Origin of the sequence: Stenotrophomonas sp. PUT21, assembly GCF_052232875.1 — a bacterium.
GTDB classification, from domain to species: Bacteria; Pseudomonadota; Gammaproteobacteria; order Xanthomonadales; family Xanthomonadaceae; genus Stenotrophomonas; species Stenotrophomonas maltophilia_N.
In genome coordinates, this window is sequence record NZ_CP197645.1 from 285,687 (window position 1) to 341,590 (window position 55,904).

A 55,904-nucleotide genomic window follows, 5' to 3' on the forward strand; every position below is an offset into this window, starting at 1 on the left:
CCGGCATCGAGCCGACCCAGGCGTTGTTCGTATACAGGTGCGCGCCGCCGAGCACGGACAGTTCGCCGCGGCCCAGGTGGCCTACGCCGATGTCGTACTGGATGTCCCAGGAGGTCCCGGCACCGCTCAGCACGGCAGAGCCCCTGTGGCCGGCGACGGCACCCAGGGTGGCCGTTGCGGTGTCCAGGGTGGCGCCGTTGCTCATGTCGAAGTGGGCATCGGCCGAGTTCCCCAGGTACAGATGCCAGGATCGTGCCCCGGCCGTCTGCAGGCTCAGTGTGTACCCATCGACGTAGGCCCAGCTGTTGGTGGCGGTCGGAACACCGTTGTTCCAGCGGGTCGCGTCATACCAGTCGCCATTGCCCGTGCGGGAGGTATTGACGGCCTGTGCGCCGGCGCTGACGGCCAGGCCGACGGCGAGCGCAAGCAACGATGCGCGGCGTGCGCTGGTGGAGGTAGTGGAGGTGGTGCGACGCTTGGCCAGCGTCGTGGCCGGCGAGCAGACATGGTACGGATGAATCACGCGAAATCCCCTGATTTGGACAGGGCGTATCGGCGTCGAAATGCGGGTCTTTAGGGTGGAAAGCTAAATAATTCAGTTTCACAAGGAATTGCGTCACGGTTCGGGAATCAGGCGGCTGTGCCATGGGCCGGGGCGCGCCCGGCGGCCAGCGGTCGCCCCGGCCGGCCAGCCCGCTTACAATCAGGGGCTCTGCTGTCCCCTCCCTGCCTGGAGTAACCGATGTTCCCGCGTGACGTCCGCATCGAAACCTACGATCCCGAACTGGCCAAGGCCATCGCCGCCGAAACCCAGCGCCAGGAAGACCATGTCGAGCTGATCGCCAGCGAGAACTACACCAGCCCGGCGGTGATGGAAGCCCAGGGCAGCCAGCTGACCAACAAGTACGCCGAAGGCTACCCGGGCAAGCGCTACTACGGTGGCTGCGAATACGTGGATATCGCCGAGCAGCTGGCCATCGACCGCCTCAAGCAGCTGTTCGACGCCGACTACGCCAACGTGCAGCCGCACAGCGGCTCGCAGGCCAACCAGGCCGTGTACTTCGCGCTGCTGCAGCCGGGCGACACCATCCTGGGCATGAGCCTGGCCCACGGCGGTCACCTGACCCACGGTGCCAAGGTCAATGCCTCGGGCAAGCTGTTCAACGCCATCCAGTACGGTGTCGACGAAGCCGGCCTGATCGACTATGACGAAGTCGAGCGCCTGGCCCTGGAGCACAAGCCGAAGATGGTCGTGGCCGGCTTCTCGGCTTACTCGCAGGTGGTGGACTGGGCACGCTTCCGTGCCATCGCCGACAAGGTCGGTGCCTACCTGTTCGTGGACATGGCGCACGTGGCCGGTCTGGTCGCCGCCGGCGTCTACCCGAGCCCGCTGCCGCACGCCCACGTGGTCACCTCCACCACCCACAAGACCCTGCGTGGCCCGCGTGGCGGCATCATCATCGCCAAGGGCGCCAGCGAAGAGCTGCAGAAGAAGCTGCAGTCCATCGTGTTCCCGGGCATCCAGGGCGGCCCGCTGATGCACGTCATCGCCGGCAAGGCCGTGGCCTTCAAGGAAGCGCTGGAGCCGGGCTTCAAGGCCTACCAGCAGCAGGTGGTGAAGAACGCCCAGGCGATGGCCGGCACGCTGATCGCGCGCGGCTACAAGATCGTCTCCGGCGGCACCCAGAACCACCTCATGCTGGTCGACATGATCGGCAAGGATGTCTCCGGCAAGGATGCGGAGGCTGCGCTCGGCCTGGCCCACATCACCGTCAACAAGAACTCGGTGCCGAACGATCCGCGTTCGCCGTTTGTGACCTCGGGCCTGCGCCTGGGCACCCCGGCGGTCACCACGCGTGGTTACCTGGAACAGGACTGCGTGGACCTGGCCAACTGGATCGCCGACGTGCTCGACGCCCCGGCTGACGAGGCCGTGATCGCCCGCGTGCGCGATGCCGTCAGCGCGCAGTGCCGCAAGTACCCGGTCTACGGTTGACATGGACGAGGGCCGGCAACGGCGTACGTACGCCGTGCTGGCCCTGGTCTGCGGCATCGTGGGGATGGCTGGCGGTGGCACCTTCGCCGCCATCGGGGTCTGGGTCGCATTCGTCGAGCCGGCCTATCTGGACCGGGCCTCGCGCCTGGTGATTGGCGGCTGGGGGGCGGCCGGCCTGATCGGGATCGTGGGCTGGCTGTGGTTGAGTGGCCGTTACCTGCGTCATGGCCGCGACGGGCTGCGCGCGAGTGGCCCTTGGGCGTGGACCGCGCTGTGGATGGGCATGCTTGCTTCGGTTCCGGTCGTGGGGATGGCGTTCTGGCACGCCGCTGAGAGCCCGATGGGGCTGATCCTGCTGCTGGCCGGGCCGCCGATGGCATGGCCTGCTGTCCGGCTGGTGCAACTGCGGCGGACTCCGGGAACCTGACCGGATGGCGCCGCGCCGTCGGCGCCGGCTGCCGCCCTGATCCTGCTGCTGCCCGGCGTGCCGATGCTCTCCTGCGCGGCGCACCTGCTGTGGCTGCGTCGGCAGTCCACCTAGACGGGGCTGGCCTCTGGCACCGGCCATTTGCTGTAGTCGGTCCCTCTCAGGTACCGTTGCGACGCTGCCGTGACCACGGCATGACGTTTTCCTGATGCAAGGCGTTCCATGTATTGTCCGTTCTGCCAGCATGCCGACACCCGTGTGATCGATTCGCGCGTCTCTGAAGACGGCGCGACGATCCGGCGTCGCCGCGAGTGCGAGGCCTGCAACGAGCGCTTCAGCACCCTGGAAACCATCGAACTGAAACTGCCGGCGATCGTCAAAAGCGACGGCAGCCGCGAGGCCTTCGATGCCCGCAAGGTCCGCAGCGGCTTCGACCGCGCGCTGCAGAAGCGCCCGGTGCCTGAAGACAAGATCGAGCTGGCGGTGCGCGCGGTGATGCAGCAGGCGCGCGTCTGTGGCGAACGCGAAATTCCGTCGATCAAGGTCGGCGAGTTCGTGATGAACGAACTGCGCAAGCTGGACCATGTCGGGTACGTGCGCTTCGCCTCGGTGTATCGCAGCTTCGAGGACGTGGCCGATTTCCGCGAGGAGATCGAGAAGCTTGAACGCGAGCTGCCCTCCAGCACCGAACAGCTGCAGCTGCTGGGCGATGTGATCGCGCTGACCAAGAAGAAAAAGGGCTGAGCCCCGCCGCATCGCGGCCACCCCGGCTGGGCTACCATCGCGGCTGCACGACTGCCGCCAGAAGAGCTCCGCCATGACCGAATTTTCCGCTCTCGACCATCAGCACATGGCGCATGCGCTGCGCCTGGCCGAGCGCGCCGCGTATACCGCGCGGCCCAATCCCATGGTCGGCTGCGTGATCGCGCGTGATGAGGTCGTGGTCGGCGAGGGCTGGCACCAGCGCACGGGTGGCCCGCATGCGGAAGTCTTCGCGCTGCGCCAGGCTGGCGCGCAGGCGCGCGGCGCCACCGCCTACGTCACCCTGGAACCCTGCGCGCACCACGGTCGCACGCCACCGTGTGCGCTCGCGTTGATCGAGGCGGGCGTGGCGCGCGTGGTGGCGGCGATGCGTGATCCTTTCCCGAAGGTCGACGGCGGCGGCTTCGTGCTGCTGCGCGAGGCCGGCATCGAGGTCGCCGAAGGGCTGATGGCCGCGCAGGCGCGCGAGCTCAACCAGGGCTTCCTCTCACGCATCGAGCGCGGCCGCCCCTGGGTGCGGGTGAAGCTCGCTGCTAGCCTGGACGGGCGCACGGCGATGGCCGATGGCCGTTCCAAGTGGATCACCGGCGCGGCCGCCCGCGAGGATGTGCAGCACTGGCGCGCACGGGCTGGCGCGATTCTCACCGGCGCGGCCACCGTGTTGGCCGATGACCCGATGTTGACCGTGCGGCTGGCCGATACCGAGGTGCTGCCGCCGTTGCGCGTGGTGCTCGATGCACGGCTGCGCTCGCTGGAATGCGCGCGCGTGCGCGAGGGTGGGGCGCCGACGCTGTATGTGCATGACGCCGCGGTCAGTCCACCGGATGCGGCCGATGCCGAGTTCGCCTGCGTGCCCAGCCATGACGGTCGTCTGGATCTGGGCGCGGTATTGGCGCTGCTCGCCGAACGTGGGGTCAACGAGGTGCATACCGAGGCCGGCGCCACCCTGGCCGGTGCGCTGCTGGCTGGCGGCTGGGTCGACGAACTGCTGCTGTACCAGGCGCCCACGCTGCTCGGCGAACATGGCCGGCCGCTGCTGTCCGGCCTGGGCATCCACGCGATGGAGCAGCAGCGTCGGCTGCGTGTGGTGGACCAGCGGCACGTCGGGGCAGACCTGCGGCTGTTGCTGCGTCCTTGACCCCAGCGCGGCCCCTCAGCGGCAGCTCGTGTCCCACATCGCTTCGGCCACCGGCCGCAGCGCCCTGCATTCCTGTGCCATCGCCTCCGGTGTTGCGACTGCGGCCTTCGCGCTCAACGCCGCGGCCATCGCATCGACGCCTGGCACCTGCTCGGGCGCGGTCCTGACCACGCAACGGCGGTGCTGCTGCAGCAACGCATCGCAGGCCGCAACACCGGTGATCGCCGGCGCACCCTGTGCCGTGGTCTCCTGCTGCCAGGCCTCGAATGGCAACAGTGCCGCCATCACCGGGCGCAGCAGCGCGTCCGGGTTGCCGCTGTACCAATAGCCGTTGTCCTTGGCCGGATACAGGTCGATGCTGCCGGTCAGTTCGCGCCGCGGCCCCGTGCGCAGGGCCACGAGGTACGTCTCCAGGAAGCGTTTCAGGCTGGCCGGGGTGTTCTCCTCAGCGCTGGCATCAAACAGCGGGCGCAGACTGTCCAGCGCCGTGACGCTGCAGGTGAACGCGACATTGGCCACCTTCGCGCCGTCCACGTAAGCGTTGTCGCGCACGGTGCTGTGCGTGGCGCGGCAGTGCGTGCCGCCCAGGTTCTGGGCCACGACGGAGGGCACCGCCTCGATGCTGGCAGCATCGCTGCCCGCCAGCGCAAGCATGCTCTGCAGCGGGGCGGCGAGCCCCGCGGCGAAGGCGCCTTTGCTGAATTCCACCGGGTCCTGGCCATTGAATGCCGGGCGCAGTGCGTCATTCAATGTGTGGGCAGCCGCGGCATCGTCTTCCAGCAACACCCGTGCATACAGGTCGACGGTCTGCTCGGGGGTCAAGGGTGTCGGCGCAGCGGCATGGACGGCCAACGGAGCGGAAAGGGCGATGGCAAGCGGCAGGAGGTAGGTGATCATTCTCAGCGTCCAATGCAGGGCGCGGAAGGCTAGCGCATTCACCGCAACCTGGCTGGTGGCCCTGACGCATCCGGCCGCATGCGAGCGCCGCAGGCTGGCAGCGCCCATAAAAAACGGGCCCCTTGCGGGACCCGTTCGATCATGGCGCGGCGCGGACGCTGCAGCTCGATCAGTAACCGACGTATGCGCCCTCATATCCACGGGGCGCAGCACTCAGTGGGATAGCTTAACACTTATTTAACTTAAAGCCCCCAGTCAGGGTGCCCTGTTACACTACGCGCGCCGGTTCGCCGGTACACAAACGTCTTCAGGGCGGGGTGCGATTCCCCACCGGCGGTAGGTGCGCAAGCACGAGCCCGCGAGCGCTTCCCGTTCCCCGGGAAGGTCAGCAGATCCGGTCCGATGCCGGAGCCGACGGTATAGTCCGGATGAAAGAAGACGGTGCTGCCGGGCCTTGTGCTCGGCGTGCACCTATATGCCTTGCGGCGTTTTTCGCTCACTTTCCGCGGAGAACGTTACGTGTTTACTGGAATCATCGAAGGCGTCGGCCGTCTGGCCGCACGCGAATCCCTTGGCGGCGATGTCCGCTTCACCTTCAACGTGGGCACCCTGCCGTTCGATAACGTGCAGATGGGCGAGAGCATCGCCATCAACGGGGTCTGCCTCACCGTCATCGCCCATGACGCCACCAGCTTCCAGGCCGACGCCTCGACCGAGACGCTGGGCCTGACCACGCTGGGTCAGCTGAGCGACGGCGCCGTCATCAATCTCGAACGCGCCATGCGCCCGACCGATCGCCTGGGCGGCCATCTGGTCAGCGGCCATGTCGATGGCCTGGGCCAGGTGCTGTCGGTGCATGACGACGCCCGCGCCCAGCGCTGGCGCTTCGCCGCACCGGCCGCACTGCTGCGCTACATCGCCAAGAAGGGCTCGATCTGCGTGGACGGGGTCAGTCTGACCGTCAACGAGGTGGACGAGCAGGGCTTCGAAGTCGCCCTCATCCCGCACACCGTCGCCAACACCGCCTTCGCCGCGACTGCCGTGGGCAGCGCGGTCAATCTTGAAATCGATCTGGTCGCCCGTTACGTCGAACGGTTGCTGGGTGCAGGAGCACGCGCATGAATTTCGCCCCCATTCCCGACATCCTCGAGGACATCCGCCTCGGCCGCATGGTCGTCATCGTCGATGACGAAGACCGCGAGAACGAAGGCGACCTGATCATGGCCGCCGAGTTGGTCAAGCCGTCGGACATCAACTTCATGGTCACCCACGGCCGAGGCCTGGTGTGCCTGCCGCTGACCCGCGAGCGTGCGGCCGATCTGGGCCTGGCACCGATGGTGCAGGCCAATACCGCGCAGTTCCAGACCAATTTCACCGTGAGCATCGAAGCCGCCGAAGGCGTCACCACGGGCATCTCGGCCTACGACCGTGCGCACACCATCCGCACCGCGGTGAAGCCGGACGCCAAGCCGGCCGACCTGCACCAGCCGGGCCATATCTTCCCGCTGATCGCCCAGCCCGGTGGGGTGCTGACCCGCGCCGGGCATACCGAGGCCGCCGTCGACCTGGCCATGCTGGCCGGGCTGGAGCCTGCCGGTGTGCTGGTGGAAATCCTGAATCCGGACGGCAGCATGGCGCGCCGCCCGGAGCTGGAGGTGTTCGCCCGCGAGCACGGCCTGAAGATGGGCTCCATCGCCGACCTGATCGCGTACCGCCTGGCCACCGAGAAGACGGTCGAGCGCGTGGATGAGCGCGAGATCGAGACCGAGTTCGGGCCGTTCACGCTGGTGACCTATCGCGACCGGATCGCCCACGACCTGCACTTCGCACTGGTCCGTGGCACCCCGGATACCGAGCCGACCCTGGTCCGCGTGCAGGTGGAAAACCCGCTGGCCGATCTGCTGCACTGGCGCCGCGATGATTTCGGCGTGGCCTCCACCGATGCCCTGCGCGCGATCGCGGCCGCCGAACGTGGTGTGATGGTGGTGCTGTCCGCCCCGCGCGACACCAACAGCCTGCTGGCCCGCCTGCGCCAGCAGCCGCAACCGATCGTGCCGGGCAAGGACAAGGATGTGAGCCAGTGGCGCCGCAACGGGGCCGGGGCGCAGATCCTCTCCGACCTGGGCCTGGGCAAGCTGCGCGTGCTGGGCACCCCCCGGCGCCAGATCGGCCTGGCCGGGTATGGCCTGGAAGTGGTGGAGACGGTGGGCAACACGTCATCGCATGCGCGCTGACGGCTCACGATCGGCTTCGCAAACCGGGGGCCCCTCTTATCATCACCCAGGCCCCCGCCGCTTCGCAGAAGCCCCCTGACGCAGGGGGCTGGTGCACCCGAGCCGTCCCGTAACGCACGGCGACCCGGCTACGCGCAGCCATGCGCTAGAATATTCCCCTATTAAATGGACCCCACGCCGAACATGAGCCATTACGAAGGCGACCTCCGTACTCCGGAAAAGGCCCGTTTCGCCATCCTCGCCAGCCGCTGGAATGCCCGCATCACCGACGTGCTGGTGGCCGGTGCGCGCCAGAGCCTGGCCGGCAACGGGATCGACGAGTCCGCCATCGATGTGATCCGCGTGCCCGGCGCGTGGGAACTGCCGCTGGTCGCCGCGCGCCTGGCCGCGGCCCATCAGCATGCCGCGATCATCACCCTGGGCTGCGTGATCCGCGGCGACACCCGTCATTACGAACACGTGGCCGACCGCTGCGCCGAGGGCCTGATGCGCGTGCAGCTGGATTTCGGCGTGCCGGTGCTCAATGGCGTGCTGGCGGTGGAACGGGTCGAAGATGCCGAAGCCCGCGCGGGTGGCAACCACGGCAACAAAGGTGAGGAAGCCGCACTGACGGCGTTGGAAATGGTCAATCTTCTGGAGCAGCTGCCATGAACAAGTCAAACCAGGGCAAGCCCTCCGGTAAACCCGTCCGCCGTGATGGCGTCGACCCGGTGCTGCGCTCGCGCGCCCGTCGTCGTGCGCTGCAGGCGATTTATGCGTGGCAGATCTCCGGCGGCAACGCGCAGAGCGTGATCGCCCAGTTCGCCCACGAGCAGGCCCGCGAAATCGCCGATCTGGCCTACTTCGAAGCGCTGGTGCACGGCGTGCTCGACAACCGCAAGGACCTGGACGCGGCGCTGGACCCGTATCTGGATCGCGGCATCGAGGAAGTGGACGCGATCGAGCGGGCCGCGCTGCGCGTGGCCGCCTATGAAATGCGTTATCGCCTGGATGTGCCGTATCGCGTGGTGATCAACGAAGCGATCGAATCGGCCAAGCGCTTCGGGTCCGAACATGGCCACACCTACGTGAATGGCGTGCTGGACCGTGCCTCCGTCGAGTGGCGCAAGGTCGAAAACGGGGGCTGATCGGCCCCATGTCCCTTGCCGAATTTGATCTGATCGACCGCATCCGTGCGCGCACCACCGTGCGCGCCGATGTCGTGCTCGGCATCGGCGATGATGCCGCGTTGCTGCAGCCGCGCGCTGGCGAACAGCTGGTGATCACCGCCGACACGCTCAACAGCGGCGTGCATTTCCCGGCGGAAACCCCGGCCTTCGATATTGGCTGGAAAACCCTGGCGGTGAACCTGTCCGACCTCGCCGCGATGGGCGCCCGCCCGGCGTGGTGCACCTTGGCGCTGTCCTTGCCGCAGGCCGACGCGGACTGGATCGAGGGATTCGCCGATGGCTTCTTCGCCCTGGCTGACGAGCACGACATCGTGCTGGTCGGTGGCGACACCACGCGTGGCCCGCTGTCGCTGTCGGTGACCGCGATGGGGCAGGTGGCGCCCGGCCAGGCCCTGCGCCGCGATCGTGCGCAGGTCGGCGATGACATCTGGGTCAGCGGCACGCTGGGCGATGCCGCCGGTGCCCTGCGCCTGTGGCAGCAGAACCGGTTGAAGGTGGCGGTCGCCACGCTGCTCAACGATGACGAAACGCTGCGTCAGCGCCTGCTGCGCCCGGTCCCGCGGGTCACGCTGGGCCTGCGCCTGCGGGCCTACGCGCATGCTGCCGTGGATATCTCCGACGGCCTGCTTTCCGATCTCGGCCACATTGCCGCACGCAGCGGTGTGCGCGCCGACGTGGAGGCGGATGCGTTGCCGATCTCCTCGGCGCTGCGCGCGCAGCTCGGGCGTGAGGGTGCCCGCGACTGTGCGCTGCGGGGCGGCGACGATTACGAGCTGTGCTTCACCGTCGCGCCGTCGCAGCGCGACGCGATCCATGCGTTGTCGGCATCCTTGGACCTGCCACTGACCCGGATCGGGCGGATCGTCGAAGGCCAGGGCGTGCATTGCGCCGATGTGGCCGCCAGCGATGGTGGCTACGAGCATTTCGCCGAACGCCGGTAGCGTCCGCTCACACCGGCGGCAGCACCTTGCCGGGGTTGAGAATCCCGTCCGGATCCAGCGCCGCCTTGATCGCGCGCATCGCCGCCAGCGTGGCCGGGGTGAATGCCTGCGCCATGAAATCACGCTTGGCCAGGCCGATGCCGTGCTCGCCCGAGAGCGTACCGCCGAGGGCCAGGGTCAGCGCGAACACGCGCGGCAGCGCCGCATGCGCGCGTGCGTTCTCGCCGGCATCGTCGGGGTGGTAGAGGATGTTGACGTGCAGGTTGCCGTTGCCGGCATGGCCGAAGGTGACGATCGGCAGCTCGAACTCGGCCGACAATGCCTGCACTCCCGCCACCAGCGCGGGAATGCGCGAGACCGGCACCACCACGTCTTCGTTGATCTTGCCCGGTGCGATGCTGCGCAGCGCTGGTGACAGCGCCTTGCGCGCGGCCCACAGGGTTTCGCGCGCGCTGCCTTCCATCGCCACATCCAGCGCGATCAGGCCATCGCCTTCGGCGGCCGCCGCGAGGGCCTGCAGCAGGTAGGGCAGGGTGTCGTGGTCGCCATCGGCTTCCACCAGCAACATCGCGCCGGCCTCTGGCACGTCAGCACCATTGCGACGCAGCAGTTCGAGGCTGCGCGCATCCATGAATTCCAGGCGCGTGGGCACCACCGGCTGCGCCATCAGCCGCGAGACCGCCTGCGCGGCGGCATCTGCATCGCGGTACAGCACGCGCAGCCCGGCCTGGGTCACCGGCAGCGGCGTGAGCTTCAACGTGGCTTCCACGATCAGCGCCAGCGTGCCTTCGCTGCCGACCAGCAGATGGGTCAGGTCGTAGCCGGTGGCATCCTTCGTATACGGGCCGCCGCAGGTGATCAGTTCACCGGCGCCGGTGACCGCGACCAGGCCGAGCACGTTGTCGCGGCTGGTGCCGTATTTCACCGCGCGTGGGCCGCCGGCATTGCAGGCCAGGTTGCCAGCGATGCTGCAGATCTCCGCGCTGGAGGGGTCCGGTGGCCAGAACAGACCATGCGGCATCAGCGCCTGCTGCAGGTCGCCGTTGAGCACGCCCGGTTCGACCACGGCGCAGCGGTCGCCCGGCTGGATGGCGAGGATGCGGTTCATGCGTGCGAAGGACAGCACGATGCTGCCTTCGATCGGCACCGCCGCGCCGGTGGTGCCGGTGCCCGCGCCCCGCGCGACCAGGGCGATGCGGTGGTCGCGGCAGGCGCGGACCAGGGCGACGACCTGCTCGCGATCGCGGGGGAAGGCGACACCGGCCGGGCGCGTGTGCCGCCACGAGTTGTCCTGCGCATGTGCCTCGAGCGCGCGGTCATCGGTGCGCCAGCCGTCCTCACCGAGCAGGGCATGCAGGGTGGCAACGAAGGCCGTGGGCAGGACAGGGGTCATCATCAGGTCCGGGAATCAGCAGGATCGCGCGCCACGATCAGCGGCGCACCACAGCGCCCGCGGAATGGCGGTGTGGGTGAAGAGGGAGGGCATCAGCAGTCTTCCAGCCGGAACGCGTCGCGCAACCAGTTCAGCTGCGGGGGTTCGCCACTGGCTTCGACCACATCGAAGCGGCAGGGCTGCTCGGCCAGCCAGGGATGGGATTGCAGGAACAACTGCGCGGCGATCACCAGCTTGCGTCGCTTGCGCAGGTCCACCGAGGCCGCGCCGCCGCCGAAGCGGGCACTGGCGCGGTAGCGGACTTCCACGAAGACGACGACATCGCCGTCGCGCATGATCAGGTCGATCTCACCGCGGCGATAACGCGCGTTGGTGGTGACCGGGCGCAGCCCGGCCTCTTGGAGATGGTGCTGCGCGGCGGCTTCGACCGCCGCGCCACGTATCGCGCGCCCTGTCGGCACGCGGATCAGTTGCTGCTGGCGATCGGCATCGGCCGGCCGCCGCTGAAGGTCGACCATGCCGGCACCCGCAGCACGTTGCCGTTGCTGTCCAGGAACAGCGTGCCGGTGGCGCCGGCCAGGCCGCCTTCGGTGGCGACCTTGTCCAGGTAGGCGCTGATCTTCCAGGCATCGAAACCGAACGCGAACAGACGACCGGAGGCGCCACGCGCCGAAGGCAGGATCTGCCCGGCGGTGGAAGCGGCCGGCAGGCCCGGCACGCCGCGCACGTTCCAGGCTTCGTTCGGGTAGACGATGCCGTCCAGCGCCATGTCTTCTTCCGGCTTGCCGGCACCGACGGTCAGCTGCGAGGTGCCGACGCGGGTGGCGCCGCCCGCACCGGCCAGCGCCAGCTGCGGGGTCAGCGCACGCGCCTGCGGCGCCTTGACCGCCAGCAGCACGCCGTCGATGGCACCCGCGGCACGCACCTGTGCACCGATGTCGCCGACCGTGTCGCTCACACCGATCGTCGCCACCACCTGGCCACCGCGCTGCGCGAAGCGCTCGCGGAACGCAGCGGCGGCGCGGCGGCCGTTGTCATCATTGCTGTGGATCACCAGTACCTTGCTGCGCTCGCGGCCGCGCAGGTATTCGGCGGCGATGATGCCGTCGTCTTCCGGGGCCAGCGAGAAACCGGCGCTGCCGGCCGGCGGGGTGTCCTTGCCGCGGTTCAGTGCCAGCACCGGCACCGGCAGTTCGCGGCGGCCGAACACGGCATCCACTTCATCGCGGCCGAGCGGGCCGACGATGAAATCGGCCCCGGCGGTTACCGCCTTGTCGTAGGCGGCCACGGCACCGGCGGCAGTGCCGGCGGTATCGATGAACTGGATGTCCGGGCGGCGGCGGGTTTCACCGTAGTAGCCGCTGAGCAGGCCATCGCGGACCGGCTGCGCGGCGGTGGCCAGGCGGCCGCTGAGCGGCAGCAGCACGGCCATCTTCACCGGTGGGCGGTAGCCATCGCTCATCGCCGGCGGGCGCTTGCTGGTATCGAACTGCGAGGCGCCTTCGCGATCGAACGGACGCGGCAGCGGCAGGCCGCGGGCGATCAGCGCACGGCCGGCGAAGTTGTACAGCGGCTCATTGGCCGGCAGTGCGGCGGCACGCGCGCGCAGCGTGGCATCGTCCAGCGTGCCGAGCAGGCCGGCGATGGCCTGCTGGTTGTCGGTGCGCGCCTTGCCGTTCAGCGCGGCGTGCGCACGGGCGCGCTCGAGCGCGGCACCGAGGTTGTCGCCGGTGGCCTGCAGTGCGTTGGCGCGGGCCAGCTGCCAGCGGGTCCGCAGCGACGGAGTGACCGAGTCGGCCGATTCCTTCAGCACCGCCAGCGCCTGTGCCGGCTGCTTGTCGGCCAGGGCCAGCTCGGCGGTGGTCAACTGATAGCGCTGCAGGCTGGCGCCACTGAGCTGGCGCGCGGTGACCTGGGCCAGCAGGGTGCGGGCGCGGGTGGCATCGCCGGCTTCGTGCCAGGCAAACGCGGCGTCGGCCAGCGCGGCGCTGCGGGCACTGCCGCGCAGGGTGTTGGCCAGCGCTTCCAGCTGGACCGCCGCATCGCGCGGCTTGCCCTGCTCGATCAGGGCCAGGGCCTGGCTCTGGGCCGGCGATTCCGGCGCACTGGTGAAGCTGGTCGTGGCGCAGCCGGCAAGCAGCATCAGCGACAACGAAAGGGCGGAGATCCGTACGACGGGCTTGTTCATGATCAGGTCCATTCGATGGGGGCAGCGGCCGTGGCCGGGGAACGGTACGATTCTACCCTTGACCACGGAAGAGCCGCTGATGAGTGCTGTCCCCACGCTGTATGTCGTTGCCACCCCGATCGGCAACCTCGCCGATCTGACCCCGCGTGCGCAGGACGTGCTGCGTTCGGTGGCCGCGATCTGCGCCGAGGACACCCGCCGCAGCGGGCAGCTGCTGGCCCACTTCGGCATCCAGCAGCCGCTGGTGGCCCTGCATGACCACAATGAAGAAGCGTTGTCGCAGCGGATCGTCGCGCGCCTGTTGGCGGGCGAGTCGCTGGCGCTGGTCAGTGATGCCGGCACCCCGCTGGTCAGCGATCCTGGCTACCGCCTGGTCCGCGCCGCGCGCGAGGCCGGGATCAAGGTCAGCCCGATTCCCGGCGCCTGCGCCGCGATCGCCGCGCTCAGTGTGGCCGGCCTGCCCAGCGACCGCTTCACCTTCGAGGGCTTCCTGCCGGCCAAGGCCTCCGGTCGCCGTGAGCGCCTCAATGCGCTGGGCGGCGAAACCCGCACCCTGGTGTTCTACGAATCCTCGCACCGGATCAGCGAATCGCTGGCGGACATGGTCGCCGCGTTCGGGCCCGAACGCCCGGCAGTGCTGGCGCGCGAGCTGACCAAGCTGTTTGAAACCGTGCTGGATGGCGACCTGGCCTCGCTGCTGCAGCAGGTCGAGGCCGACGACAACCAGCGCAAGGGCGAGTTCGTGGTGATGGTGCAGGGCGCAGCCGACGATGACCAAGCCCAGCTGGTCCAGGGCCGGCGCCTGTACGCCAAGCTGAGCGAGCATCTGCCGCCCTCCACCGCAGCCAAGCTGGCGGCGGAAATCACCGGGGCCCCGCGCAAGGCGTTGTACGGCGGATAACCCGCGATCCGGCCTGTTTTGTGGGACAATGCGCGCGGCGGAGTCGGCCAGACAGTCGCGTCATCCCTTGCGGATGCCGAGGAAAGTCCGGGCTCCACAGGGCAAGGTGCCAGGTAACGCCTGGGCGGCGCGAGCCGACGGAAAGTGCAACAGAAAGATACCGCCTACGTTTCCTTCGGGAAGCCGGTAAGGGTGAAATGGTGCGGTAAGAGCGCACCGCGAGTCTGGTAACAGACCGGCACGGCAAACCCCACCTGGAGCAAGACCAAATAGGGACCTAATGGCGTGGCCCGCGTCGGGTCCGGGTAGGTTGCTTGAGCGCTGCGGTGACGCAGCGCCTAGAAGAATGACTGTCCACGACAAAACCCGGCTTATCGGCCGGCTCCGCCGCTTTTTTCGCGACTCGCGAAAAAAGCCCCAAGGTTTGCAGCGCAAACCTTGGGGCCCGGGCTACCAGCCTCCCATTCTCCGCGCCTGACGGCGCGCCCCCTTTACTGAAGGGGGCTGTTGCTCCGCTTGAGTGTCCTGGGGTTTGGGTGCTCGCCGATCACGGCACAGTCCCGACCACGATCAGTCGTGCGTTGCCAGCGTCGTTTCACCCACGCAGACACCTTCCGCATCGAACCGGCGCTCGGCGATGAAGCCGTGGCCGTTGGCGTCCAGTGCGATGATCGTGCTGGCGCGGGTGCCGTAGTCGGGGCTGCGGATGAAGGCGGAGGAGAGCCAGCGCTCGCGCTCCAGCCCGATGCCGGTCTCCGGCAGGGCGCTGTCGTCAGCGCGGGTCTCATCGCGCAGGGCATCCCACAGTGGCGCCAGATCATCGTTGCCCCGGTCCACCCATGCGCGCAGCGCTGCGTTCAATGTAACGGTTTTCGGCCAGGGCGCATCCAGTGGCCCGTTGGACATCCCGTGGACGCCGGGCGCCAAGGAGTGGCGGTGCAGGGGATGGTTGCCGAGGAACTGGCAGCTGACGTGGTCGGCCAGCAGGAGATTGAACGGGGCGAACTCGACCGCGCGCCGGGCGAGCTGCTCGGCGAACAACGCGGCGGGCGCTGCATCGCGCAGGTAGTCGGCGACCAGGGCGCCGCGTGAGGGGCCGGTCTGCCGGGCCAGCGGGTCGCGCACATTGGTCACCACCGCCATCCGCCCGTCCGGGCCGATCCCGGCCCAGGTCCCGCCCGAGCGCAGGTCGCGGCCGGCAGCGATGCCGTCGTCAGGCGCGGGCCAGCGGCTGAGTCCAGCCGTCGGCCGCGCGTGGAACTCATCGCGGTTGCCGGCCATGACCAGCTGCCACCGGGGGTGTGTTTTCCAGGCGAGGGCGAGCAGACACATGCCTCACATTGTGCCGGTTCTGCGCAGTGTCGAGGCGTTGGCGACCCCGCCAGGACTGAATACGGGCGGATGTTTCACGCGGCCTCCACAGGCCTGAACTTCGGCGAAATCTCAAAAAATGAGACGAAACAGCAACTTGTGGATAAGCCTTGAACAAGTCTCTAAACATTGCTGCAAGCCCTTGATGTTCAAAGTGATTTCCCCTTCGCAAAGTTGTTGACAACCCAATCGGCACTGCTAAGGTGGGCATCAGAGGGGAAACCGGGTTTTTTGTGGTTTTTCGTGGTTCAATGTTTCACCGGGCGAAGGAAAGGTGAAAACGTCGTGTTTCAAGGCGAGACGGCCATCACTGTTGACGACAAAGGGCGCATGGCGGTTCCGACCGCGCATCGCGACCTTGTCGCGCGTGTGAGCAACAACCGTCTGGTCCTGACCTACAACCCGTTCGAGTCCGGCTGCCTCTGGCTGTACGCCGAACAGGAATGGGAACGCGTCCGTGATGACGTCATGTCCAAGCCCAACACACAGCGCGTCGTGCGCCTCCTGCAACAGAAGCTGGTCGGTTCGGCCGCGCATCTGGAGCTGGACGGCAACGGCCGCATCAGTATTCCCGCCAGCCACCGTGGTGCCGTTGGCATTGAAAAGAAGGCGGTGCTGCTCGGTATGGGCGACAAATTCGAATTGTGGAGCGAGCAGGCTCATCGCGCGTTGATCCAGCAGACGTTGTCTGACGAGGATCTCGGCGATGGGTTGCTCGACCTGAAGTTGTGAGCCGGGGTGCCCGGATGCGCGGAGCAGCGCAGACCGGTCACCTTCCGGTGTCGCAGTCGCCGGCAGGCCACCTGCCGGTCCTGTACACGCAGGTCCTGGAAGGCCTGAAGGTGATCGAAAACGGAGTGTATCTCGATGGCACGTTTGGTCGTGGCGGTCACGCCCGCGGCGTGCTCGAGCAACTCGGTCCCGGAGGCCGGCTGCTGGTCATGGACAAGGATCCCGAGGCGATTGCGGTAGCCGAGCGTGATTTCGCGCCGGACCCGCGCGTCTCGATCTTCCGTGGCAGCTTCGCCGATCTGCTGCACTGGGACGCCACCGCCGAAGGCCTGGATGGCGTGCTGTTCGACCTGGGCGTGTCCTCGCCCCAGCTGGATGTCGCCGAGCGCGGTTTCAGCTTCGGCAAGGACGGCCCGCTGGACATGCGCATGGACCCGGACAGCGGCGAAAGCGCGGCGCAGTGGCTCAACCGGGCCGAAGAACGCGAGATCGCCGACATCCTGTGGACGTATGGCGAAGAACGCCAGAGCCGGCGCATCGCCCGCGCTCTGGTGGCCCGCCGCGAGAAGCAGCCGTTCAGCCGCACCGCTGAACTGGCCGACGCCATCGCCGCAGTGATGCCGCGTGGCAAGGACAAGATCAACCCGGCCACGCGCAGCTTCCAGGCGATCCGCATCCACATCAACCGCGAACTGGCCGACCTTGAAGCCGGGCTGGACGCGGCACTGGCGCGCCTCAAGCCCGGCGGTCGCCTGGCCGTCATCAGCTTCCATTCGCTGGAAGACCGCATCGTCAAGCAGTTCATGAACCGCCATGCCAAAGCGCCGCCGAGCAATCGCCGGTTGCCCGAAGCGCAGCCGTTCGTGCCGACCCTGGTCCTGCATGGCGGCGCCATCAAGGCTGAAGACGACGAGCTGGCGGTCAACCCGCGCTCGCGCAGCGCCGTGCTGCGCGTCGCCGAGAAGTGCGGGGTGGCCGGATGAGCCGCCTGCTGTTGATCGTGCTGCTGGCCTGCACCGTCGCTTCGGCGATCGGGGTGGTGTTCATGCGCCATCGTCACCGCCAGACCTTTGTGGAGCTGTCCCGGGTCGAGCGTGCGCGCGATGAGATCAACATCGAGTTCGGTCGCCTGCAGCTCGAGCAGGCCACCCTGGCCGAGTCCACCCGGGTCGACCGGGTGGCCCGCGAACGCCTGGGCATGAAGTTCCCCGAAGCGGCTGATGTCGTGGTGATCCGGCCATGAACAAGTCCGGCCGCAACCGTGCGCGCAACAGCTTCAACCTCCGCCAGCGCCTGAAGTGGGTGGGGCTGGCACTCGGCCTGTGTTCGGTCTCGCTGGTCGGTCGCGCCGCCTACGTGCAGATCATCAACAGCGAGTTCTACCAGCGCCAGGGCGAAGCCCGTTACCTGCGCGAGCTGCCGATCAATACCTCGCGCGGCATGATCACCGACCGCAATGGTGAACCGGTCGCGGTGTCGACCCCGGTCGCCTCGATCTGGGTCAACCCGCAGGAACTGCTGCGCGCGCCGGACCGCATCCCCGAGCTGGCCGCCGCGCTGGGCATGCCGCTGGACGAGCTGACCTCCAAGCTCTCGCAGAAGGCCGATAAAGAATTCATGTACCTGCGCCGCCGGATCAATCCGGACGACGCGGAGAAAGTGGTCGCGCTGAAGATTCCGGGCGTGGCCTCGCAGCGCGAGTTCCGCCGCTTCTACCCGCAGGGTGAGGCGATGGCGCACGTGCTCGGCTTCACCAACATCGACGACCGCGGCCAGGAAGGGCTGGAGCTGGCCTTCGATGAGTGGCTGCGCGGCAAGGCCGGCGCCAAGCGCGTGATCCGCAACCGCAAGGGCGACACGGTCGAAAGCGATCTGCTGCGCGCCGCCGAGCCGGGCAAGGACCTCACCCTCAGCATCGACCGTCGCATCCAGTTCCTGGCCTTCAAGGAGCTGCGCAACGCGCTGATCGCCAACAAGGCGGCCGGTGGCTCGATGGTGATCATGGATGTGGCCACCGGCGAAGTGCTGGCCATGGTCAACCTGCCGACCTACAACCCCAATGCCGTGGGTGGCGCAGCACCGGACACCCGTCGCAACCGCGCGGTGACCGACCTGGTCGAGCCGGGTTCGACCATGAAGCCGCTGACCATCGCCTCGGCGCTGCAGTCCGGCGTGGTCACCAAGGACACCACGGTGGATACCAACCCGGGCTACATGGCTGTGGGCCGGTTCACCATCAAGGACGTGCCGCGCAACAACGGCGTGCTAAACGTCACCGGCGTGATCACCCGCAGCTCGAACATCGGCGCGGCCAAGATCGCCGCCAAGATGCCGGACCAGGTCTTCTACGACCACGTCCACAGCTTCGGCTACGGCGTGTCGCCGCACAGTGGTTTCCCCGGCGAATCGGCCGGCGTGCTGCCGCGCCCGGCGCGCTGGAGCGGGTCGTCCAAGACCACGATGTCCTACGGCTACGGCCTCAACGTCACCCCGCTGCAGATCGCCACGGCGTACTCGGCGCTGGGCAACGGTGGCAAGCTGATCGCGCCGACCTTCGTCAAGGGCCAGCGCAACGAGGGCAAGCAGATCATCGACGAGAACATCGCCAAGGACGTGGTGGCGATGATGGAAACCGTGGTCACCCAGGGCGGCGCCAAGCAGGCCGCGGTACTGGGTTACCACGTGGCCGGCAAGACCGGTACCGCACGCAAGGCCGGTCCGGGCGGCTACGAGCGCGGGCATTACAACGCGCTGTTCGCCGGCGTGGTGCCGGCCACCAACCCGCGCTTCGCCACGGTGATCGTGATCAACGATCCGCAGGCGGGCAAGTATTACGGCGGCCTGGTGTCCGCGCCGGTGTTCCACAACGTTATGGAGGGCGCGCTGCGCCTGATGGACGTGCCGCCGGATGACATCGAGTCGTGGCTGGCCGCACAGCAGTCCGGAAAGATGGGCCACTCGGCCTCGGTGCTGCCGATGCCGCCGCCGGAAACGGTGATCGCGCCCGACGCCGCCGCAGAATTCGATGCCGCGCTGCCCAGCGCGCACGCCACAGTGCCGCCCGCGCAGGGAGGCACGCAATGAGCCAGACGATGTTGCTTTCGCAGTTGCTTCCCGATGTGGCGCTGAGCCACGACCCGTCCATCACCGGCCTGGTGCTGGACAGCCGCGCGGTGCGCCCGGGCAATGCCTTCGTGGCGATCGCCGGCTTCGGCGCGCACGGGCTGGGCTTTGTCGATCAGGCGCGCGCCAATGGTGCTGCGGCGATCCTGTTCGATCCGCCTGCGCCGGTCGAGCTGCCGGCGCCAACCGATGCGATCGCCGTGCCCGGCCTGCGCAACCGGATGGGCGCGATGGCCGACCAGTTCCACGGCCATCCGTCGCGCGCGATGACGATGGTCGGTGTGACCGGCACCAACGGCAAGACCTCCACCGTGCAGTTGCTGGCCCAGGCCTGGCACCTGCTCGGCACCCGCAGTGGCAGTATCGGCACGTTGGGCGTCGGCCTTTATGGCGATGTCGTGCCGACCGGCTTCACCACGCCGCTGGTGCTGCAGATGCATGAAGTGCTGGCCCAGCTGCGCGACGGCGGTGCCCAGGCCGTGGCGATGGAAGTCAGCTCGCACGCGCTTGACCAGGGCCGCGTGGATGCCGTGCATTACGACGTGGCGGTGTTCACCAATCTCACCCGCGACCATCTCGACTATCACGGCGACATGGCGCAGTACGGTGCGGCCAAGGCCAAGCTGTTCCATCGCGACGGGCTCAAGGCCGCCGTGGTCAATCTCGATGACAGCTTCGGCAGCGAACTGCTGCGCACCGTCGGCGAGACCGTGCGCCCGATCGGGGTGAGTTCGCGCGGTGCCGCGCAGGCCACCCTGCGCGCCGATTCGCTCACCCAGGACGGCCGCGGCATCGCCTTCGACCTGGTGGTCGACGGCCAGCGCCATCCGGTGCAGTCGCCGCTGCTCGGCCGCTTCAACGTGGACAACCTGCTGGCCGTGGCCGGTGCGTTGTATGCGCTGGGGCACGCCCCGGCCGCGATCGCCGCGCTGCTCTCGCAGCTGCAGCCGATCGCCGGCCGCATGAACCGCCTGGGCGGCGAGGGTGGCCTGCCCACCGTCGTGGTCGATTACGCCCACACGCCGGATGCACTGGAACAGGCCCTGACCAGCGTGCAGGGCCATCTGGCCGGGCGCCTGGTCTGCGTGTTCGGCTGCGGCGGCGAGCGCGATACCGGCAAGCGCCCGCAGATGGCCGCCATCGCCGAACAGCATGCCGACGTGGTGATCGTCACCGACGACAATCCGCGCGGCGAAGACGGCGACGTGATCGTGGCCGACATCCTCAAGGGCTTTGACGCACCTGCCGCGGTCACCGTGCAGCGCGACCGCGCCGCCGCGATCGCCACCGCGATCGGCCAGGCCGGTGCGGGCGATATCGTGCTGATCGCTGGCAAGGGCCATGAGCCCTACCAGGAGATCCACGGAGTCAAGCACGCGTTCGACGACACTGACGTAGCTGGCCGTGTACTGGCCGCGCGCGTAGATAAAGCGGGTACGCCGCGCATGGAGGCACCATGAAGCGCACCCCGCTGTCGCTGATCGCCCACTGGGCCGGTGGCGAGATCCACGGTGAAGACACCGCGATCGACGCCATCAGCAATGACACCCGCACGCTGGCCCCCGGCAGCCTGTATGTGGCGCTGCGTGGCGAGCGTTTCGATGGCCACGACTTCGCGGCCGACGCCCTGGCGCGCGGCGCCTCGGCGATGCTGGTCGAGCGCCTGCTGGATGTGGCCCTGCCGCAGATCGTGGTGGCCGACAGCGAGCACGCGCTGGGCCGTATCGCCGCCGGCATGCAGCGCGACCGCGGCACCGTGGTGTTCGCGATCACCGGCAGTAACGGCAAGACCAGCGTCAAGAGCTTGCTGCTGGCGATCCTGGAGCAGGTCGCGCGGGACGACCGCAAGGTGGTCTACGCCAACCCGGGCAACCGCAACAACGAGATCGGCCTGCCCCTGGCGGTGCTCGATGCGCCGGAAGATGCCGACTACGCCGTCTACGAGATGGGCGCCGGCAAGCCGGGTGACATCGCCTACCTGACCGAGATCGTGCGCCCGCACTACGCGCTGGTGAACAACATCGCGCCAGCGCATCTGGAGCGCATGGGCAGCCTGCAGGGCGTGGCCACCACCAAGGGCGCGATCTATGCGGCGCTGCCCTCCGATGGGGTCGCCGTGATCAATGCCGATGATGCCTTCGGGATCTGGTTCGAGCAGCACATCGTCGGCCAGCCGCCGCGTTGCCGCGTGCTGCGCTACGGCCTGGACCACAGCGCCGATGTCACCGCACGTGCGATCCGTCCGGCCGCGCAGGGCAGTCAGTTCGTGCTGTCCACGCCGGCCGGCGACGCAGAGATCACGCTGGGCCTGCCGGGCCGGCACAACATCAGCAATGCGCTGGCCGCTGCTTCGCTGGCACTGGCGGCGGGCATCACGGTGGCGCAGATCGCCGCCGGCCTGGCCCGTGCCGAGCCGGTGCCGGGCCGCCAGATCGCCCACCAGCTGCCCAACGGCGCGGTGCTGATCGATGACAGCTACAACGCCAACCCCGGTTCGCTGGCCGCGGCCATCGATGCCCTGGCTGCCTCGCAGGACGAGGGCTGGCTGGTGCTGGGTGACATGCGCGAACTCGGCCCGGACGGCGAGGCGCTGCATGCCCAGGCCGGCCGCCGCGCCCGCGAGGCGGGCCTGAAGCGGCTGTATACGCTCGGCCCGCTGAGCGCCGCCGCTTCGACCGCCTTCGGTGAAGGCGGCCAGCATTTCCAGAGCCACCAGGCCCTGGCCGCCGCACTCGCCACCGAACTGCATGCCGGCGTGCGCTGCCTGGTCAAGGGCTCGCGTGGCAGCGCCATGGACACGATCGTCAAAGCGCTGCTCGCGCAAGGAGAGGAAACCCCCAATGTTGCTTGAACTGGCCCGATGGCTGCAGCAGTTGGAGAGCCTGTTCGGGCTGTTCGGCTACCTGACCCTGCGCGGCATCCTCGCGGCGCTGACCGCCCTGTTCCTGTCGCTGTGGCTCGGCCCGGCGATGATCCGCAAGCTCGCCCAGTTCAAGGGCGGCCAGCCGATCCGTACCGATGGCCCGCAGACCCATTTCGCCAAGGCCGGCACGCCGACCATGGGCGGTTCGCTGATCCTGCTGACGATCACGCTGTCGGTGCTGCTGTGGGCCGACCTGCGCAACCGTTATGTCTGGCTGGTGCTGGCGGTGATGCTGTGCTTCGGCGCGATCGGCTGGTACGACGACTGGATCAAGATCGTCCGCCGCGATCCGAACGGCCTGAAGTCGCGCTGGAAGTATCTGCTGCAGTCGATCTTCGGCCTGGCCGCGGGTCTGTTTCTGTTCTACACCGCCGATGTCCCGGCGGCGATGACCTTCTACATCCCGATGTTCAAGTCGATCGCGCTGCCGCTGGCCGGCATCAGCTTCGTGGCCATCGCGTACTTCTGGATCGTCGGCTTCTCCAACGCGGTCAACCTGACCGACGGCCTGGACGGGCTGGCGATCATGCCGACGGTGCTGGTCGCCTGCGCGCTGGGCGTGTTCGCTTACGCGTCGGGCAACGTGGTGTTCTCCAGCTACCTGCAGATCCCGCAGATCCCGGGCGCCGGTGAGCTGGTCATCATCTGCGCGGCGATCGCCGGCGCGGGCCTGGGTTTCCTCTGGTTCAACACCTACCCGGCCATGGTCTTCATGGGCGACATCGGCGCGCTGGCGCTGGGTGCGGTACTGGGCACGATCGCGGTGATCACCCGCCAGGAACTGGTGCTGGTGGTGATGGGTGGCGTGTTCGTGATCGAGACGCTGTCGGTGATGATCCAGGTCGCCTCGTTCAAGCTGACCGGCAAGCGCGTGTTCCGCATGGCCCCGATCCACCACCACTTCGAACTGAAGGGCTGGCCGGAGCCGCGCGTGATCGTGCGCTTCTGGATCATCTCGGTGGTGCTGGTCCTGATCGGCCTGGCCACGTTGAAGGTCCGCTGATGAACGACCTGTCGCGCCAAGCCACCCGCCTGGAAGCCATCGGAGGCCACTTCGACAAGTGGCTGCTGGGCGCGATCATCGCGCTCACCGGGCTGGGCGTGGTGATGGTCGCGTCGAGCTCGATCGCGCTGATGAGCAGCCCGTTCTACTACCTCAACCGCCACCTGATCTTCCTGGCGGTGGGCATCGGCCTGGCGATCATCGCCATGCGCACCGAGCTCAAGAGCATCGAGCAGTACAACCAGATCCTGCTGCTGGGCTGCTTCGCGCTGCTGGTAGTGGTGTTCATCCCGGGCCTGGGCAGCAGCGTCAACGGTGCCCGCCGCTGGATCAACCTGGGCATCTCCAAGTTCCAGACCGTCGAAGCGGTCAAGGTGCTCTACATCGTGTGGCTGTCCAGCTATCTGGTCCGCTTCCGCGATGAGGTCAATGCCACCTGGCCGGCGATGCTCAAGCCGCTCGGCGTGGCCGGCGCGCTGGTGGTGCTGCTGCTGCTGCAGCCGGACTTCGGCTCGTCCACCCTGCTGCTGGCGATCACCGCCGGCATGCTGGTGCTGGGCGGAGTCAACATGCCGCGCATGTCCATGCCGGTGATCATCGGCATGGTCGGCATGAGCGCGCTGGCGATCATCGAGCCGTACCGCATGCGCCGCATCACCTCCTTCCTGGACCCGTGGGCCGATCAGCAGGGCGACGGCTACCAGCTGTCCAACGCGCTGATGGCCGTGGGCCGTGGCGAGTGGACCGGCGTGGGCCTGGGCAACTCGGTGCAGAAGCTCTATTACCTGCCCGAAGCGCACACCGACTTCATCTTCTCGGTCACCGCCGAGGAGCTGGGCTTCCTCGGCACCTGCCTGATCATTTCGCTGTACGCGCTGCTGGTTGGCCGCACCTTCTGGCTGGGCATGCGCTGCGTGGAAATGAAGCGCCACTTCTCCGGCTACATCGCCTTCGGCATCGGCCTGTGGATCAGCATGCAGAGCTTCGTCTCGATCGGGGTCAACCTCGGCATCCTGCCGACCAAGGGCCTGACCCTGCCGCTGATTTCCTCGGGCGGCTCGAGCGTGCTGATGACCTGCGTGGCCATGGGCCTGCTGCTGCGCGTCTCCTACGAACTGGATCGCGCCGAGCGCCGCCAGGCTGTGCGCATGGGCGCCGACCAGGATGGCCCGCTGCCCGGCGATGTTCCCAAGGCCGACAGCGCCAGCGCGGTTGCGGCAGCGATGCAGGACAGCGCCGCGCGCGATACCGCACCCCGTGACAGCGCCACCCGTGGCACCAGCCGCATGCAGCAGCGTATCGAACCGACGCTGGGGAGGATGGGATGAGCACGCCTCGCCTCGATCCGTCCCAGCGCCCGGTCATGATCATGGCCGGCGGCACCGGCGGGCACATCTTCCCCGGCCTGGCCGTGGCCAAGGTGCTTCGCGAGCGCGGCGTGCCGGTCACCTGGCTCGGTGCCGATGGCGCGATGGAAACGCGCCTGGTGCCGCAGCACGACATCCCGATCGACACCCTGGCCATCGGCGGCCTGCGCGGCAAGGGCAAGCTGGCCCTGATCGGTGCGCCGCTGCGGCTGCTGCGTGCGATCCGTGCGGCCGGCTTCCTGATCCGCGATCGTCAGCCCCGTGCGGTGATCGCCTTCGGTGGCTTTGCCTCCGGCCCGGGCGGTATCGCCGCGCGCCTGCACGGCCTGCCGCTGCTGGTGCACGAGCAGAACCGCGCACCGGGCATGACCAATCGCGTGCTGTCGCGCTTCGCGCGCCGCGTGCTGGCCGGGTTCCCGGGCAGCTTCGCCCAGCGCGAGGAAGCGGTCGGCAATCCGGTACGTGCCGAGATCGCCGCCATCACCCCGCCCGAGCTGCGCCTGGCCAACCGCCAGGGGCCGCTGCGCCTGCTGGTGCTGGGCGGCAGCCAGGGCGCACGCGTGCTCAACAACGCGGTGCCCAAGGCGCTGGCGGCACTGGGCGCCGGCATGCCGGTGCAGGTGCGTCACCAGAGCGGCGAGAAGCTGCACGCCGAAGCGCTGCAGGCGTATGCCGATGCTGGCGTGCAGGCGAGCGTGGAACCCTTCATCGCGGACATGGCCGAGGCGTTCGCCTGGGCCGATCTGGTCGTGTGCCGCTCCGGCGCCTCCACCCTGGCCGAGCTCTGCGCAGTGGGTGTGGGCAGCGTGCTGGTGCCGTTCGCTGCGGCCGTCGACGATCACCAGACCCGCAATGCGGAGTATCTGGTCGAGCGCGGCGCCGCGGTGTTGCTGAAGCAGGATGAAACGCTGGCGACGCAGCTGGAAGGCGTATTGCGCGATTTGTCCGAAAATTCCGCCCGACGCATGCAGATGGCCAACGCCGCGCGTGCCCTGGCCAAGGTCGATGCCGCAGAGCGCATCGCCGACATCATTCTCGAGGAATCCAAATGAACACCGCTACGCGCGCCAGCCTGGCGCGAGGCCGCGCATGATCCGCCGCCTCCACGACACCAACGACCTGGTACGCGCGTTCCCGCGCGTGCACTTCGTCGGCATCGGCGGCACCGGCATGAGCGGCATTGCCGAAGTGATGCTGACGCTGGGCTATGAAGTGTCCGGGTCGGACAACGCCGACAACGCCGCGACCCGTCGCCTGGCCGGCCTGGGTGCGCGCGTGATGCGTGGCCACTCGGCCGCCAACGTGCTCGGCACCGACTGCGTGGTCGTCTCCAGCGCGATCCGCGATGACAACCCGGAACTGATGGAAGCGCGCAGCCAGCGCATTCCGATCATGCCGCGCGCGGCGATGCTGGCCGAGCTGATGCGCTTCCGCCGCGGCATCGCGGTGGCCGGCACGCACGGCAAGACCACCACCACCAGCCTCACTGCCGCCGTACTGAGCGAAGGCGGGCTGGACCCGACCTTCGTGATCGGCGGCCAGCTGCTCGCCGCCGGTGCCAACGCCAAGCTCGGTAGTGGCCAGTGGCTGGTGGCCGAGGCCGACGAAAGCGATGGCAGCTTCCTGCGCCTGAACCCGCTGGTCTCGGTGATCACCAACATCGACTCGGACCATCTGGAAAACTACGGTAACGATTTCGCCCGGGTCCAGGCCGCGTTCGCCGAGTTCCTGCAGCGCCTGCCGTTCTACGGGCTGGCGGTGCTGTGCATCGATGATCCGGAGGTGGCCGCACTGGCCGCGCAGACGCCGCGCCATGTCATGAGCTATGGCATGAGCAGCAACGCCGACGTGCGTGCCGAAGATGTGGTCCAGGATGGCCCGCGCATGCGTTTCACCCTGCGCCTGCCGGAAGGCAGCAGCCACCCGGTGACGCTGGCCCTGCCCGGTGCGCACAACGTGCTCAACGCCCTGGCCGCCGCGGCCGTGGGCTGGCAGCTGGGCGTGGCGCCGGACGCGATCGCGCGTGCGCTGGAAAGCTTTGCCGGCATCGGCCGCCGTTTCAACGATCTGGGCATCGTCACCACGCATACCGGTGCCAAGGTCCGCGTGATCGACGACTACGGTCACCACCCGCGTGAACTGGCGGCCGTGTTTGCCGCCGCCCGCGGTGGCTGGCCGAGCCAGCGCCTGGTGGTGGCGTTCCAGCCACACCGCTACAGCCGCACCCGTGACCAGTTCGATGCCTTCGCCGCGGTGCTGTCCGAAGTGGACGCGCTGGTGCTGAGCGAGGTCTACCCGGCCGGCGAAGCCCCGATCCCGGGCGCCGATTCGCGTTCGCTGGCGCGTGCCATCCGCGCGCGTGGCCGCAGCGAGCCGGTCGTGGTCGGCAATGCCGCCGAGCTGGCGCATGTGCTGCCCGACGTCCTGCAGGACGGCGACCTGCTGCTGATGATGGGCGCGGGCGACATCGGTTACATCGCCCAGCAGATCGCCGGCGAAGGCTTCCAGGAGGCCCCGGCGGCATGAGCACGCTGACCTTCCCGCCGCTGCGCATCACCGACCCGGCCCTGTTCGGCCGTGTCGCCGTGCTGCTGGGCGGCACTTCCAGCGAGCGCAACGTCTCGCTGGATTCCGGCCGCAACGTGATCGAAGCGCTGCGCGCGCGCGGCGTCGACGCGATCGCGGTCGATGGCATCCCGGCGCTGGCACTGGCGCTGGTCGAGAAGCGCTTCGATCGCGTGTTCAATATCCTCCACGGCCACAACGGCGGTGGCGAGGACGGCATCGTGCAGGGCCTGATGGAGGCCTTCGGGGTGCCGTACACCGGTTCGGACGTGCTCGGCTCGGCGCTGAGCATGGACAAAATCCGCACCAAGCAGGTGTGGATCTCGCACGGCCTGCCGACCCCGCGCTTCATCGCGCTGGACCAGGCCTCCAATGTCCATGCCGCTGCGGCCGAACTGGGCCTGCCGGTGGTGGTCAAGCCGGCCAACGAAGGTTCCAGCGTGGGCATCAGCCGGGTCACCGAAGATGCCGGCCTGGACGACGCGGTCGCACTGGCGGTGCGCTATGACGGCCAGCTGCTGATGGAGCAGATGGTGGTCGGCGACGAGTTGACCGTGGCGATCCTGGGCGACCAGGCGCTGCCGTCGATCCGCATCGTGCCCAAGGGCCAGTGGTACGACTACAACGCCAAGTACATCGCCGAAGACACCCAGTACCTGTGCCCGGGGCTGGAGGGCGAGGACGAAATCGAGATCCGCCGCCTCGCACTGGCCGCGTTCCGCGCTGCCGGTTGCCGCGGCTGGGGCCGGGTGGACGTGATGCGCGACCGCAGCACGGGCCGCTTCTACCTGCTGGAAGTGAACACCGCGCCGGGCATGACCAGCCATTCGCTGGTGCCCAAGTCGGCCAGCCAGGCCGGGATCGGCTTCGAAGAGCTGGTCTGGCGCGTGCTCGAGCAGACCCTGCCGGGTCACGCAGCGCAGGAGAACAGCCACGCATGAACGCGGTGCTGCGCATCTTCGTCTGGTTGCTGGCCCTGTCGGTCGTGGCACTGCCCGTGGTGGCGGTGCTCAATGGCTGGGTCGGTGCCGAGCGGTGGCCGTTGGCCAAGCTGCGCGTGCACGGTGAGTTCAAGCGGGTTCCGGCCGAGCAGCTGCAGCAGGTCGTGCTGCCGTACGCGAAGTCCGGCTTCTTCGCGGTCAAGCTGCAGGATGCCCAGGACGCGATCGAAACGCTGCCGTGGGTGGAAAGCGCCCAGGTGCGCAAGCAGTGGCCCGACGTGCTGGAAATCACCCTGGTCGAGCACAAGCCGTTCGCGCGCTGGGGCAACGACCGCCTGCTTTCCGAGCAAGGCAAGTTGTTCGCTACGCCCAAGAAGCTGCAGGACCTGGAACTGCCCGACCTGGATGGGCCGGACAGCCAGACCGAAGAAGTCGTGGCGCTCTACAACGATGCGCGCGCGCTGTTCGCGCCGGCCGGGGTGGACGTCAAGCGGGTCACCATGGACGCACGCGGCAGCTGGTCGCTGGTGCTGAGCAACGGCACCGAGGTGGTCGTCGGCCGCGACGATGCCCGCTCGCGCCTGCAGCGCTTCGTGCGCGTGCTGCCGCAGCTGGCCAACCAGGCGGCGCCGATCGAGCGCGCGGACCTCCGATACACCAATGGTTTCACGCTGAGCTGGGGTACCCCGGCTCCGGCCGCACCGGCCGCACCGGCCGCACCGGCCGCACCGGCCAATGTGGCGCACAGGACGCAGGACAGGACATGAATCGCAAGGGTGACAAATCACTGATCGTCGGTCTGGATATCGGCACCTCCAAGGTGGTGGCGCTGGTCGGCGAGTATTCGCCGGGCAATCCGATCGAGGTCATCGGCATCGGCTCGCACGAATCGCGCGGTCTCAAGCGCGGCGTGGTGGTCGATATCGAATCGACCGTGCAGTCGATCCAGCGCGCGGTCGAAGAAGCCGAGCTGATGGCCGGCTGCGAGATCCGCTCGGTGTATGCCTCGATCTCCGGCAACCATGTGCAGTGCAAGAACTCGCCCGGCATCGTGCCGATCCGCGACGGAGAAGTGACCTGGGGCGACCTGGATCGCGTGCTGGACGCGGCCAAGGCGGTGGCGATCCCGGCCGACCAGAAGATCCTGCATGCGATCCCGCGCGAGTACGTGCTGGACGATTCGCAGGAAGGCATCCGCAATCCGGTCGGCATGACCGGCGTGCGCCTGGAAGTGCATGCCCACCTGGTGGTGTGTGCGCAGTCGGCCGCGGCCAACATTTCCAAGTGCGTGCAGCGCTGCGGCCTGCAGGTCGACGACCTGGTGCTGTCCTCGCTGGCCTCCAGCGTGGCCGTGCTGACCGCCGATGAGCGCGAGCTCGGCGTGGTGCTGGTCGACATGGGCGCCGGCACCACCGACCTGGCCGTGTTCGTGCAGGGTGCGATCTGCCACACCGCCTCGCTGCCGATCGCCGGCGACCACGTCACCAATGACATCGCGCACATGCTGCGCACGCCGACCCCGGAAGCCGAGCAGATCAAGGTGCGCTACGCCTGCGCCCTGGCCCAGCTGGCCACCGCCGAGGAAAGCATCCAGGTGCCCAGCGTCGGCGATCGTCCGCCGCGCCGGATGCCGCGCCATGCACTCGCGCAGGCGGTGCAGGGGCGCTACGAAGAGATCTTCGAGATGGTGCAGGCCGAACTGCGCCGCTCCGGCTTCGAGGAACTGGTGCGCGCCGGCATGGTGCTCACCGGCGGCGCTTCGAAGATGGAAGGCGTGGTCGAACTGGCCGAGGAAATGCTGCAGATGCCGGTACGCGTGGGCATTCCGCAGCACGTCACCGGCCTGGGCGAAGTGGTCGGCAACCCGGTGCATGCCACCGGTGTGGGCCTGCTGCTGATGGGCAGCCAGATCGAACACCCGCGTCGCCCGTCGCTGCCCACCGGCCGCGCCGGCAGCATGTTCAAGAAGCTCAAAACCTGGTTCCGCGGTGAGTTCTGACCGCGGTTCGCAACACGCAGTACACATGCAATACGCGATAAGCAGTTCCCGAAAAATCCACGTAGTCCATGCAGTACCCGCAACACCCCGCAGTGCGATGTAGCAACACCGGCCCCCGGGTCGTTCATTGAAGCAGGCAACACCGCCGCGGTTGGCTCTATCCAGCCCGGCATACCAACTACAACTCGCCGGCACGACGGTGGGGAGGACAGGAGAAGGAATCTCCGAAGCCCCCGTCCCGCGTAAACGGCAACACGAGGACACGGACATGGCGCATTTCGAACTGATTGAAAAGATGGCACCCAATGCGGTGATCAAGGTGATCGGCGTGGGCGGCGGCGGCGGAAACGCCGTGGCGCACATGGTCAGTACCAGTGTGGACGGTGTGGAATTCATCACCGCCAACACCGATTCGCAGGCCATCAAGAATTGCGGTGCCAAGCTGCAGCTGCAGTTGGGTACCAACGTCACCAAGGGCCTGGGCGCAGGCGCGAACCCGGAAGTCGGCCGCCAGGCCGCGCTGGAAGACCGTGAGCGCATCATGGACGCGCTGCAGGGTGCGGACATGGTGTTCATCACCGCCGGCATGGGCGGTGGCACCGGCACCGGTGCCGCCCCGGTCGTGGCACAGCTGGCCAAGGAGATGGGCATCCTGACCGTCGCCGTGGTCACCAAGCCGTTCCCGTTCGAAGGCCGTCGCCGCATGCAGGTCGCGCTGAAGGGCATCGAAGAGCTGAGCCAGCATTGCGACTCGCTGATCACCATCCCGAACGAAAAGCTGATCACCGTGCTGGGCCGCAACGCCACCATGATCCAGGCCTTCCGTGCCGCCAACGACGTCCTCCAGGGCGCCGTGCAGGGCATCGCCGACCTGATCGTGCGCCCGGGCCTGATCAACGTCGACTTCGCCGACGTGCGCACCGTCATGTCCGAAATGGGCCTGGCGATGATGGGCACCGGCACCGCCCGTGGCGATGACCGCGCCCAGGCCGCCGCCGAAGCCGCCATCCAGAACCCGCTGCTGGACGATGTGAACCTGGCCGGTGCCAACGGCATCCTGGTCAACATCACCGCCGGCGCCGACTTCACGATGGCCGAGTTCGACGAGATCGGCCGCACCATCGATGGCTTCGCTTCCGAAGATGCCACCGTGGTCGTGGGTACCGTGCTGGATCCGGACATGCAGGACGAAGTCCGCGTGACCGTGGTCGCCACCGGCCTGAACCGCGCCGTCACCGCCAAGACCCAGCGTCCGGGCGAGCGTGCACCGATCAAGCTGGTCCGCAATGCCACCACCGGCCAGCCGGAGTTCGGCGAGTTCGACAACGGCGGTGATGCGGTGTCCAAGGCCGTGGGCGGGATGGGCATGGGCATGGGCCTGCGTCGTCCCAGCGCCGACACCGTGGCACCCTCGGCCCCGAGCGCATCGGGCCCGGCGGCCGCTGAACTGCCGAACGATTACCTGGATATCCCGGCCTTCCTGCGCCGCCAGGCGGACTGAGTATTGCGTGTCGGGGCCTTGTCCTCCCCGGTAAGCACCTCCATGTCCCATGCTGCCGGGCCAGGATCGGCCCGGCAGTCTGACCGCCGTCGTGCACCACGCACGTCCGGGCAGTGCTGTCGACGCACCACGGTTCACGGAAGGGACAGCGGTAGTGCGTGTTATTCTTGTTTGTCACAGCCGCGCTGACCGCGCGCTTTCTGGTCCTGCCCCCCGATGATTCCGCAACGCACCCTCAAGAACACGATCCGCGCTACCGGCGTCGGCCTTCACAGTGGTGACAAGGTCTACATGACCCTGCGCCCGGCCCCGGTCAACCATGGCATCGTGTTCCGCCGCGTCGATATGGACCCGGTGGTGGAAGTACCCGCGCGTGCGGACCTGGTCACCGAGGTCACCCTGTGCACCGGGCTGACCTACCACGAGGCCAAGATCCAGACCGTCGAACACCTGATGTCGGCCCTGGCCGGCCTGGGTGTGGACAACATCATCGTGGAGCTGTCCTCGGCCGAGCTGCCGATCATGGACGGTTCCTCCGGCCCGTTCGTGTTCCTGCTGCAGTCGGCGGGCATCGCCGAACAGGACGCGCCGAAACGCTTCATCCGCATTCTCAAGACGGTGGAAGTCACCGACGGCGACAAGGTCGCCCGCTTCGAGCCGTACGAAGGCTACAAGCTCGGCTTCACCATCCAGTTCAACCACCCGATGATCCCGGCCAAGCAGTCGCGGGCGGAAATCGAGTTCTCTACGCTGGCCTATACCAAGGAAATCTCGCGCGCCCGGACCTTCGGTTTCATGCGGGATCTGGAGTACATGCGCGAGCGCAACCTGGGCCTGGGCGGCTCGATGGACAATGCCATCGTGCTGGACGAGTTCCGCGTGCTCAACGACGACGGGCTGCGCTACGCCGACGAATTCGTGCGCCACAAGATCCTCGATGCGATCGGCGATCTATATCTGGCCGGCGGCCAGGTGCTGGGCGCGTACGAAGGCTTCAAGTCGGGCCATGCGCTCAACAACAAGCTGGTGCGGGCGCTGCTGGCCGATGCCAGCGCGTGGGAGTGGGTTAGCTATGACTCGCCTGCCGCGGCGGCGCCGGTGGTCTATGGCCTGCCGGCCTACGCCTGAGCCCCGCCATCGCGCAAGCCATTGATTTGAAAGAAAACAAAACGGCGCCCACGGCGCCGTTTCTGTGTCTGGACGTCTGATCGGGCTGAAAGCGGCGTGATCTTGACGTCAATGAACCGTAGGGGTGCACAGCGCACAGATTTGTGAACCTCATCAAGGTTTGTGCGGAATTTAACGTTAATTTAATAAAACACTAACGACTGGCGGCACTGACGCCGCTACAGTGCAGACCGGCTCCCAGCCAAAGTTCACGTGATCGTGACGCGGCCGGGAAGGGGCGGGATGCCCCGATGGCTTCACGACTTGGAGGAATCCACGTCGCGCAGACAAGCCAACGCGTCGCGTAGCCCTTTGTGCGTGGCGGCTGAAACAGCGTGGGGGCCATTCCTGTTGTTGATCGCTGGGGAGCGTGGGGGAGGGGCAGACGCTGTTTTGACGGTCACCTTGGTGACCTTCAGCCCGATGGACCGGGCCGCGTCGATCAACTGTGCTTCGGCAAGCCGGACCTTGGCATGCCACACGGGAGATTCGACGAGAAAAACGAGGTGCTCGCCGTTTACATTCGCCAGCCGGCAACGGGTGGCCAGTGCAGGCGGCAAATGGGGGCGCAATTGACGGTCCAGCGCGTCGAGCCACAAGGCACGACGCAGCGGGTTACCGGCTTTGTCCGCCATGACCGCATCCAGCGCCGGCTTCGGCGTGGATGGGGAACGGGCACTGGATTTCGGCTCAGACATGAAAACTCACTGATGGCATTCAAAAAGATCGTAATCAAAACGCGTGAAGGACAGGCCAAGACGCCGCTGGCGCGTTTGCGTTTCTACTTCGAAGATTCCCCCCGTGCCCTGCTGGGCAGTGTGCTGGGGGTGGGCTGCCTGATCGGCTTCGGTGCCGGTATCGGTGGCAGCATGTTCAACGATTCCCGCCTCCACGCCAAGGTCGCACAGCAGGAACGCGAACTGGCGCAGGCCCAGAAGGACGCTCAGACCCAGGTCAACGCGCTGGCTGCGCGGATGGGCGAGCTGCAGGCGCAGGCCACCCGTCTCAATGCCCTGGGCGAACGACTCACCCAGATGGGCAAACTGGAAGACGGCGAATTCGACTTCAACGAGACCCCCGGCCTCGGTGAAGGCGAGCCCGGCCCGACCCAGGACATCCCGGTCAGCGCGGTCAACGCCGACTTACAGGTGCTGGAGCAGCGCTTCGCTGCTTCAGGCCGCCAGCTGTCGGTGATGGAATCGCTGATGTTCGACCACCAGCTCGAGCAGAACGCCGTGCCCTCGCGCATGCCGATCCGCAACACCTACATCACCTCCAACTTCGGTACCCGCAGCGATCCGTTCGGTCGCGGTGCCGCCACCCACAAGGGCATGGATTTCCACGCCAAGGTCGGTGACCCGGTGATGTCGGTGGCCGATGGCGTGGTCAGCTTCGCCGGTGTGAAGGGTGGGTACGGCAACGTGGTCGATGTTGACCATGGCAATGGCTATGTGACCCGCTATGCGCACAATTCGCGCCTGGTGGTGAAGCCGGGCGATCTGGTCCGGGCCGGCCAGCAAGTGGCCAAGGCCGGTTCCACGGGCCGTTCCACCGGTGCCCACGTGCACTTCGAGGTCTGGGAACGCGGCCAGGTGGTCAATCCGCGCAAGTTCCTCGGTGATGGCGGCAACACCCCGGTCGGCCGCGTTTCGCGGGGCTGATCACGGTAACGAACTTGAACGGGGGTGCTTGAAACGCCGGACCCCCGTCCCAAGCTACAATGGGTGTTGCCATAGACAGGGCGCGGTGCGCCCTGTTTCGTTTGCGGCGCGCGCATCCCCCGGGGAGAGCGCCGCCGTTGGGGCGTCTCATTCCAACCGGTTCCTTCAATGATCAACAGCCTGCTTACCCGCGTCTTCGGCAGTCGTAATGAACGACAGCTGCGCCAGCTCAACCGCATCGTCGCCAAGGTCAATGCGTTGGAGCCGGAAATCGAAAAGCTCTCCGACGAGCAGCTCAAGGCCAAGACCCCGGAGTTCAAGCAGCGCATCGCTGACGGTGAAGCCCTGGACAAGGTGCTGCCCGAAGCGTTCGCGGTCTGCCGTGAAGCCAGCCGCCGCGTGCTCGGCATGCGCCATTACGATGTCCAGCTGATCGGCGGCATGGTCCTGCACCTGGGCAAGATCGCCGAAATGCGCACCGGTGAAGGCAAGACCCTGGTCGCCACGCTGCCGGTGTACCTCAACGCGCTGGAAGGCAAGGGCGTCCACGTGGTCACCGTGAACGACTACCTGGCCCGCCGTGACTCGGCGCAGATGGGCAAGCTCTACAACTGGCTGGGCCTGAGCGTGGGCGTGGTCTACCCGGGCATGCCGCACGGCGACAAGCGCGAGGCGTATGCCAGCGACATCACCTACGGCACCAACAACGAATTCGGCTTCGATTACCTGCGCGACAACATGGCGCTGTCGCGTGCGGACCGCTACCAGCGCGGCCTGCACTACGCGATCGTCGACGAAGTCGACTCCATCCTGATCGATGAAGCCCGTACCCCGCTGATCATTTCCGGCCCGGCCGATGATTCCCCGGAGCTGTACATCCGCGTCAACCGCGTCGTCCCGCACCTGATCAAGCAGGACGCCGAGGAAGGCGAGGGCGATTTCTGGGTCGACGAGAAGGGCAAGCAGGTCCATCTGTCCGAGGCCGGCATGGAGCATGCCGAGAAGCTGCTGGTCGAAGCCGGCATCCTCAATGCCGAGACCGAAGGCCTGTACGCCGCGCAGAACCTGACCGTGGTGCATCACCTCAATGCCGCCCTGCGTGCGCATGCGATCTACCAGCGCGACGTGGATTACATCGTGCGCGATGGCGAAGTGGTGATCGTCGACGAATTCACCGGCCGTACCCTGGCCGGCCGCCGCTGGTCCGATGGCCTGCACCAGGCAGTGGAAGCGAAGGAAGGCGTGCCGGTCCAGCGCGAGAACCAGACGCTGGCGAGCATCACCTTCCAGAACCTGTTCCGCATGTACAAGAAGCTGTCCGGCATGACCGGTACGGCCGATACGGAAGCCTACGAGTTCCAGAGCATCTACAACCTGGAAGTGGTGGTGATCCCGACCAACCGCCCGACCATCCGCAAGGACGGTTCAGACCAGGTGTTCCTCAACCGCAACGGCAAGTTCAACGCCGTGCTGGCCGATATCCAGGCCTGCAACGAGCGCGGCCAGCCAGTGCTGGTGGGTACCACCTCGATCGAAACCTCGGAGATGCTGTCCGAGCATCTGACCAAGGCCGGTGTGCACCACGAAGTGCTCAACGCCAAGCAGCATGACCGCGAAGCGACCATCATCGCCAACGCCGGCATGCCGGGTGCGGTGACCATCGCCACCAACATGGCCGGCCGTGGTACCGACATCGTGCTGGGCGGTTCGCTGGAAGCGCAGCTGCATGAGCTGGGCGAAGACGCGACGCCGGAACAGCGTGCCCAGGTCAAGGCCGAGTGGCAGAAGCGCCACGACGCGGTCAAGGCCGCCGGTGGCCTGCACATCGTCGGCACCGAGCGCCATGAATCGCGCCGTATCGACAACCAGCTGCGTGGCCGTTCGGGCCGCCAGGGTGATCCGGGCTCGTCCCGTTTCTACCTGTCGCTGGAAGACAACCTGATGCGCATCTTCGCCTCGGACTGGGTCCAGAAGGCGATGCGCATGATGGGCATGAAGGAAGACGACGTCATCGAGGATCGTCTGGTCAGCCGCCAGATCGAGAAAGCGCAGCGCAAGGTCGAAGCGCACAACTTCGATATCCGCAAGAACCTGCTGGACTTCGACGACGTCAACAACGATCAGCGCAAGGTGATCTACAGCCAGCGCGACGAGCTGCTGGATGCGGAGTCGGTGAAGGAGAACGTCGATGGCATCCGCGGCGACGTGATCTTCGATGTGGTGGCCCGCTTCGTGCCGCCGAACTCGATCGATGAGCAGTGGGACCTGCAGGGTCTGGAAGCGACGCTGGCCTCGGACTTCGGCATCGACATGTCGCTGACCGAGCTGGTCAAGGCGCACGAAGAGCTGGATGCCGAAGGCATCGCCGAAAAGGTGCAGGCCAAGGTCGACGAGCACTTCGCCGCGAAGGAAGCCGGCGTGGGCGACGAGACCATGCGCGCGCTGGAGAAGCACGTGATGCTGACCGTGCTGGACCAGAGCTGGAAGGAGCACCTGGCGCGCATGGATTACCTGCGCCAGGGCATCTACCTGCGTGGTTATGCGCAGAAGCAGCCGAAGCAGGAATACAAGAAGGAAGCCTTCGAGCTGTTCTCGGAAATGCTGGAGAACGTGAAGCGCGAAGTGGTGACGTTGCTGGCGCGTGTGCGTATCCGCAGCGAAGAGGAAGTGGCGGCACTGGAACAGGCCGAGCGCCAGCAGGCCGAAGCGCGCCTGCTGCAGTCGCAGTTCCAGCACCAGGACGCCGGCGGTTACGGCGCGGACGAAGAGGCCGCGCAGGTGGAAGCGGCGCAGAACGGCGTGCCGCAGGTCACCCGCGATGAGCCGAAGGTCGGCCGCAATGATCCGTGCCCGTGCGGCAGCGGCAAGAAGTACAAGCACTGCCATGGTCAGCTGAGCTGATCGGTTGATTGGCTGATCGACGGATCGGCTGATTGGAAGTGCTGAAGAAGCCCCGCCTTGTGCGGGGCTTTTTTTGTGGTTCTTCGCCAACGGCGCGGCGCTTCGAATGTTCATGGCGTGAGGCGACCGGGCAGCCCCGTCCAGGACGCGCCGTAAATACATCCTTGTAGGCTCGACACCCGCATCCATGCGGGTGACGGTCCTTCCCGGAGCAGCCCGGTCGCCTCGTGACAGCAGGCTGCGGGGCCCTCACGCTCGCGGCAACCCCGCGCGGAGACACCGCGACGATCCACACCGCGCCTCGACGACAGCCGCGAGGGCATTGCGCCACCCGGCCCGGTTTGGGCATCCTCCGGGTATGTCATCTCCCCTTCGTTCGATCCATGTCGTGGCCGGCGTCATCACCGATGCCCGTGGCCGCATTCTGCTCAACCGTCGCACCGAGAACCGCGATATGGCCGGCCTGTGGGAATTCCCGGGCGGCAAGCGCGAGCCCGGCGAGACCTCCGAGCAGGCGCTGGTGCGCGAGCTGCGCGAGGAGCTGGGGATCGAGGCGGAGGTCGGTGAGTGGATCATGGACGTGCCGCAGATCTATCCGGACAAGCGGCTGCGCCTCGAGGTCCGCCGGATCCAGAGCTGGAAGGGCTCGCCGCGCGGCCGCGAGGGGCAGGCGATCACCTGGGTGGCGCCGGACAAGCTGCACCGCTATTCGATGCCGCCGGCGGATCTGCCGGTGGTGGCGGCGCTGCGGCAGCCGGACCGGTATCTGATCACGCCCGAGCCGGAGGGCGAGGAGGACAGCGTCCACCAGGCCTGGCTGGGGCGCCTGGCGCAGGCGCTGGAGAGTGGTGTGCGGCGGGTGCAGCTGCGCACGCCGTCCAGCCCGGCGCGGGTGGCGCTGGCCGAGCGGGTGATCCAGCAGCACGGGCCGCGCACGCAGTGGTTGGTGAACCGGGATATCGACCTGGCCGGACGGTTGGGCGTCGGGGTGCATCTGGGCAGTGAGCAACTGCTGGCGCTGGGCGAGCGGCCGTTGCCGGCTGGCCAGCTGGTGGCGGCGTCCTGCCACGATCTGACGCAGCTGCAGGCGGCGCAGCGGCTGGGCTGTGACTTCGCGGTGCTGGGGCCGGTGCAGGCCACCGACAGCCATCCAGGGGCGGTGCCGCTGGGTTGGGACGCGTTCGAAGCGCTGCGCGAGCAGGTGTCGCTGCCGCTGTATGCGCTGGGCGGGATGGGCCCTGGCGATATCGAGCAGGCACGACGCCACGGGGCGCAGGGTATCGCCGCGATCCGGTCGCTGTGGCCGGCTACAGCGTGATCCAGAAGCAGCCGTACTGATGGCGCAGGCCGAACACCGTGCGTGCGGGGGTGGCGGTGCTGCCCAGGGTCTGCTCGATGCGCAGGCCGACCGGACGCGGACGTGCCGGTGCCTGGGGTGCGTCCCCGGCGGCAAGCGCAGGGTCCAGCGGTGCCGGGGCGCTTTCCGGATAGATCGGCGCGATGTCGATCAGGGGGCGCTGCACCACCGATTCCAGCCGCCCGATGATGTGGTTCGCGGTGGCGTTGGAGACATTGCTCCAGAGGTAGATCGAGGACAGCCGGTTGACGTCCTGCGCGCTGACCGCGTCGCGGATCTGCCCGGTCAGTTCACTGAGCCGGCGCGCGCAGCCGGCGCGATAGATACCGGTGTTGCCGACGCTCGCCGTGCGCGGGGGCACGCGGGAGGTGGCGCCCAGGGCCTCGCAGCGGCGGTCGGTGAAGACGGTTTCGCCCTGCGCGTTGGTGCAGCGGTTCACGCGCTGCGGCGCCTGCGCCAGGGCAGGTGGCGAGGGCAGGCACAGCGCACACAGCAGGAGCCACACGAGCGGTTTCATCGCAGCAGCGTAGCGGCGCTGGCGTTATCTGCAAGCGATGCGTGGCGGCCTCAGCTGCGCAGCAGTTTCAGCACCTGGGTGGTCGGCTTGGCCAGGTTGAGCGTGTAGAAGTGCAGGCCCGGCGCACCGCCAGCGACCAGGCGTTCGCACAGGCTGGCCACGACCTCGGCACCGAATGCGCGCACCGATTCGGCATCGTCGCCGTAGGCCTGCATGCGTTTGCCGATCCAGCGCGGAATCTCGGCGCCGCACTGTTCGGAGAAGCGGCGCAGCTGGCTGAAATTGGAGATGGGCATGATGCCCGGCACGATCGGTACGGTGACGCCCAGCTTGCGCACAGCATCGACGAAGTGGAAGTAGGCGTCGGCGTTGAAGAAGTACTGCGTGATCGCCGCATCGGCGCCGGCGTCGATCTTGGTCTTGAAGTGCTTCAGGTCCAGCAGCGCATCGTTGGCCTGCGGGTGGGTCTCCGGATACGCGCCCACTTCGATGCGGAACGCATCGCCATGCTCGGCGCGGATGAAGCTGATCAGTTCGGAGGCATAGCGCAGGTCACCGGGGTGGCCCATGCCGGAGGGCAGGTCACCGCGCAGGGCGACGATCCGCCGGCAGCCGATCGCGCGGTACAGCTTGAGCAGCTCGCGGATCTCCTCGCGGCTGCCACCGACGCAGGACAGGTGCGGGGCCGCGTCGAAGCCATGGTGCTGTTTGAGGTGGCGCACGGTCTCGGAGGTATAACTGAGGGTCGAGCCACCGGCGCCGAACGTACAGGACACATACTCCGGCGCGAACACCTTCAGCTTGGCCGCGGTCCGGTCCAGCTGGGCACGCTGCTCGTCGGTCTTGGGCGGATAGAACTCGAAGCTGATGGCGGTCATGGGCGGGGCGCGTCGGCGGATGTGGATCAATCATATCTCTTCATCGCGATGAATGTGAAGTACGTGGCATGCGGTCTGCACATCGCGCCGCCTACACTGTCCGTGATTTCAACGGAGCACCCGCCATGCAGATTCTCGTCACCGGTGGCACCGGCTTCATCGGCAGCCGCCTGTGCACACGCCTGTTGGCCGAGGGCCACGATCCCATCGTGCTGACCCGCCGGCCGGGCCGGAACCCGCAGCCCGGCGTACGCTGCGTTGCCGCGCTGGACGAGGTCGGCCCTGTCCAGGCAGTGGTCAACCTGGCGGGCGAGCCGCTCATGGAGGGCCGCTGGACGGACGAGCGCAAGCAGGCCCTGCGCGACTCCCGGATCGGCACCACACAGGCACTGCTCGCCTGGATGGCCGCGCTACCCGAACGGCCGCGGGTGCTGGTGTCCGGCTCGGCGATCGGCTGGTATGGCCCGCGCGACAGCGCGCCATTGGACGAGACCGCCTCGCCCGGCCACGACTTCGCGGCGATGCTGTGCCGTCAGTGGGAAGCCGAAGCGTTCAAGGCCGAGGCGCTTGGCGTGCGCACCTGTGTGCTGCGGACCGGGATCGTGCTCGAACGCGGGGGCGGGGCACTGCAGAAGATGCTGCCGCCGTTCCGGATGGGGCTCGGTGGCCCGATGGGCGATGGCCGGCAGTGGATGAGCTGGATCCATCGCGAGGACCTGGTCGGCATGATTCTGTGGCTGCTCACTCGCGATCAGGCACGCGGCGCCTACAACGGCACGGCGCCCGGCACGGTCACCAACCGCACCTTCGCCACCACGCTGGGCGATGTGCTGCACCGCCCAGCGCGGCTGACGACCCCGGCCTTCGCGCTGAAGCTGGGCTTCGGGGAAATGAGCGGGCTGCTGCTGACCGGGCAGAACGTGCAGCCGGCGCACGCATTGGCCGAGGGGTTTGTCTTCCAGTATCCGTCGCTGGAAGCGGCCTTGCAGGCCATCGTGGGCGCGCCGGATCGCTGAGGCGCCGATGTTCATCCGCCGCTGCCGACCGCTCACCGCCGGTCGGCGGCCGCTGCTCATGTAATTGCCCATGCCGCCTCGCCCCGCGCCACGCTCCATGCTCACCCAGCAGGAGTCAGCCATGTCGATCGCCCGTCCCCGCCGCATCTACTCCATCGCCCCGTTGGCTGCGCTCGCGCTGACCGCATGGGCCACCTTGGTCAGCCCCGCCCACGCGGCCACCGGGCAGTTCCAGGATCTGCAGGTCGAGGTGATCGGCAGCGGCCGGCCGGTGCTGATGATCCCAGGCCTCAACAGCGGTGCCGACGTCTGGCGCGAGACCTGCGCCGCGCTGCAGCCGCAGGTGCAATGCCACCTGATCCAGCTGCCGGGCTTCGCCGGTGCGCCCGCTGTGGCCAACGATGATTTCCTCAGCGCCATGCGTGACCGGCTGCTGGCCTACAGCGTGGACCGCAAGCTGGATCATCCGGCCGTGATCGGCCACAGCCTCGGTGGGGTGCTGGCGCTGCAGATGGCGATCGCGGCGCCGCAGAAAATCGGCCCATTGGTGATCGTCGATGCCCTGCCGTACTTCGGTGCCGTTCGGAATCCGGACGCGACGCCGGCCACGCTCAAGCCGATGGCCGAGCAGATGCGGGCCGGCATGCTCGCCGCCAACGCCAGCCAGTACGCGGCGCAGACGGATGCGGCCGTCGCCAACATGGTGCAGGCCCCTGAGCATGTGACGACCTTGAAGCAGTGGGGACGCGACAGCGATCGCACCACCACCGCCAGCGCGATGTACTCGATGACGATGACCGACCTGCGCCAGCCGATCGCCGGCATCACCACGCCGGTGCTGGTGCTGGGCGCGTGGGCCGCCTACCAGCCCTTCGGTGAGACCGAAGCCAGCACGCGGCAGCTGTTCGCCACGCAGTACGCCGCGCTGCCCGGCGTACGGATCGAGATGAGCCGCGCCGGCTACCACTTCCTGATGTGGGATGATCCGCGCTGGCTGCAGACGCAGATCCGGGAGTTCCTCGATCTGCCTGTGGCGAAATGATCGATAGCGGCGTGGAGACGATGAGCGAGAAGCGGACAGCACGCGATACCGGTTTCTGGTGGGCAAATGCTGGTCTATGGTCCGGCTACCTGGGCTTGAACCTGGGCATGGGCATCGCCTACCGGGGCAACTGGTCGGGCGGGACGCTGATCTATGTGACGGTCGCGGTTGGCCTATTCGTCGGCAGTGCATCGATACGCAGCTGGGCACTTCGGCATGCATGGCTGCAGCGTGATCTGCTCGGGTTGACGTGGCGGATGGCGCTGGCGGTGGTAATCGTCGCTGCCGCCATCCAGCTTTTCACCGCCGCAGTGCTGCTCCCCGCGCTTGCGTGGGATTGGGTGGCATTGCCGGGCCAGCGCGCCTCTTACAGGCCGATCGACACGTTCAACTATTGGCTCAGCACCGCCATCGTGCTGAGCGTATGGTGCGCGCTGTGGACCGGCCGCCGCGCGCTGCAGCGTGCGCGGCACAGCGAGATGGCGCACCTGCGCGCCGAAGCGCAGCGGGCGACGCTGGAGCACCAGGCGCTGCGTGCGCGGCTCAATCCCCACTTCGTGTTCAATGCCCTCAACAACCTGCGTGCGCTGATCAATGAAGACCCGGCGCGTGCACGCGACATGGTCACCCATCTGTCCAGCACGCTGCGCCACGCGCTGGTGCACACCGATGGCGATTGGGTCACCGTGGCCGAGGAGTGGCGCGTGGTGCAGGACTACCTGGCGGTGGAGGCGATCCATTACGAAGACCGCCTGCGGGTACGCACCGACATCGATCCGGCCGCGTTGTCCGCACGGCTGCCGCCGATGGCGCTGCAGCTGCTGGTGGAAAACGCCATCAAGCACGGTATCGCGGTGCACCCGGGCGGCGGCGAGCTGACGATCCGTGTGCAGCTCGATGGCGGCTGGCTGCGGGTGGAGGTGGACAATCCTGCCCCGCACGACGCCAGCAGCCCAGGCCATGGCATCGGGTTGGCCTATCTGCGCGCGCAGCTTGGCATTGACGCGGCGGCATCATCCATCGGTCGGGGCACCTTCATGCTGGAACGTCACGGCGAGCGCATGCGGGCCCGGTTGGAGGTGCAGCAATGAGCGCTTCATTGCGCGTGTTGATCGTGGATGACGCGCGGCTGGCGCGTCGCGAGCTGCGCACTCTGTTGGCGGCGATCCCGTGGGTGGAATGTGTCGGTGAGGCGGACGATGTACCGGCGGCCCGCGAGGCGATCCTGCGCGAGCAGCCCGATCTGGTGCTGCTCGATGTGCAGATGCCCTCAGGCGAGGGCTTCGACGTGCTCGATGGGCTGGAGACCGTACCGATGGTGGTGTTCGTCACCGCCTACGACCAGTACGCGGTGCGCGCCTTCGAAACCAACGCACTGGACTATCTGGTCAAGCCGGTGGAAGCGGGCCGCCTGCAGGCGGCGCTGGAACGCGGCCGCGAGCGCCTCCCGGCACCGGCGGCCCCTGTTGCGATGAACAGCGGCCGCGACTCGCTGGGCGCCGAGGATCAGGTGTTCCTGCGCGATGGCGAGCGTTGCTGGTTCGTGGCGCTCGGCGAGATCCGCAAGGTCGTCGTCGACGGCAACTACGCACGGTTGTGGTTCCGCGACCAGAACGCGGTGCTGGCGCGCAGCCTCAGCACGCTGGAGGGACGGCTGTCGCCGGCGCTGTTCTTCCGCGCCAACCGCAACACGTTGGTCAATCTGCGCCGCGTACGTGCGATCGAACCGTCGCTCGGCGATGGCTACGACCTGACCCTGGATGACGGCAGCCAGGTCGAGGTCTCGCGACGTCAAGCGCGCGAGCTACGTGAGCGGCTGGCGCTGTAGGGCGCGTGCCGCACGCGTTACCCTGTGCGGGATATCCACCGCCTGATGCTGCCCATGTCCATCGTCCTTACCGCGTTCGCCCGTCCCCGCCTGTTCCCCCGCGTGCCGCGCGGCAACACCATCCAGGACTGCAGCGCCGAACAGTTCGAACAGCACCTCAACACGCACGCACCGTTCAAGGTGCTGGATGGCTACGCGCCGTTCTGCAAGCTGCATGTGTACGAGAACTGGACCTCCACACGCTGCCTGACCGTGCCGATCACCGAGGCCAACCGCCACCAGCTGCGCAGCGGTTATGAGGCGCGCAACCGCGAAGAGCTGCCGGTGCTGGTGCGCTGGTTCGAAGGCGTGGAATCACCGCGCGCGAACTACCTGGTGGTGATCCTGTACAGCGCCGAGCAGCTGGCCAAAGAGGGCTCACCCATCGATGCGGACTGGGGCATCGTCGGCTGCATCTACACCGCCGAACCGGAAGAAGTGCCCATGGCGCCGATCACCATGATGCGCAATGCGCTGGGCGTGGAAGAGGGGGGCTCGGGCGTGCCGCTGGATCGTGAGGCGTATCAGCGCGCCGTGACGTTCTGGGACCGCAACGCCAACTGGAGGCCCTGAGCGAGCGGGCGGGGAACATCCCGATCAGGCGCCCAGCCGATGCCCCTGCGCGGGTTCCGCCGCGACGGTCGGCCCGGCCACGGTCCACTCCCACCAAGGGTAGTGATACTCGCGGTCGGTGGCCAACCAGTGCGTTGCACAGTCCACGCAGGTGACGGCATGCGCCTCGCCCCAGCCGTCCTCGGCTTCCCCCACGGCATCGATGACCACATGCCCGCGCGTGGCTTCCCGACGCGGATCGAAGAAAGGGTAGTGCGGGTAAAGCGCACACAGGCAGCCGGCCCGGTCCCGCCAGAAGCGCAGCCGGCGCAGGGCGAACTGCAGGTGATGGTTATTGGCGAACAGGGCACCACCCAGCGCGATGTGCGCGGTGGCGCGCTCGATCCGTTCGACCCACGGCGAAAGCGCGTCCAGTTCGGCCGGATCACGGAGCTGGGCGATGGCGCAGGCCGCGCTGTAGATGCGGTCAGGCTCTGACGACAGCAGCGCCTGCAGGTGCTGCGCGCCAGGTCTCTCGGTGGGGGTGGATGGGTCCCGGTTGAAAGGCCACCGCATTACCGGGCCTTTCCGATGGCGGCATGGCATCCGCCGGTGAGCTGCAGCAGATCGGCCGGTGCCAGCGCCACCTCCAGTCCACGCCGCCCGGCGCTGACGTGCAGCACGGGCAGCGCCCGTGCGCTGGTATCGAGGAAGGTGCGGTGTTTCTTTTTCTGCCCCAATGGGCTGATGCCCCCGACCAGGTAACCGGTCGCGCGCTGCGCCACCTCGGCGTTGGCCATTTCGCATTTCCGGCAGCCGGCCGCTGCGGCGAGTGCCTTGAGGTCCAGGGTGCCGCTCACCGGTACGATCGCCACCAGCAACTCGTGCGTCTCGGTGCTTGCCAGCAGCGTCTTGAACACCTGCGCCGGATCCAGCCCGAGCTGCTGCACCGCTTCGCCACCGTAGGATTCGGCGGCGGCGTCATGGCGATAGGACAGCACGCTGTGCGCGATGCCGGATGTCTTCAGCAGATTGATGGCCGGGGTCATGGCGGCATCCTAGCGCGGTGCGGACCCGCTGCCTTGACCGAAGCTACTGCGGTCGCTGCGATAATGGCGGCGTTCCCGTCTGGAAAGTTCCGATGCGCCTCTCTGGCCAATTCAACGCGCTCAGCTTCGATGGTGATGTGGCGCGCGGACCGTATCCCCCTCAGGGATTTGTGTCGATCGCGGAAGGCGCGCTCGGCAATGGCGATTGTTTCGGGCTGTATTGGCCGTTGGGGCGCGAGGGAGACGCGCCCTTCGTCTGCGAGATGTTCCATGACGAATGGCGTATGGAACTGCGCCATTCCTCGGTGCAGGTGTTCTCGCGCTGGCTGGAGCTGAACGAAGGCGAGTATGGCGAGCATGAGGTCGAAGATCCCGGTTCGCCCTCCGAGCGGTTGGAGCAGGCGCGTGCGCAGGTGCTGGCAGCGGAGGTCGAGCAGGCCATTGAGCTGCTGCGCGCAGCCTGCACCGCGTTCCCGGAGCTTCAGCAGGGCTGGGCGCTGCTGGCAAGCCAGTATATGCGGCAGGGGCAGCGCGATGCGGCGATCGATGCGGCACGTTCGGCGGTGCTGGCCAACTGGGCGTTTGGCATTCCCGAGGCGGGCGTGCTGCGCATCCTGCGCGCTGCCCCGGCCAGCACTGACCCGGTGATCGCGATGGTGCAGCGGATGGGCTTCGCGTTTGGCGGCGCCAAGACCAATCCGGATTACGCGCTGATGCAGGCCTGCATCGATGAATGCTGGGCTGCCGGTGACACCCTGACGGCGCTGCGACTGTCGCAGAACCGCTGCTACGTGCTTGCTGGCGAAACGGTCTCTTTTCAGGAGCGCGAAGGGTTCTTGCTTTCGCGCTGGCAAGCGGACTTCGCCGGGCAGTGCCAGGCTGTCCTCAACGACGACCGCAGGGGTTTCAGCCATGACTGAAGGGCATCGCGCCACAAAAAAACGGGCGCCTTTCGGCGCCCGTTTCATCTCAACGCAACGGGACCGGCACGCCGATCAGTAGCGGTAATGCTCCGGCTTGAACGGACCGTCCACCGGCACGCCGATGTAATCGGCCTGTTCCTGGCTCAGGGTGGTCAGCTTCACGCCGATCTTTTCCAGGTGCAGACGCGCCACTTCCTCGTCCAGCTTCTTCGGCAGCAGGTACACCTTCTTCTCGTAGCTGTCCTTGTTCGCCCACAGGTCGATCTGGGCGAGCGTCTGGTTGGCGAACGAGTTGGACATCACGAAGCTCGGGTGGCCGGTGGCGCAGCCCAGGTTGACCAGACGGCCGTCGGCCAGCAGGAAGATCGCATTGCCGTTGTCGAAGATGTATTTGTCGACCTGCGGCTTGATGTTGATCTTCTGCACGCCGGCCAGCGCGTTCAGCGCATCGACCTGGATCTCGTTGTCGAAGTGGCCGATGTTGCAGACGATGGCCTGGTCCTTCATCGCGCTCAGGTGCTCGATGCGGATGATGTCCTTGTTGCCGGTGGTGGTGACGTAGATGTCGCCACGGCCCAGGGTGGATTCGATGGTGTTGACCTCGAAGCCTTCCATCGCGGCCTGCAGGGCGCAGATCGGATCGATCTCGGTGACCACCACGCGTGCGCCGTAGGCACGCAGCGAAGCGGCGCAGCCCTTGCCCACGTCACCGTAGCCGCAGACCACGGCAACCTTGCCGGCCAGCATCACGTCCATCGCGCGCTTGAGGCCATCGGCCAGCGACTCGCGGCAGCCGTACAGGTTGTCGAACTTGCTCTTGGTGACCGAGTCGTTGACGTTGATCGCCGGGATCAGCAGGGTGCCGGCCTGGGCCAGCTGATACAGGCGGTGCACGCCGGTGGTGGTCTCTTCGGAGACGCCCTTCCAATCCTTGACCACGCGGGCCCAGTAACCCGGACGCTCCTTGGCCACGCGCTTGAGCAGGTTCTTGATGACCTGCTCTTCGTGCGAGGCGGCCTTTTCATCGACCCAGGTGCTGCCGTTCTCGAGCTCATAGCCCTTGTGGATCAGCAGGGTCACGTCGCCACCGTCGTCCACCACCAGCTCCGGGCCGGTCAGGGTGCCGTCGGGCAGGGTGAAGGTCAGCGCATCCAGGGTGCAGTCCCAGTATTCCTCCAGCGACTCGCCCTTCCAGGCGAACACCGGGGTGCCGGACTTGGCGATCGCGGCGGCAGCGTGGTCCTGGGTCGAGAAGATATTGCACGAGGCCCAGCGCACGTCGGCGCCGATGTCCTTCAGGGTCTCGATCAGTACTGCGGTCTGGATGGTCATGTGCAGCGAGCCGGTCACGCGCACGCCCTTCAGCGGCAGGGTGGCGGCGTGCTTGCGGCGGATCGACATCAGGCCCGGCATTTCATGCTCGGCGATGTCCAGCTCCTTGCGGCCCCAATCGGCCAGGGAGATATCGGCAATCTTGTAATCGCCTTCGGTGGAGAAGGTCTTGGCAACAGCGTTCATTCAAAGCTCCGGTGTAATGACGAGTCGATACTCGTGTTCGCCGGGCGCCGTTGGAACCAATCCTGGCCACCGAGCCTGGCCGCCCCCGGACAAGGTCCGGAACGGTCGCAGCGCCCCTCGGTGGAGGGTCGCCCATTATATCGCGGCCCGCTGCATTGGCATGAATCAGTACCCGCCCCCAACCATCGGCAGGGGGGCGATCGGCGCCCGGCTGTTAAGGTCGGGGGTTTGTATCCGCATAGGGACCGAACATGACACGCAACCACGGTGCACGCGCGCCACATTGGCGCCATACCTTGATCCTTGGGCTGGCCCTGCTGGCGGTGCCACCGTTGGCGCTGGCCGCGGCCCCGGCCGCCAAGCGCCCGCCGCAGACCGTGGCCGCCAAAAGCGACCCGGGCGGCTACGAGCTGCCGTCGCCGGCCCTGCAGGCCGTGGTCGACGCGCCACGTGCGCCGACCCTGAGCCTGTCCCCGCGCCGTGACCTCGCCGCGCTGCTGCAGACCCCGCCGCTGCCGTCGATCAACGAGGTCGCCCAGCCCGAACTGAAGCTGGCCGGCCTGCGCATCCACCCGGCCACGCATTCGGCCAGCCGCTTCAGCTTCGCCGACAAGCTGTGGCTGATGAGCGTGGCCGACGGCAAGGAGCGCCAGATCAGCGGGCTGCCGCAGCCGTTGTCGATCGCCACCTTTGCGTGGTCGCCGGACCAGAAGTACATCGCCTTCAACCAGGTGCACGCCGCCACCGGCACCAATGAACTGTGGATCGTCGATGTCGACGCCGGTTCGGCGCGCCGCCTCGTCGGTGATCTGAACACGGTGATGGGCGATGGCTACAGCTGGCAGCCGGACAGCCGGGGCCTGCTGGTGATGCAGCAGCTCAAGGGGCAAGGGCCGGCACCGTCCGCCGGCGGTATCCCGACCGGTCCGGCCATCCAGCAGACCGAGGCCGATGCCGGCGTCCGCACCATCCGCACCTACCAGGACATGCTCAAGAACGAGGCCGATGCCCGTCTCTTCGACTACTACGCCAGCGCGCAGCCGGCCAAGGTCGCGCTCAACGGCGTGACCACGCCGCTGTCCACCGGCGGTGTTTACTGGGATGTCACACTTTCACCCGATGGCCGTTACCTGCTCAGCGAGCGGGTGGTGCGTCCGTACTCCTACCTGGTGCCGGCCAGCGCATTCGCGCGTCGCATCGAAGTGCTGTCCGCCGTGGATGGCACGCTCGAGCACACCGTGGCCAACCTGCCGTTGAAGGAAGGCCTGCCGACCGGCAACGACGCGGTGGCCACCGGCGTGCGCCGGATCGACTGGCGCGCCGATGCTCCGGCGACCCTGGTCTGGGCCGAAGCGCAGGACGGCGGCGACCCGAACCGCGAGGCCAAGGTGCGCGATGCCGTGCTGATGCAGGCCGCCCCCTTCGACAAGCCGCCGGTGACCCTGGCGCAACTGGGCAGCCGCTATGCCGGTATCCAGTGGGGCCGTGGCGACCTGGCACTGCTCAACGAATCGTGGTGGAAGAACCGTGAGGTCAAGCAGTGGCGGATCGCGCCCGACCAGCCGGAGAAGGCGGCCGAGCTGCTGTCCGCGCGTTCCTCGCAGGACCGTTACAACGACCCAGGCCGGCCGGGGCTGGTGCGCGACGTCAACGGACGCTCGCGTCTGCAGGTGAGTGCCGATGGCCGCAGCATCTTCCTGTACGGCCTGGGTGCCTCGCCGGAGGGCGACCGTCCGTTCGTGGATCGTCTTGATCTGGACAGCAAGCAGACCACGCGCCTGTTCCACTCGCAGGCCCCGTCGTACGCCGCGCCGGTGGCGCTGCTCGACCAGGAAGGCAGCTCGCTGCTGTTGACCCGTGAATCGCCCGACGAGCCGGCCAACTTCTACGTACAGTCGCTGACCGATGCCACGGCTGCACCGAAGGCGCTGACCCACTTCCAGCACCCGCTGCCGCAGCTGCGTGGGGTGAGCAAGGAGCAGATCCGCTACAAGCGCAACGACGGTGTCGACCTGACCGCCACGCTCATGCTGCCGCCGGGCTACAACGCGAAGAAGGACGGCCCGTTGCCGCTGCTGATGTGGGCCTACCCGGGCGAGTTCAAGACCGCCGAAGCCGCCAGCCAGGTCACCGATTCGCCGTACCGCTTCAACGCGATCAGCTACTGGGGCCCGCAGGCATTCCTGGCCAAGGGCTACGCGGTGCTGGTCAGCCCGTCGATGCCGATCATCGGCGAGGGCGACAAGGAACCGAACGACACCTACCTGCCGCAGCTGATCGCCAATGCCGAGGCGGCGGTGAATGAAGTGGTGCGCCGTGGCGTGACCGACCGTGAGCACATCGCGATCGGTGGTCACTCCTACGGTGCATTCATGACCGCCAACCTGCTCGCACATACCCGCCTGTTCAAGGCCGGCATCGCGCGCAGTGGTGCGTACAACCGTACGCTGACCCCGTTCGGCTTCCAGGCCGAAGAGCGCAACTACTGGCAGGCGCAGGACGTCTACCAGAAGATGTCGCCGTTCAACTACGCCGACAAGATCAAGGACCCGATCCTCTTCATCCACGGCGTGGACGACAACAACTCCGGCACGTTCCCGATCCAGAGCGAGCGCATGTTCGCCGCGGTGAAGGGGCTGGGCGGTACTTCGCGGCTGGTGATGCTGCCCAACGAATCGCATGCCTACCGCGCGCGCGAATCGATCATGACCATGCTGGCCGAGAGCGAGCGTTGGCTGGAGCAGACCGTGGGCGAGGGGAAGCCGGTCAAGAAGACGCGCTGACCGGCCGTGGCCGGCACCCATCGCGATGGGGCCGGCCACCGTCTGCTCGGCATGCAGTCGTGCCGGCCGCTGGCCGGCGCTACCAGATGTAACTATTTGCGCGACGCAGCAATGACCCCAATGTGGGGTAGGCTTGAGCGGATTCCGTTCCCGAGGCCAGTGCGTCGCAGATGAACGAGTACCGAAGCAGCATCGTTTTTGCCACTCCCGATATTCCCCTGCGTGACGATGTACGCCGACTCGGCGCACTGGTCGGCGACCTGCTCGCCGAGCAGGTCGCCACGCAGTTTTTCGATGATGTGGAACAGGTGCGTACGCGCGCCATCGCCCGCCGCGAAAGCGACGCTCCCCTGTCCGATCTCAACGATGCGCTGACCGGCCTGCCGCCGGCGCGCGCCGAAGCGATGGTGCGTGCGTTCAGTACCTATTTCCAGGTGGTGAACATCGCCGAGCGCGTGCACCGCATCCGCCGCCGCCGCGACTACCAGCGTGCCGGTACCGCCACGCCGCAGCCCGATGGCCTGCAGGACGCACTGGTCAATCTCAAAGCGCAGGGCGTCACCCTGGACGAGCTGGCCGAGTGGCTGCCGCGGATCGACATCGAGCCGGTGTTCACTGCGCACCCGACCGAAGCGGTGCGCCGCGCGCTGCTGGAAAAAGAGCAGTTGATGGTGGCCAGCCTGGTCGACAACCTCGACGGCCAGCGCACCCCGGGCGAAGCGGCCGCCGATGCCGCGCGGTTCCGCATGGCCCTGACCGCCTCGTGGCAGACCACCGATTCCTCGCCCGTGCGCCCGACCGTGGAAGACGAGCGCGAGCATGTCGGCTTCTATCTGGTGCAGGTGCTGTACCGGGTGATTCCGGTGCTGTACGAATCGCTGCAGCAGGCACTGCTGGATACCTATGGCGAGGAACTGCCGCTGCCGCGCCTGCTGCGCTTCGGCACGTGGGTGGGCGGCGACATGGATGGCAATCCGAACGTGGACGCCGGCACCATCCGCAACACCCTGGATGCGCAGCGCCAGGCCGTGCTCGGCCGCTACCAGAAAGACCTGCTGCAGCTGGCCAGCCTGCTCAGCCAGTCCACCGAACGGGTGGCGGTCAGCGATGAACTGCAGGCACGCGTGGAGCATTACAAGGTCCTGTTGCCCAAGGTCACCTCGCGCCCGCGTCATGCCGACATGCCGTACCGCCTGCTCAACGACCGCATGCGCGCGCGCGTGCAGGCGACGATGGAGGATGCGGAAGGCGCCTATGCGTCGCCGCAGGAACTGACCGACGACATCGAACTGATCCTGCGCAGCCTGCACGAGAACAAGGGCGACCATGCCGGCGGCTTCGCGGTGCGTCGCCTGCTGTGGCGGGTGCGCACCTTCGGCTTCCATCTGGCGCGCCTGGATGTACGTCAGGAATCGAGCGTGCATGGCCGCGCGCTGGCCAGCGTGCTGGATGGGCAGGAGGCCTGGGACGGCGCCGATGCGGTCACCCGCGCGGCGCGCCTTGCCCCGTTCGCCAGTGGCGAGCAGGCGCTGCCGGCGAGCAACGAAGAAGGCGGTGAGCGCCTGGACGCGGTGTTCGCGGCGCTGGCCGATGCACGCCACCGGCACGGTGCCGACGCGCTGGGGAGTTACATCATTTCAATGGCGCACGACCGCAGCGATGTGCTCGCCGTGCTCGCCTTGGCGCGTCGCGGCGGCCTGGTGGATGACGCCGGCGCGGTGCCGCTCGACATCGCCCCGTTGTTCGAAACCGTGGACGATCTCAAGCGCGGGACCGACACCCTGCGCGATCTGCTGGCCGACCCCGTGTACCGCACCCACCTGGCCTCGCGCGGCGATGTGCAGATGGTGATGCTCGGTTATTCGGACAGCGGCAAGGACGGGGGTATCGCAGCGTCGCGCTGGGGCCTTCAGCGCGCCCAGGTGGAGCTGTTGGAGGTCGCTGCCGAGAACGACATCCGCCTGACGTTCTTCCACGGCCGTGGCGGCTCGATCAGCCGCGGTGGCGGCAAGACCACGCACGCCGTGGATGCCTCGCCGCGTGGCAGCATCGACGGCCGTCTGCGCGTGACCGAGCAGGGCGAAGTGATCCATCGCAAGTACGGCATCCGTGCACTGGCGCTGCGCTCGCTGGAGCAGTCCACCGGTGCGGTGCTGCGCTCCAGCCTGCGCCCGCGCGCCGCGGAACCGCGCGAGGAACAGTGGCGCCCGGTCATGGACCTGATCGCGCAGAAGAGTGCCGATGCCTACCGCGCCTTCGTCGGCCAGAAAGACTTCATGCAGTACTTCCGCCTGGCCACGCCGATCGACGTGATCGAGCGGATGACGCTGGGCTCACGCCCCTCGCGCCGGTTGGGCGAAGATGCGGCGCTGACCAATCTGCGCGCGATTCCGTGGGTGTTCGCCTGGAGCCAGGCGCGTGCCGTGATTCCGGGCTGGTATGGCGTGGGTAGCGGCCTGCAGGCGGCGATCGATGCCGGCCACGAAGGCCTCCTGAAAGAGATGGCGCGCGACTGGCCGTTCTTCAGCACCTTCCTGGACGACATCGCGATGGTGCTGTCCAAGGGCGACCTGACCATCGCCGAGCAGTTCTCGCAGCTGTCCGGTGCGTTGCATGGCCGCTTCTTCCCGCAGATCCAGGGCGAGCTTGAGCTCACCTCACAGTGGATCCTGGCGCTTACCGGCCAGGACGCACTGCTGCAGCACGACCAGCGCCTGGCGCTGTCGATCCGCCTGCGCAACCCCTACATCGATCCGATCAGCGTGCTGCAGGTGGACCTGCTGCGCCGCTGGCGTGAGAGCGGGGGCGAAGACGACGATGTGCTGCGCGCGCTGGTGGCCTGCGTGAACGGTGTTTCGCAGGGCGTACAGAACACCGGGTAGGCCATGACGGGGCAGTGCCGGCCGCTGGCCGGCAGCGCTCCTCAGACCCGCTCGACCAGATCGCCCGGCGCGGGCGGATTGGACGCCAGCAGCTCCAGGTGACGCTGCTCCATCTCCTCGCGCAGCTGGCGGCGGATCAATGCGGCCGCATGCCGGCGGCGTTCGTCGGCAGTTTCCAGTACCAGCGGCGGCACCGGGGTCGGCTTGCCCTCGTCATCCACCGCGACCATGGTGAAGAAGCAGCTGTTGGCGTGGCGCACGCTACGCTTGAGGATGTCCTCGGCCACCACCTTGACCCCGATTTCCATCGAGGAGGTGCCGGTGTAGTTGACCGAGGCCAGGAAGGTGACCAGCTCGCCAACCGCGATCGGCTGGCGGAACATCACCTGGTCCACCGAGAGGGTGACCACGTAGCTGCCGGCATAGCGGCTCGCACACGCGTAGGCGACCTGGTCGAGCAGGCGCAGCACCGCACCGCCGTGCACCTTGCCGGAGAAGTTGGCCATGTCCGGCGACATCAGCACCGTCATGGAGAGCTGGTTGGATTTGAATTCGGGCATGGCGGGAGTGTAGCGCCGCTTGACCCATTGGTAGAGCCGACCGTTGGTCGGCTTGTCGCGCGCGGCGAGACGGGCCAGGTACGGCAAAACGACGACGGGCCGCTTTCGCGACCCGTCATTTGTTTGGCCGATCATTGCCGCGCTGCGCGCGGCCAGCCGACCAACGGTCGGCTCTACCGGTAAGAAAAGGGCCGCTTTCGCGGCCCATTTCTTACTTCAACTTCGCATCCGCGCGCAGGGCGGCGGCGCGATCGGTCTTCTCCCAGGAGAAGGCGGTCGCGTTGACCTGTTCGCCAGCACCGTTGGTGTAGCTGAACTCCTTGGCCTTGCGGCCGAAGTGGCCGTAGGCCGCGGTCTGCTGGTACATCGGGTGGATCAGATCCAGCATCTGGATGATGCCGTACGGGCGCAGGTCGAAATGCTTGCGGATCAGCTTTTCGATCTTGTCATCGCTGATCTTGCCGGTGCCGAAGGTGGTGACCGAGATCGAGGTCGGCTCGGCCACGCCGATGGCGTAGGAGACCTGCACTTCGCAACGGTCGGCCAGGCCGGCGGCAACGACGTTCTTGGCGACGTAACGGGCAGCGTAAGCCGCCGAACGGTCGACCTTGGACGGATCCTTGCCCGAGAACGCACCACCACCATGACGGGCCCAGCCGCCGTAGGTGTCGACGATGATCTTGCGGCCGGTCAGGCCGCAGTCGCCCACCGGGCCGCCGATCTCGAACTTGCCGGTCGGGTTGATGTGGAACTTGGTGCCCTTGTGCAGCCACTTGGCCGGCAGCACCGGCTTGATGATCTCTTCGCGGACGGCCTCGATCAGGTCCTTCTGCTTCACGCCCGGGGCGTGCTGGGTCGACAGCACCACCGCGTCGATGGCCGAGACGGCACCGTTCTCATAGCGCAGGGTGACCTGGCTCTTGGCATCCGGGCGCAGCCAGGACAGCGGCGAGTTCTTCTTCTTGCGGATCTTGGCCTGCTGCTCGACCAGGCGGTGCGACAGGTGGATCGCGGCCGGCATGTAGCTGTCGGTCTCGTTGGTGGCATAGCCGAACATCAGGCCCTGGTCGCCAGCGCCCATTTCTTCGGGCTTCTTGCGGTCCACGCCCTGGGCAATGTGCGGCGACTGCTTGCCGATCAGGTTCAGCACGCCGCAGGTCGCGCCGTCGAAGCCGACGTCGGAGCTGTCGTAGCCGATGTCCAGGATCACCTTGCGGGTCAAGGCTTCCAGGTCGATCCAGGCGCTGGTGGTGATTTCACCGGCGACGATTGCCACGCCAGTCTTGACCATGGTTTCGCAGGCCACGCGCGCACGCTTGTCCTGGGTCAGGATCGCGTCCAGCACCGCATCGGAGATCTGGTCGGCAATCTTGTCCGGATGGCCTTCGGAGACCGATTCGGAGGTGAACAGGTAGCTGGACATCAGGCGTAATATCCTTTGATTCGGATGGAAAGATGGGCGCGAATGATACACGGCAAGTCGCGCGCTTGCATTGTGCGCCAGCACGGGTTGCCCGTGGTTAAGCCCGCGTGCCCGTCGCAGGGCCCCGTGTGACGGGATTGAGGCCCAGCGTCACCGCGCAGTGTTCCACCAGCGTGACAACCGGGCGCCCGCAGCGGCAGCCCCCCGACAGGCCCGCCAGCCGCACGCGCTCTCACG

At 67.4% G+C, this 55,904-nt stretch carries 50 protein-coding genes, 1 other RNA gene and 2 riboswitches (1 of these 53 only partly in view); of the genes, 37 read left to right on the forward strand and 14 right to left on the reverse strand.

What is annotated here, in order from left to right:
- On the reverse strand, window positions 1-523 hold the beginning of the coding sequence (locus ACTT2I_RS01230) for an autotransporter outer membrane beta-barrel domain-containing protein (RefSeq protein ID WP_421100203.1). 3,053 nt of this gene lie to the left of the window's left edge; only the first 523 of its 3,576 coding nucleotides appear in the window; its start codon is at window positions 521-523; the stop codon falls past the left edge of the window.
- 219 nt (window positions 524-742) lie between these two features.
- On the opposite strand from ACTT2I_RS01230, the gene glyA reads away from it, so the two are divergent.
- The 4 genes from glyA (at window position 743) to ribD (ending at window position 4,323) form a co-directional block, all read left to right on the forward strand.
- On the forward strand, window positions 743-1,996 hold the full coding sequence (glyA, locus tag ACTT2I_RS01235; protein ID WP_088433939.1) for a serine hydroxymethyltransferase: 1,254 nt from the start codon (window positions 743-745) through the stop codon (window positions 1,994-1,996).
- Window position 1,997: 1 nt separating this feature from the next.
- Window positions 1,998-2,423, forward strand: a complete 426-nt coding sequence (locus ACTT2I_RS01240; RefSeq protein ID WP_421100202.1) for a hypothetical protein — start codon at window positions 1,998-2,000, stop codon at window positions 2,421-2,423.
- A gap of 222 nt (window positions 2,424-2,645) precedes the next feature.
- A complete protein-coding gene (nrdR, locus tag ACTT2I_RS01245; RefSeq protein ID WP_088433941.1) occupies window positions 2,646-3,167 on the forward strand; it encodes a transcriptional regulator NrdR in 522 nt (173 codons plus the stop codon).
- Window positions 3,168-3,240: 73 nt separating this feature from the next.
- On the forward strand, window positions 3,241-4,323 hold the full coding sequence (gene ribD, locus ACTT2I_RS01250) for a bifunctional diaminohydroxyphosphoribosylaminopyrimidine deaminase/5-amino-6-(5-phosphoribosylamino)uracil reductase RibD (RefSeq protein WP_421100201.1): 1,083 nt from the start codon (window positions 3,241-3,243) through the stop codon (window positions 4,321-4,323).
- Window positions 4,324-4,338: 15 nt separating this feature from the next.
- On the opposite strand, the gene ACTT2I_RS01255 is transcribed toward ribD, so the two are convergent.
- A complete protein-coding gene (locus tag ACTT2I_RS01255; RefSeq protein ID WP_088433943.1) occupies window positions 4,339-5,220 on the reverse strand; it encodes a hypothetical protein in 882 nt (293 codons plus the stop codon).
- A 299-nt stretch (window positions 5,221-5,519) separates the two neighbouring features.
- A riboswitch (FMN riboswitch) is annotated at window positions 5,520-5,664 on the forward strand.
- A gap of 75 nt (window positions 5,665-5,739) precedes the next feature.
- On the opposite strand from ACTT2I_RS01255, the gene ACTT2I_RS01260 reads away from it, so the two are divergent.
- The 5 genes from ACTT2I_RS01260 (at window position 5,740) to thiL (ending at window position 9,564) form a co-directional block, all read left to right on the forward strand.
- Window positions 5,740-6,342: a riboflavin synthase gene (locus ACTT2I_RS01260; protein ID WP_088433944.1), complete on the forward strand. Its 603-nt coding sequence runs from the start codon at window positions 5,740-5,742 to the stop codon at window positions 6,340-6,342.
- A complete protein-coding gene (gene ribB, locus ACTT2I_RS01265; RefSeq protein WP_293980620.1) occupies window positions 6,339-7,454 on the forward strand; it encodes a 3,4-dihydroxy-2-butanone-4-phosphate synthase in 1,116 nt (371 codons plus the stop codon). Before ACTT2I_RS01260 ends, ribB begins: the two co-directional genes overlap by 4 nt.
- Window positions 7,455-7,637: 183 nt before the next feature.
- On the forward strand, window positions 7,638-8,105 hold the full coding sequence (ribH, locus tag ACTT2I_RS01270) for a 6,7-dimethyl-8-ribityllumazine synthase (RefSeq protein ID WP_088433946.1): 468 nt from the start codon (window positions 7,638-7,640) through the stop codon (window positions 8,103-8,105).
- On the forward strand, window positions 8,102-8,581 hold the full coding sequence (gene nusB, locus ACTT2I_RS01275) for a transcription antitermination factor NusB (protein ID WP_088433947.1): 480 nt from the start codon (window positions 8,102-8,104) through the stop codon (window positions 8,579-8,581). The genes ribH and nusB overlap by 4 nt, the downstream gene beginning before the upstream one ends.
- Window positions 8,582-8,589: 8 nt before the next feature.
- On the forward strand, window positions 8,590-9,564 hold the full coding sequence (gene thiL / locus ACTT2I_RS01280; protein WP_088433948.1) for a thiamine-phosphate kinase: 975 nt from the start codon (window positions 8,590-8,592) through the stop codon (window positions 9,562-9,564).
- A 7-nt stretch (window positions 9,565-9,571) separates the two neighbouring features.
- On the opposite strand, the gene ACTT2I_RS01285 is transcribed toward thiL, so the two are convergent.
- The 3 genes from ACTT2I_RS01285 to ACTT2I_RS01295 all read right to left on the reverse strand — a co-directional run bounded on the left by ACTT2I_RS01285 (window position 9,572) and on the right by ACTT2I_RS01295 (window position 13,145).
- Window positions 9,572-10,957, reverse strand: a complete 1,386-nt coding sequence (locus tag ACTT2I_RS01285) for an FAD-binding oxidoreductase (protein ID WP_443096761.1) — start codon at window positions 10,955-10,957, stop codon at window positions 9,572-9,574.
- A 92-nt stretch (window positions 10,958-11,049) separates the two neighbouring features.
- Window positions 11,050-11,475 (reverse strand): YraN family protein, encoded by a 426-nt coding sequence (locus tag ACTT2I_RS01290; RefSeq protein WP_343124594.1) that lies wholly within the window; start codon window positions 11,473-11,475, stop codon window positions 11,050-11,052.
- Window positions 11,424-13,145 (reverse strand): penicillin-binding protein activator, encoded by a 1,722-nt coding sequence (locus ACTT2I_RS01295; protein ID WP_088434023.1) that lies wholly within the window; start codon window positions 13,143-13,145, stop codon window positions 11,424-11,426. Before ACTT2I_RS01295 ends, ACTT2I_RS01290 begins: the two co-directional genes overlap by 52 nt.
- A 79-nt stretch (window positions 13,146-13,224) precedes the next feature.
- Here ACTT2I_RS01295 and rsmI point away from each other — a divergent pair, with 79 nt between their 5' ends.
- Both rsmI and rnpB read left to right on the forward strand, forming a co-directional pair.
- The gene (rsmI, locus tag ACTT2I_RS01300; protein ID WP_088433950.1) at window positions 13,225-14,046 is read left to right on the forward strand and encodes a 16S rRNA (cytidine(1402)-2'-O)-methyltransferase; all 822 of its coding nucleotides are present in this window, start codon (window positions 13,225-13,227) and stop codon (window positions 14,044-14,046) included.
- A 39-nt stretch (window positions 14,047-14,085) separates the two neighbouring features.
- Window positions 14,086-14,436, forward strand: an RNA gene (gene rnpB, locus ACTT2I_RS01305) — RNase P RNA component class A.
- Window positions 14,437-14,616: 180 nt separating this feature from the next.
- Here the strand turns inward: rnpB and ACTT2I_RS01310 are convergent.
- Entirely contained in the window at window positions 14,617-15,378 is a 762-nt protein-coding gene (locus ACTT2I_RS01310) for an NRDE family protein (RefSeq protein ID WP_088433951.1), read from the reverse strand.
- 324 nt (window positions 15,379-15,702) lie between these two features.
- On the opposite strand from ACTT2I_RS01310, the gene mraZ reads away from it, so the two are divergent.
- The 15 genes from mraZ (at window position 15,703) to lpxC (ending at window position 32,699) form a co-directional block, all read left to right on the forward strand.
- A complete protein-coding gene (mraZ, locus tag ACTT2I_RS01315; protein WP_019182494.1) occupies window positions 15,703-16,149 on the forward strand; it encodes a division/cell wall cluster transcriptional repressor MraZ in 447 nt (148 codons plus the stop codon).
- Between the two features lie 14 nt (window positions 16,150-16,163).
- Entirely contained in the window at window positions 16,164-17,132 is a 969-nt protein-coding gene (gene rsmH / locus ACTT2I_RS01320; protein WP_088433952.1) for a 16S rRNA (cytosine(1402)-N(4))-methyltransferase RsmH, read from the forward strand.
- Entirely contained in the window at window positions 17,129-17,392 is a 264-nt protein-coding gene (gene ftsL / locus ACTT2I_RS01325) for a cell division protein FtsL (protein ID WP_088433953.1), read from the forward strand. The genes rsmH and ftsL overlap by 4 nt, the downstream gene beginning before the upstream one ends.
- Window positions 17,389-19,233, forward strand: coding sequence for a peptidoglycan D,D-transpeptidase FtsI family protein (locus ACTT2I_RS01330; protein WP_293984265.1), 1,845 nt, complete (start codon window positions 17,389-17,391; stop codon window positions 19,231-19,233). The genes ftsL and ACTT2I_RS01330 overlap by 4 nt, the downstream gene beginning before the upstream one ends.
- Window positions 19,230-20,732 carry a UDP-N-acetylmuramoyl-L-alanyl-D-glutamate--2,6-diaminopimelate ligase gene (locus ACTT2I_RS01335; RefSeq protein ID WP_421100200.1) on the forward strand — a complete coding sequence of 501 codons (1,503 nt, stop codon included), beginning with the start codon at window positions 19,230-19,232 and terminating at the stop codon, window positions 20,730-20,732. Before ACTT2I_RS01330 ends, ACTT2I_RS01335 begins: the two co-directional genes overlap by 4 nt.
- Complete coding sequence (locus ACTT2I_RS01340) at window positions 20,729-22,123, forward strand: UDP-N-acetylmuramoyl-tripeptide--D-alanyl-D-alanine ligase (RefSeq protein ID WP_421100199.1); 1,395 nt, start codon at window positions 20,729-20,731, stop codon at window positions 22,121-22,123. The genes ACTT2I_RS01335 and ACTT2I_RS01340 overlap by 4 nt, the downstream gene beginning before the upstream one ends.
- Window positions 22,113-23,198 (forward strand): phospho-N-acetylmuramoyl-pentapeptide-transferase, encoded by a 1,086-nt coding sequence (mraY, locus tag ACTT2I_RS01345; RefSeq protein ID WP_088433957.1) that lies wholly within the window; start codon window positions 22,113-22,115, stop codon window positions 23,196-23,198. Before ACTT2I_RS01340 ends, mraY begins: the two co-directional genes overlap by 11 nt.
- Entirely contained in the window at window positions 23,198-24,526 is a 1,329-nt protein-coding gene (gene ftsW / locus ACTT2I_RS01350; RefSeq protein WP_421100198.1) for a putative lipid II flippase FtsW, read from the forward strand. Before mraY ends, ftsW begins: the two co-directional genes overlap by 1 nt.
- Window positions 24,523-25,617: an undecaprenyldiphospho-muramoylpentapeptide beta-N-acetylglucosaminyltransferase gene (gene murG, locus ACTT2I_RS01355; protein ID WP_443096762.1), complete on the forward strand. Its 1,095-nt coding sequence runs from the start codon at window positions 24,523-24,525 to the stop codon at window positions 25,615-25,617. The genes ftsW and murG overlap by 4 nt, the downstream gene beginning before the upstream one ends.
- 37 nt (window positions 25,618-25,654) lie before the next feature.
- The gene (gene murC, locus ACTT2I_RS01360) at window positions 25,655-27,091 is read left to right on the forward strand and encodes a UDP-N-acetylmuramate--L-alanine ligase (RefSeq protein ID WP_088433960.1); all 1,437 of its coding nucleotides are present in this window, start codon (window positions 25,655-25,657) and stop codon (window positions 27,089-27,091) included.
- A complete protein-coding gene (locus ACTT2I_RS01365) occupies window positions 27,088-28,071 on the forward strand; it encodes a D-alanine--D-alanine ligase (RefSeq protein WP_293984919.1) in 984 nt (327 codons plus the stop codon). The genes murC and ACTT2I_RS01365 overlap by 4 nt, the downstream gene beginning before the upstream one ends.
- Entirely contained in the window at window positions 28,068-28,838 is a 771-nt protein-coding gene (locus ACTT2I_RS01370) for a cell division protein FtsQ/DivIB (protein ID WP_443096763.1), read from the forward strand. The genes ACTT2I_RS01365 and ACTT2I_RS01370 overlap by 4 nt, the downstream gene beginning before the upstream one ends.
- Window positions 28,835-30,070, forward strand: a complete 1,236-nt coding sequence (gene ftsA, locus ACTT2I_RS01375) for a cell division protein FtsA (RefSeq protein WP_017355446.1) — start codon at window positions 28,835-28,837, stop codon at window positions 30,068-30,070. Before ACTT2I_RS01370 ends, ftsA begins: the two co-directional genes overlap by 4 nt.
- Window positions 30,071-30,338: 268 nt before the next feature.
- Window positions 30,339-31,571, forward strand: coding sequence for a cell division protein FtsZ (gene ftsZ, locus ACTT2I_RS01380; RefSeq protein WP_019182482.1), 1,233 nt, complete (start codon window positions 30,339-30,341; stop codon window positions 31,569-31,571).
- 216 nt (window positions 31,572-31,787) lie between these two features.
- A complete protein-coding gene (lpxC, locus tag ACTT2I_RS01385; RefSeq protein WP_088433963.1) occupies window positions 31,788-32,699 on the forward strand; it encodes a UDP-3-O-acyl-N-acetylglucosamine deacetylase in 912 nt (303 codons plus the stop codon).
- A 296-nt stretch (window positions 32,700-32,995) separates the two neighbouring features.
- On the opposite strand, the gene ACTT2I_RS01390 is transcribed toward lpxC, so the two are convergent.
- Complete coding sequence (locus ACTT2I_RS01390; protein WP_421100196.1) at window positions 32,996-33,436, reverse strand: DciA family protein; 441 nt, start codon at window positions 33,434-33,436, stop codon at window positions 32,996-32,998.
- Between the two features lie 12 nt (window positions 33,437-33,448).
- Here ACTT2I_RS01390 and ACTT2I_RS01395 point away from each other — a divergent pair, with 12 nt between their 5' ends.
- The 3 genes from ACTT2I_RS01395 (at window position 33,449) to ACTT2I_RS01405 (ending at window position 38,618) form a co-directional block, all read left to right on the forward strand.
- Complete coding sequence (locus ACTT2I_RS01395; protein WP_421100195.1) at window positions 33,449-34,399, forward strand: M23 family metallopeptidase; 951 nt, start codon at window positions 33,449-33,451, stop codon at window positions 34,397-34,399.
- Between the two features lie 168 nt (window positions 34,400-34,567).
- The gene (secA, locus tag ACTT2I_RS01400) at window positions 34,568-37,300 is read left to right on the forward strand and encodes a preprotein translocase subunit SecA (RefSeq protein ID WP_293984922.1); all 2,733 of its coding nucleotides are present in this window, start codon (window positions 34,568-34,570) and stop codon (window positions 37,298-37,300) included.
- A 358-nt stretch (window positions 37,301-37,658) separates the two neighbouring features.
- Window positions 37,659-38,618: a Nudix family hydrolase gene (locus tag ACTT2I_RS01405; protein WP_421100194.1), complete on the forward strand. Its 960-nt coding sequence runs from the start codon at window positions 37,659-37,661 to the stop codon at window positions 38,616-38,618.
- Here ACTT2I_RS01405 and ACTT2I_RS01410 read toward each other — a convergent pair.
- The gene (locus ACTT2I_RS01410; RefSeq protein WP_443096764.1) at window positions 38,608-39,174 is read right to left on the reverse strand and encodes a hypothetical protein; all 567 of its coding nucleotides are present in this window, start codon (window positions 39,172-39,174) and stop codon (window positions 38,608-38,610) included. The genes ACTT2I_RS01405 and ACTT2I_RS01410 overlap by 11 nt on opposite strands.
- Before the next feature lie 50 nt (window positions 39,175-39,224).
- Window positions 39,225-40,052 carry a methylenetetrahydrofolate reductase [NAD(P)H] gene (metF, locus tag ACTT2I_RS01415; protein ID WP_088433967.1) on the reverse strand — a complete coding sequence of 276 codons (828 nt, stop codon included), beginning with the start codon at window positions 40,050-40,052 and terminating at the stop codon, window positions 39,225-39,227.
- A gap of 125 nt (window positions 40,053-40,177) precedes the next feature.
- On the opposite strand from metF, the gene ACTT2I_RS01420 reads away from it, so the two are divergent.
- The 5 genes from ACTT2I_RS01420 to ACTT2I_RS01440 all read left to right on the forward strand — a co-directional run bounded on the left by ACTT2I_RS01420 (window position 40,178) and on the right by ACTT2I_RS01440 (window position 44,550).
- Complete coding sequence (locus tag ACTT2I_RS01420) at window positions 40,178-41,068, forward strand: TIGR01777 family oxidoreductase (RefSeq protein ID WP_421100192.1); 891 nt, start codon at window positions 40,178-40,180, stop codon at window positions 41,066-41,068.
- A 121-nt stretch (window positions 41,069-41,189) separates the two neighbouring features.
- Window positions 41,190-42,110 carry an alpha/beta fold hydrolase gene (locus ACTT2I_RS01425; RefSeq protein WP_421100191.1) on the forward strand — a complete coding sequence of 307 codons (921 nt, stop codon included), beginning with the start codon at window positions 41,190-41,192 and terminating at the stop codon, window positions 42,108-42,110.
- On the forward strand, window positions 42,107-43,201 hold the full coding sequence (locus tag ACTT2I_RS01430; protein ID WP_421100190.1) for a sensor histidine kinase: 1,095 nt from the start codon (window positions 42,107-42,109) through the stop codon (window positions 43,199-43,201). The genes ACTT2I_RS01425 and ACTT2I_RS01430 overlap by 4 nt, the downstream gene beginning before the upstream one ends.
- Window positions 43,198-43,938: a LytR/AlgR family response regulator transcription factor gene (locus ACTT2I_RS01435; protein ID WP_088433970.1), complete on the forward strand. Its 741-nt coding sequence runs from the start codon at window positions 43,198-43,200 to the stop codon at window positions 43,936-43,938. Before ACTT2I_RS01430 ends, ACTT2I_RS01435 begins: the two co-directional genes overlap by 4 nt.
- Before the next feature lie 54 nt (window positions 43,939-43,992).
- Window positions 43,993-44,550: a DUF3228 family protein gene (locus tag ACTT2I_RS01440; protein WP_088433971.1), complete on the forward strand. Its 558-nt coding sequence runs from the start codon at window positions 43,993-43,995 to the stop codon at window positions 44,548-44,550.
- A 24-nt stretch (window positions 44,551-44,574) separates the two neighbouring features.
- On the opposite strand, the gene ACTT2I_RS01445 is transcribed toward ACTT2I_RS01440, so the two are convergent.
- Together ACTT2I_RS01445 and ybaK are read right to left on the reverse strand one after the other, a co-directional pair.
- On the reverse strand, window positions 44,575-45,105 hold the full coding sequence (locus ACTT2I_RS01445; protein ID WP_421100189.1) for a hypothetical protein: 531 nt from the start codon (window positions 45,103-45,105) through the stop codon (window positions 44,575-44,577).
- Window positions 45,105-45,578 (reverse strand): Cys-tRNA(Pro) deacylase, encoded by a 474-nt coding sequence (gene ybaK / locus ACTT2I_RS01450; protein ID WP_421100188.1) that lies wholly within the window; start codon window positions 45,576-45,578, stop codon window positions 45,105-45,107. Before ybaK ends, ACTT2I_RS01445 begins: the two co-directional genes overlap by 1 nt.
- 17 nt (window positions 45,579-45,595) lie before the next feature.
- Between ybaK and ACTT2I_RS01455 the strand changes: the two genes are divergently transcribed.
- A complete protein-coding gene (locus tag ACTT2I_RS01455; protein WP_443096765.1) occupies window positions 45,596-46,498 on the forward strand; it encodes a tetratricopeptide repeat protein in 903 nt (300 codons plus the stop codon).
- Between the two features lie 75 nt (window positions 46,499-46,573).
- Here the strand turns inward: ACTT2I_RS01455 and ahcY are convergent, their stop codons facing one another.
- On the reverse strand, window positions 46,574-48,019 hold the full coding sequence (gene ahcY / locus ACTT2I_RS01460) for an adenosylhomocysteinase (protein ID WP_421100186.1): 1,446 nt from the start codon (window positions 48,017-48,019) through the stop codon (window positions 46,574-46,576).
- 35 nt (window positions 48,020-48,054) lie between these two features.
- Window positions 48,055-48,144, reverse strand: a riboswitch (S-adenosyl-L-homocysteine riboswitch).
- Between the two features lie 126 nt (window positions 48,145-48,270).
- Here ahcY and ACTT2I_RS01465 point away from each other — a divergent pair.
- Both ACTT2I_RS01465 and ppc read left to right on the forward strand, forming a co-directional pair.
- Window positions 48,271-50,802 (forward strand): S9 family peptidase, encoded by a 2,532-nt coding sequence (locus ACTT2I_RS01465; protein ID WP_421100185.1) that lies wholly within the window; start codon window positions 48,271-48,273, stop codon window positions 50,800-50,802.
- 170 nt (window positions 50,803-50,972) lie between these two features.
- Entirely contained in the window at window positions 50,973-53,684 is a 2,712-nt protein-coding gene (ppc, locus tag ACTT2I_RS01470; protein WP_421100184.1) for a phosphoenolpyruvate carboxylase, read from the forward strand.
- 41 nt (window positions 53,685-53,725) lie between these two features.
- Here the strand turns inward: ppc and ACTT2I_RS01475 are convergent, their stop codons facing one another.
- Both ACTT2I_RS01475 and metK read right to left on the reverse strand, forming a co-directional pair.
- A complete protein-coding gene (locus ACTT2I_RS01475) occupies window positions 53,726-54,244 on the reverse strand; it encodes an acyl-CoA thioesterase (protein WP_026069660.1) in 519 nt (172 codons plus the stop codon).
- Window positions 54,245-54,455: 211 nt separating this feature from the next.
- Window positions 54,456-55,667, reverse strand: a complete 1,212-nt coding sequence (gene metK, locus ACTT2I_RS01480) for a methionine adenosyltransferase (protein WP_019182462.1) — start codon at window positions 55,665-55,667, stop codon at window positions 54,456-54,458.
- Window positions 55,668-55,904: the final 237 nt, after the last annotated feature.

Bases quoted from the DNA above. Each gene is read 5' to 3' on its own strand.
- ACTT2I_RS01370 (WP_443096763.1), top strand. From the start codon at position 28,068: ATGAACGCGGTGCTGCGCATCTTCGTCTGGTTGCTGGCCCTGTCGGTC.
- ACTT2I_RS01285 (WP_443096761.1), bottom strand. From the start codon at position 10,957: ATGACCCCTGTCCTGCCCACGGCCTTCGTTGCCACCCTGCATGCCCTG.
- ACTT2I_RS01330 (WP_293984265.1), top strand. From the start codon at position 17,389: ATGAACAAGTCCGGCCGCAACCGTGCGCGCAACAGCTTCAACCTCCGC.
- ftsA (WP_017355446.1), top strand. From the start codon at position 28,835: ATGAATCGCAAGGGTGACAAATCACTGATCGTCGGTCTGGATATCGGC.
- ACTT2I_RS01340 (WP_421100199.1), top strand. From the start codon at position 20,729: ATGAAGCGCACCCCGCTGTCGCTGATCGCCCACTGGGCCGGTGGCGAG.
- metF (WP_088433967.1), bottom strand. From the start codon at position 40,052: ATGACCGCCATCAGCTTCGAGTTCTATCCGCCCAAGACCGACGAGCAG.
- ACTT2I_RS01405 (WP_421100194.1), top strand. From the start codon at position 37,659: ATGTCATCTCCCCTTCGTTCGATCCATGTCGTGGCCGGCGTCATCACC.
- ybaK (WP_421100188.1), bottom strand. From the start codon at position 45,578: ATGACCCCGGCCATCAATCTGCTGAAGACATCCGGCATCGCGCACAGC.
- ACTT2I_RS01440 (WP_088433971.1), top strand. From the start codon at position 43,993: ATGTCCATCGTCCTTACCGCGTTCGCCCGTCCCCGCCTGTTCCCCCGC.
- ACTT2I_RS01475 (WP_026069660.1), bottom strand. From the start codon at position 54,244: ATGCCCGAATTCAAATCCAACCAGCTCTCCATGACGGTGCTGATGTCG.
- ACTT2I_RS01240 (WP_421100202.1), top strand. From the start codon at position 1,998: ATGGACGAGGGCCGGCAACGGCGTACGTACGCCGTGCTGGCCCTGGTC.
- murG (WP_443096762.1), top strand. From the start codon at position 24,523: ATGAGCACGCCTCGCCTCGATCCGTCCCAGCGCCCGGTCATGATCATG.
- murC (WP_088433960.1), top strand. From the start codon at position 25,655: ATGATCCGCCGCCTCCACGACACCAACGACCTGGTACGCGCGTTCCCG.
- ACTT2I_RS01425 (WP_421100191.1), top strand. From the start codon at position 41,190: ATGTCGATCGCCCGTCCCCGCCGCATCTACTCCATCGCCCCGTTGGCT.
- ACTT2I_RS01290 (WP_343124594.1), bottom strand. From the start codon at position 11,475: ATGGTCGACCTTCAGCGGCGGCCGGCCGATGCCGATCGCCAGCAGCAA.
- ACTT2I_RS01445 (WP_421100189.1), bottom strand. From the start codon at position 45,105: ATGCGGTGGCCTTTCAACCGGGACCCATCCACCCCCACCGAGAGACCT.
- rsmH (WP_088433952.1), top strand. From the start codon at position 16,164: ATGCGCGGAGCAGCGCAGACCGGTCACCTTCCGGTGTCGCAGTCGCCG.
- ACTT2I_RS01395 (WP_421100195.1), top strand. From the start codon at position 33,449: ATGGCATTCAAAAAGATCGTAATCAAAACGCGTGAAGGACAGGCCAAG.
- ACTT2I_RS01335 (WP_421100200.1), top strand. From the start codon at position 19,230: ATGAGCCAGACGATGTTGCTTTCGCAGTTGCTTCCCGATGTGGCGCTG.
- ACTT2I_RS01420 (WP_421100192.1), top strand. From the start codon at position 40,178: ATGCAGATTCTCGTCACCGGTGGCACCGGCTTCATCGGCAGCCGCCTG.
- ribH (WP_088433946.1), top strand. From the start codon at position 7,638: ATGAGCCATTACGAAGGCGACCTCCGTACTCCGGAAAAGGCCCGTTTC.
- metK (WP_019182462.1), bottom strand. From the start codon at position 55,667: ATGTCCAGCTACCTGTTCACCTCCGAATCGGTCTCCGAAGGCCATCCG.
- ahcY (WP_421100186.1), bottom strand. From the start codon at position 48,019: ATGAACGCTGTTGCCAAGACCTTCTCCACCGAAGGCGATTACAAGATT.
- glyA (WP_088433939.1), top strand. From the start codon at position 743: ATGTTCCCGCGTGACGTCCGCATCGAAACCTACGATCCCGAACTGGCC.
- ribD (WP_421100201.1), top strand. From the start codon at position 3,241: ATGACCGAATTTTCCGCTCTCGACCATCAGCACATGGCGCATGCGCTG.
- ribB (WP_293980620.1), top strand. From the start codon at position 6,339: ATGAATTTCGCCCCCATTCCCGACATCCTCGAGGACATCCGCCTCGGC.
- secA (WP_293984922.1), top strand. From the start codon at position 34,568: ATGATCAACAGCCTGCTTACCCGCGTCTTCGGCAGTCGTAATGAACGA.
- ACTT2I_RS01410 (WP_443096764.1), bottom strand. From the start codon at position 39,174: ATGAAACCGCTCGTGTGGCTCCTGCTGTGTGCGCTGTGCCTGCCCTCG.
- nrdR (WP_088433941.1), top strand. From the start codon at position 2,646: ATGTATTGTCCGTTCTGCCAGCATGCCGACACCCGTGTGATCGATTCG.
- nusB (WP_088433947.1), top strand. From the start codon at position 8,102: ATGAACAAGTCAAACCAGGGCAAGCCCTCCGGTAAACCCGTCCGCCGT.
- ACTT2I_RS01430 (WP_421100190.1), top strand. From the start codon at position 42,107: ATGATCGATAGCGGCGTGGAGACGATGAGCGAGAAGCGGACAGCACGC.
- ACTT2I_RS01465 (WP_421100185.1), top strand. From the start codon at position 48,271: ATGACACGCAACCACGGTGCACGCGCGCCACATTGGCGCCATACCTTG.
- ACTT2I_RS01295 (WP_088434023.1), bottom strand. From the start codon at position 13,145: ATGAACAAGCCCGTCGTACGGATCTCCGCCCTTTCGTTGTCGCTGATG.
- ACTT2I_RS01435 (WP_088433970.1), top strand. From the start codon at position 43,198: ATGAGCGCTTCATTGCGCGTGTTGATCGTGGATGACGCGCGGCTGGCG.
- ACTT2I_RS01390 (WP_421100196.1), bottom strand. From the start codon at position 33,436: ATGTCTGAGCCGAAATCCAGTGCCCGTTCCCCATCCACGCCGAAGCCG.
- ACTT2I_RS01365 (WP_293984919.1), top strand. From the start codon at position 27,088: ATGAGCACGCTGACCTTCCCGCCGCTGCGCATCACCGACCCGGCCCTG.
- ftsZ (WP_019182482.1), top strand. From the start codon at position 30,339: ATGGCGCATTTCGAACTGATTGAAAAGATGGCACCCAATGCGGTGATC.
- ftsW (WP_421100198.1), top strand. From the start codon at position 23,198: ATGAACGACCTGTCGCGCCAAGCCACCCGCCTGGAAGCCATCGGAGGC.
- ACTT2I_RS01310 (WP_088433951.1), bottom strand. From the start codon at position 15,378: ATGTGTCTGCTCGCCCTCGCCTGGAAAACACACCCCCGGTGGCAGCTG.
- rsmI (WP_088433950.1), top strand. From the start codon at position 13,225: ATGAGTGCTGTCCCCACGCTGTATGTCGTTGCCACCCCGATCGGCAAC.
- mraY (WP_088433957.1), top strand. From the start codon at position 22,113: ATGTTGCTTGAACTGGCCCGATGGCTGCAGCAGTTGGAGAGCCTGTTC.
- lpxC (WP_088433963.1), top strand. From the start codon at position 31,788: ATGATTCCGCAACGCACCCTCAAGAACACGATCCGCGCTACCGGCGTC.
- thiL (WP_088433948.1), top strand. From the start codon at position 8,590: ATGTCCCTTGCCGAATTTGATCTGATCGACCGCATCCGTGCGCGCACC.
- ppc (WP_421100184.1), top strand. From the start codon at position 50,973: ATGAACGAGTACCGAAGCAGCATCGTTTTTGCCACTCCCGATATTCCC.
- ftsL (WP_088433953.1), top strand. From the start codon at position 17,129: ATGAGCCGCCTGCTGTTGATCGTGCTGCTGGCCTGCACCGTCGCTTCG.
- ACTT2I_RS01255 (WP_088433943.1), bottom strand. From the start codon at position 5,220: ATGATCACCTACCTCCTGCCGCTTGCCATCGCCCTTTCCGCTCCGTTG.